At 43.3% G+C, this 57,671-nt stretch carries 61 protein-coding genes (2 of these 61 cut by a window edge); 13 read left to right on the top strand and 48 right to left on the bottom strand.

Annotated features, from left to right (window positions below; all coding sequences use genetic code 11):
• The 13 genes from AC58QM_RS11235 to AC58QM_RS11175 all read right to left on the bottom strand — a co-directional run.
• Positions 1 to 1,055, bottom strand: the 5' portion of a protein-coding gene (locus AC58QM_RS11235) for a glucosidase family protein (protein ID WP_497283897.1). 832 nt of this gene lie to the left of the window's left edge; the window shows 1,055 of its 1,887 coding nt (coding positions 1–1,055); it begins with the start codon at positions 1,053 to 1,055; the stop codon falls past the left edge of the window.
• A gap of 25 nt (positions 1,056 to 1,080) precedes the next feature.
• Positions 1,081 to 2,472 (bottom strand): glycoside hydrolase family 32 protein, encoded by a 1,392-nt coding sequence (locus AC58QM_RS11230; RefSeq protein ID WP_497283895.1) that lies wholly within the window; start codon positions 2,470 to 2,472, stop codon positions 1,081 to 1,083.
• 48 nt (positions 2,473 to 2,520) lie between these two features.
• The gene (locus AC58QM_RS11225; protein ID WP_497283894.1) at positions 2,521 to 3,540 is read right to left on the bottom strand and encodes a LacI family DNA-binding transcriptional regulator; all 1,020 of its coding nucleotides are present in this window, start codon (positions 3,538 to 3,540) and stop codon (positions 2,521 to 2,523) included.
• A gap of 82 nt (positions 3,541 to 3,622) precedes the next feature.
• Complete coding sequence (locus AC58QM_RS11220) at positions 3,623 to 5,236, bottom strand: ABC transporter substrate-binding protein (RefSeq protein ID WP_497283892.1); 1,614 nt, start codon at positions 5,234 to 5,236, stop codon at positions 3,623 to 3,625.
• Positions 5,237 to 5,272: 36 nt separating this feature from the next.
• Complete coding sequence (locus AC58QM_RS11215) at positions 5,273 to 6,178, bottom strand: carbohydrate ABC transporter permease (protein ID WP_497284457.1); 906 nt, start codon at positions 6,176 to 6,178, stop codon at positions 5,273 to 5,275.
• A gap of 44 nt (positions 6,179 to 6,222) precedes the next feature.
• Positions 6,223 to 7,092, bottom strand: coding sequence for an ABC transporter permease (locus AC58QM_RS11210; RefSeq protein ID WP_497284455.1), 870 nt, complete (start codon positions 7,090 to 7,092; stop codon positions 6,223 to 6,225).
• Positions 7,093 to 7,215: 123 nt separating this feature from the next.
• The gene (locus AC58QM_RS11205; RefSeq protein ID WP_497283891.1) at positions 7,216 to 10,005 is read right to left on the bottom strand and encodes a beta-galactosidase; all 2,790 of its coding nucleotides are present in this window, start codon (positions 10,003 to 10,005) and stop codon (positions 7,216 to 7,218) included.
• Positions 10,006 to 10,250: 245 nt separating this feature from the next.
• Positions 10,251 to 11,798, bottom strand: coding sequence for a response regulator (locus tag AC58QM_RS11200; RefSeq protein ID WP_497283890.1), 1,548 nt, complete (start codon positions 11,796 to 11,798; stop codon positions 10,251 to 10,253).
• Complete coding sequence (locus AC58QM_RS11195; RefSeq protein WP_497283889.1) at positions 11,798 to 13,609, bottom strand: sensor histidine kinase; 1,812 nt, start codon at positions 13,607 to 13,609, stop codon at positions 11,798 to 11,800. The genes AC58QM_RS11200 and AC58QM_RS11195 overlap by 1 nt, the downstream gene beginning before the upstream one ends.
• Before the next feature lie 23 nt (positions 13,610 to 13,632).
• A complete protein-coding gene (locus AC58QM_RS11190; protein ID WP_497283887.1) occupies positions 13,633 to 14,931 on the bottom strand; it encodes an ABC transporter substrate-binding protein in 1,299 nt (432 codons plus the stop codon).
• 24 nt (positions 14,932 to 14,955) lie between these two features.
• Positions 14,956 to 15,543, bottom strand: a complete 588-nt coding sequence (locus AC58QM_RS11185) for a TetR/AcrR family transcriptional regulator (RefSeq protein ID WP_497283885.1) — start codon at positions 15,541 to 15,543, stop codon at positions 14,956 to 14,958.
• A gap of 264 nt (positions 15,544 to 15,807) precedes the next feature.
• The gene (locus tag AC58QM_RS11180; protein WP_497283883.1) at positions 15,808 to 16,818 is read right to left on the bottom strand and encodes a M14 family zinc carboxypeptidase; all 1,011 of its coding nucleotides are present in this window, start codon (positions 16,816 to 16,818) and stop codon (positions 15,808 to 15,810) included.
• Between the two features lie 16 nt (positions 16,819 to 16,834).
• Positions 16,835 to 17,047 carry a hypothetical protein gene (locus AC58QM_RS11175; protein WP_497283881.1) on the bottom strand — a complete coding sequence of 71 codons (213 nt, stop codon included), beginning with the start codon at positions 17,045 to 17,047 and terminating at the stop codon, positions 16,835 to 16,837.
• 86 nt (positions 17,048 to 17,133) lie between these two features.
• Here AC58QM_RS11175 and AC58QM_RS11170 point away from each other — a divergent pair, with 86 nt between their 5' ends.
• On the top strand, positions 17,134 to 17,805 hold the full coding sequence (locus AC58QM_RS11170; RefSeq protein WP_497283879.1) for a helix-turn-helix transcriptional regulator: 672 nt from the start codon (positions 17,134 to 17,136) through the stop codon (positions 17,803 to 17,805).
• A gap of 62 nt (positions 17,806 to 17,867) precedes the next feature.
• On the opposite strand, the gene AC58QM_RS11165 is transcribed toward AC58QM_RS11170, so the two are convergent.
• The 4 genes from AC58QM_RS11165 to AC58QM_RS11150 all read right to left on the bottom strand — a co-directional run bounded on the left by AC58QM_RS11165 (position 17,868) and on the right by AC58QM_RS11150 (position 20,178).
• A complete protein-coding gene (locus tag AC58QM_RS11165; RefSeq protein ID WP_310225620.1) occupies positions 17,868 to 18,296 on the bottom strand; it encodes an organic hydroperoxide resistance protein in 429 nt (142 codons plus the stop codon).
• A gap of 161 nt (positions 18,297 to 18,457) precedes the next feature.
• Positions 18,458 to 18,796: a GNAT family N-acetyltransferase gene (locus AC58QM_RS11160; RefSeq protein WP_497284453.1), complete on the bottom strand. Its 339-nt coding sequence runs from the start codon at positions 18,794 to 18,796 to the stop codon at positions 18,458 to 18,460.
• A gap of 163 nt (positions 18,797 to 18,959) precedes the next feature.
• Entirely contained in the window at positions 18,960 to 19,613 is a 654-nt protein-coding gene (locus AC58QM_RS11155; protein ID WP_497283878.1) for an FMN-dependent NADH-azoreductase, read from the bottom strand.
• A 70-nt stretch (positions 19,614 to 19,683) separates the two neighbouring features.
• Complete coding sequence (locus AC58QM_RS11150) at positions 19,684 to 20,178, bottom strand: cupin domain-containing protein (RefSeq protein WP_497283877.1); 495 nt, start codon at positions 20,176 to 20,178, stop codon at positions 19,684 to 19,686.
• Between the two features lie 266 nt (positions 20,179 to 20,444).
• On the opposite strand from AC58QM_RS11150, the gene AC58QM_RS11145 reads away from it, so the two are divergent.
• The 4 genes from AC58QM_RS11145 to AC58QM_RS11130 all read left to right on the top strand — a co-directional run bounded on the left by AC58QM_RS11145 (position 20,445) and on the right by AC58QM_RS11130 (position 23,116).
• A complete protein-coding gene (locus AC58QM_RS11145) occupies positions 20,445 to 20,948 on the top strand; it encodes an RrF2 family transcriptional regulator (RefSeq protein ID WP_497283876.1) in 504 nt (167 codons plus the stop codon).
• 182 nt (positions 20,949 to 21,130) lie between these two features.
• Entirely contained in the window at positions 21,131 to 21,745 is a 615-nt protein-coding gene (locus AC58QM_RS11140; RefSeq protein ID WP_497283875.1) for a hypothetical protein, read from the top strand.
• Positions 21,746 to 21,915: 170 nt separating this feature from the next.
• Entirely contained in the window at positions 21,916 to 22,443 is a 528-nt protein-coding gene (locus AC58QM_RS11135) for an RNA polymerase sigma factor (RefSeq protein WP_497283874.1), read from the top strand.
• Positions 22,403 to 23,116, top strand: a complete 714-nt coding sequence (locus AC58QM_RS11130) for a hypothetical protein (protein WP_497283872.1) — start codon at positions 22,403 to 22,405, stop codon at positions 23,114 to 23,116. The genes AC58QM_RS11135 and AC58QM_RS11130 overlap by 41 nt, the downstream gene beginning before the upstream one ends.
• An 82-nt stretch (positions 23,117 to 23,198) precedes the next feature.
• Here AC58QM_RS11130 and AC58QM_RS11125 read toward each other — a convergent pair whose 3' ends face one another.
• From AC58QM_RS11125 to AC58QM_RS11115, 3 genes are all read right to left on the bottom strand, one after another.
• Positions 23,199 to 24,200 carry an aldo/keto reductase gene (locus AC58QM_RS11125; protein WP_497283871.1) on the bottom strand — a complete coding sequence of 334 codons (1,002 nt, stop codon included), beginning with the start codon at positions 24,198 to 24,200 and terminating at the stop codon, positions 23,199 to 23,201.
• Positions 24,201 to 24,228: 28 nt separating this feature from the next.
• Positions 24,229 to 24,561 carry a carboxymuconolactone decarboxylase family protein gene (locus AC58QM_RS11120; protein ID WP_497283869.1) on the bottom strand — a complete coding sequence of 111 codons (333 nt, stop codon included), beginning with the start codon at positions 24,559 to 24,561 and terminating at the stop codon, positions 24,229 to 24,231.
• Positions 24,562 to 24,688: 127 nt separating this feature from the next.
• The gene (locus AC58QM_RS11115) at positions 24,689 to 25,627 is read right to left on the bottom strand and encodes an AraC family transcriptional regulator (protein WP_497283867.1); all 939 of its coding nucleotides are present in this window, start codon (positions 25,625 to 25,627) and stop codon (positions 24,689 to 24,691) included.
• Positions 25,628 to 25,786: 159 nt separating this feature from the next.
• Between AC58QM_RS11115 and AC58QM_RS11110 the strand changes: the two genes are divergently transcribed.
• The 3 genes from AC58QM_RS11110 (at position 25,787) to AC58QM_RS11100 (ending at position 27,912) form a co-directional block, all read left to right on the top strand.
• The gene (locus AC58QM_RS11110; RefSeq protein WP_497283865.1) at positions 25,787 to 26,638 is read left to right on the top strand and encodes an aldo/keto reductase; all 852 of its coding nucleotides are present in this window, start codon (positions 25,787 to 25,789) and stop codon (positions 26,636 to 26,638) included.
• Positions 26,639 to 26,740: 102 nt separating this feature from the next.
• Positions 26,741 to 27,379 carry an HD domain-containing protein gene (locus tag AC58QM_RS11105; protein ID WP_497283864.1) on the top strand — a complete coding sequence of 213 codons (639 nt, stop codon included), beginning with the start codon at positions 26,741 to 26,743 and terminating at the stop codon, positions 27,377 to 27,379.
• On the top strand, positions 27,379 to 27,912 hold the full coding sequence (locus AC58QM_RS11100; protein ID WP_497283863.1) for a tetratricopeptide repeat protein: 534 nt from the start codon (positions 27,379 to 27,381) through the stop codon (positions 27,910 to 27,912). The genes AC58QM_RS11105 and AC58QM_RS11100 overlap by 1 nt, the downstream gene beginning before the upstream one ends.
• 87 nt (positions 27,913 to 27,999) lie before the next feature.
• Here the strand turns inward: AC58QM_RS11100 and AC58QM_RS11095 are convergent, their stop codons facing one another.
• Positions 28,000 to 28,617, bottom strand: a complete 618-nt coding sequence (locus AC58QM_RS11095; RefSeq protein ID WP_497283862.1) for a uridine kinase family protein — start codon at positions 28,615 to 28,617, stop codon at positions 28,000 to 28,002.
• A 173-nt stretch (positions 28,618 to 28,790) separates the two neighbouring features.
• On the opposite strand from AC58QM_RS11095, the gene AC58QM_RS11090 reads away from it, so the two are divergent.
• Together AC58QM_RS11090 and AC58QM_RS11085 are read left to right on the top strand one after the other, a co-directional pair.
• The gene (locus AC58QM_RS11090; protein ID WP_497283861.1) at positions 28,791 to 29,429 is read left to right on the top strand and encodes a spore coat protein; all 639 of its coding nucleotides are present in this window, start codon (positions 28,791 to 28,793) and stop codon (positions 29,427 to 29,429) included.
• A gap of 82 nt (positions 29,430 to 29,511) precedes the next feature.
• Positions 29,512 to 30,846 (top strand): amino acid permease, encoded by a 1,335-nt coding sequence (locus AC58QM_RS11085; RefSeq protein WP_497283859.1) that lies wholly within the window; start codon positions 29,512 to 29,514, stop codon positions 30,844 to 30,846.
• Between the two features lie 7 nt (positions 30,847 to 30,853).
• Here AC58QM_RS11085 and AC58QM_RS11080 read toward each other — a convergent pair whose 3' ends face one another.
• The 5 genes from AC58QM_RS11080 to AC58QM_RS11060 all read right to left on the bottom strand — a co-directional run bounded on the left by AC58QM_RS11080 (position 30,854) and on the right by AC58QM_RS11060 (position 34,112).
• On the bottom strand, positions 30,854 to 31,627 hold the full coding sequence (locus AC58QM_RS11080; protein ID WP_497283858.1) for a YqcI/YcgG family protein: 774 nt from the start codon (positions 31,625 to 31,627) through the stop codon (positions 30,854 to 30,856).
• An 80-nt stretch (positions 31,628 to 31,707) separates the two neighbouring features.
• Positions 31,708 to 32,334, bottom strand: coding sequence for a LysE family translocator (locus AC58QM_RS11075; RefSeq protein ID WP_497283856.1), 627 nt, complete (start codon positions 32,332 to 32,334; stop codon positions 31,708 to 31,710).
• Positions 32,335 to 32,404: 70 nt separating this feature from the next.
• Complete coding sequence (locus AC58QM_RS11070; protein WP_497283854.1) at positions 32,405 to 32,995, bottom strand: DUF1989 domain-containing protein; 591 nt, start codon at positions 32,993 to 32,995, stop codon at positions 32,405 to 32,407.
• Between the two features lie 154 nt (positions 32,996 to 33,149).
• Entirely contained in the window at positions 33,150 to 33,344 is a 195-nt protein-coding gene (locus AC58QM_RS11065) for a hypothetical protein (RefSeq protein ID WP_497283853.1), read from the bottom strand.
• Between the two features lie 174 nt (positions 33,345 to 33,518).
• The gene (locus AC58QM_RS11060) at positions 33,519 to 34,112 is read right to left on the bottom strand and encodes a sterol desaturase family protein (protein WP_497283851.1); all 594 of its coding nucleotides are present in this window, start codon (positions 34,110 to 34,112) and stop codon (positions 33,519 to 33,521) included.
• A 174-nt stretch (positions 34,113 to 34,286) separates the two neighbouring features.
• Between AC58QM_RS11060 and AC58QM_RS11055 the strand changes: the two genes are divergently transcribed.
• Positions 34,287 to 34,901 (top strand): TetR/AcrR family transcriptional regulator, encoded by a 615-nt coding sequence (locus AC58QM_RS11055; RefSeq protein WP_497283850.1) that lies wholly within the window; start codon positions 34,287 to 34,289, stop codon positions 34,899 to 34,901.
• A 7-nt stretch (positions 34,902 to 34,908) separates the two neighbouring features.
• Here the strand turns inward: AC58QM_RS11055 and AC58QM_RS11050 are convergent, their stop codons facing one another.
• The 4 genes from AC58QM_RS11050 to AC58QM_RS11035 all read right to left on the bottom strand — a co-directional run bounded on the left by AC58QM_RS11050 (position 34,909) and on the right by AC58QM_RS11035 (position 39,668).
• Positions 34,909 to 36,066, bottom strand: coding sequence for a Ger(x)C family spore germination protein (locus tag AC58QM_RS11050; protein ID WP_497283848.1), 1,158 nt, complete (start codon positions 36,064 to 36,066; stop codon positions 34,909 to 34,911).
• A complete protein-coding gene (locus tag AC58QM_RS11045; protein WP_497283846.1) occupies positions 36,050 to 37,543 on the bottom strand; it encodes a spore germination protein in 1,494 nt (497 codons plus the stop codon). Before AC58QM_RS11045 ends, AC58QM_RS11050 begins: the two co-directional genes overlap by 17 nt.
• On the bottom strand, positions 37,544 to 38,638 hold the full coding sequence (locus tag AC58QM_RS11040) for an endospore germination permease (protein ID WP_497284451.1): 1,095 nt from the start codon (positions 38,636 to 38,638) through the stop codon (positions 37,544 to 37,546).
• A 199-nt stretch (positions 38,639 to 38,837) separates the two neighbouring features.
• The gene (locus AC58QM_RS11035; RefSeq protein ID WP_497283845.1) at positions 38,838 to 39,668 is read right to left on the bottom strand and encodes a phytanoyl-CoA dioxygenase family protein; all 831 of its coding nucleotides are present in this window, start codon (positions 39,666 to 39,668) and stop codon (positions 38,838 to 38,840) included.
• Between the two features lie 144 nt (positions 39,669 to 39,812).
• Here AC58QM_RS11035 and AC58QM_RS11030 point away from each other — a divergent pair, with 144 nt between their 5' ends.
• Entirely contained in the window at positions 39,813 to 40,634 is an 822-nt protein-coding gene (locus tag AC58QM_RS11030; RefSeq protein WP_497283843.1) for a helix-turn-helix domain-containing protein, read from the top strand.
• A 12-nt stretch (positions 40,635 to 40,646) separates the two neighbouring features.
• On the opposite strand, the gene AC58QM_RS11025 is transcribed toward AC58QM_RS11030, so the two are convergent.
• From AC58QM_RS11025 to AC58QM_RS10970, 12 genes are all read right to left on the bottom strand, one after another.
• On the bottom strand, positions 40,647 to 42,308 hold the full coding sequence (locus AC58QM_RS11025; RefSeq protein ID WP_497284449.1) for a helix-turn-helix domain-containing protein: 1,662 nt from the start codon (positions 42,306 to 42,308) through the stop codon (positions 40,647 to 40,649).
• A gap of 48 nt (positions 42,309 to 42,356) precedes the next feature.
• Positions 42,357 to 43,253, bottom strand: coding sequence for a carbohydrate ABC transporter permease (locus tag AC58QM_RS11020; RefSeq protein WP_497283842.1), 897 nt, complete (start codon positions 43,251 to 43,253; stop codon positions 42,357 to 42,359).
• A gap of 1 nt (position 43,254) precedes the next feature.
• Entirely contained in the window at positions 43,255 to 44,136 is an 882-nt protein-coding gene (locus AC58QM_RS11015; RefSeq protein WP_497283840.1) for a carbohydrate ABC transporter permease, read from the bottom strand.
• Positions 44,137 to 44,204: 68 nt separating this feature from the next.
• Complete coding sequence (locus tag AC58QM_RS11010) at positions 44,205 to 45,521, bottom strand: ABC transporter substrate-binding protein (protein ID WP_497283838.1); 1,317 nt, start codon at positions 45,519 to 45,521, stop codon at positions 44,205 to 44,207.
• A gap of 127 nt (positions 45,522 to 45,648) precedes the next feature.
• Entirely contained in the window at positions 45,649 to 47,445 is a 1,797-nt protein-coding gene (locus tag AC58QM_RS11005; RefSeq protein WP_497283836.1) for a sensor histidine kinase, read from the bottom strand.
• 627 nt (positions 47,446 to 48,072) lie between these two features.
• Positions 48,073 to 48,288, bottom strand: a complete 216-nt coding sequence (locus AC58QM_RS11000; protein ID WP_497283835.1) for a hypothetical protein — start codon at positions 48,286 to 48,288, stop codon at positions 48,073 to 48,075.
• A gap of 13 nt (positions 48,289 to 48,301) precedes the next feature.
• Positions 48,302 to 48,475: a hypothetical protein gene (locus AC58QM_RS10995; protein WP_497283833.1), complete on the bottom strand. Its 174-nt coding sequence runs from the start codon at positions 48,473 to 48,475 to the stop codon at positions 48,302 to 48,304.
• 166 nt (positions 48,476 to 48,641) lie between these two features.
• Positions 48,642 to 49,169, bottom strand: coding sequence for a dihydrofolate reductase family protein (locus AC58QM_RS10990; RefSeq protein ID WP_497283831.1), 528 nt, complete (start codon positions 49,167 to 49,169; stop codon positions 48,642 to 48,644).
• Between the two features lie 89 nt (positions 49,170 to 49,258).
• Positions 49,259 to 49,489 carry a hypothetical protein gene (locus AC58QM_RS10985; protein WP_497283830.1) on the bottom strand — a complete coding sequence of 77 codons (231 nt, stop codon included), beginning with the start codon at positions 49,487 to 49,489 and terminating at the stop codon, positions 49,259 to 49,261.
• 57 nt (positions 49,490 to 49,546) lie between these two features.
• On the bottom strand, positions 49,547 to 50,395 hold the full coding sequence (locus tag AC58QM_RS10980; RefSeq protein WP_497283829.1) for a GNAT family N-acetyltransferase: 849 nt from the start codon (positions 50,393 to 50,395) through the stop codon (positions 49,547 to 49,549).
• Between the two features lie 32 nt (positions 50,396 to 50,427).
• A complete protein-coding gene (locus AC58QM_RS10975) occupies positions 50,428 to 50,853 on the bottom strand; it encodes an NUDIX hydrolase (protein ID WP_497283827.1) in 426 nt (141 codons plus the stop codon).
• A 23-nt stretch (positions 50,854 to 50,876) separates the two neighbouring features.
• Positions 50,877 to 51,752: a DUF4846 domain-containing protein gene (locus tag AC58QM_RS10970; RefSeq protein ID WP_497283826.1), complete on the bottom strand. Its 876-nt coding sequence runs from the start codon at positions 51,750 to 51,752 to the stop codon at positions 50,877 to 50,879.
• A 224-nt stretch (positions 51,753 to 51,976) separates the two neighbouring features.
• Here AC58QM_RS10970 and AC58QM_RS10965 point away from each other — a divergent pair, with 224 nt between their 5' ends.
• Positions 51,977 to 52,111 (top strand): hypothetical protein, encoded by a 135-nt coding sequence (locus AC58QM_RS10965; RefSeq protein WP_497283824.1) that lies wholly within the window; start codon positions 51,977 to 51,979, stop codon positions 52,109 to 52,111.
• Between the two features lie 114 nt (positions 52,112 to 52,225).
• Here the strand turns inward: AC58QM_RS10965 and AC58QM_RS10960 are convergent, their stop codons facing one another.
• The 6 genes from AC58QM_RS10960 to AC58QM_RS10935 all read right to left on the bottom strand — a co-directional run.
• Complete coding sequence (locus tag AC58QM_RS10960; protein WP_497283823.1) at positions 52,226 to 53,470, bottom strand: MFS transporter; 1,245 nt, start codon at positions 53,468 to 53,470, stop codon at positions 52,226 to 52,228.
• 155 nt (positions 53,471 to 53,625) lie between these two features.
• Positions 53,626 to 54,099: a MarR family transcriptional regulator gene (locus tag AC58QM_RS10955; RefSeq protein WP_497283821.1), complete on the bottom strand. Its 474-nt coding sequence runs from the start codon at positions 54,097 to 54,099 to the stop codon at positions 53,626 to 53,628.
• Positions 54,100 to 54,142: 43 nt separating this feature from the next.
• The gene (locus tag AC58QM_RS10950; protein ID WP_497283819.1) at positions 54,143 to 54,538 is read right to left on the bottom strand and encodes a (R)-mandelonitrile lyase; all 396 of its coding nucleotides are present in this window, start codon (positions 54,536 to 54,538) and stop codon (positions 54,143 to 54,145) included.
• A 178-nt stretch (positions 54,539 to 54,716) separates the two neighbouring features.
• Entirely contained in the window at positions 54,717 to 55,481 is a 765-nt protein-coding gene (locus AC58QM_RS10945; protein ID WP_497283817.1) for an SDR family NAD(P)-dependent oxidoreductase, read from the bottom strand.
• Positions 55,482 to 55,624: 143 nt separating this feature from the next.
• Positions 55,625 to 56,434 (bottom strand): aminoglycoside adenylyltransferase domain-containing protein, encoded by an 810-nt coding sequence (locus tag AC58QM_RS10940; RefSeq protein ID WP_497283815.1) that lies wholly within the window; start codon positions 56,432 to 56,434, stop codon positions 55,625 to 55,627.
• A 55-nt stretch (positions 56,435 to 56,489) separates the two neighbouring features.
• On the bottom strand, positions 56,490 to 57,671 hold the 3' portion of the coding sequence (locus tag AC58QM_RS10935; protein WP_497283813.1) for an enolase C-terminal domain-like protein. It continues 123 nt past the right edge of the window; 1,182 of the gene's 1,305 nt are visible here — the last part of the coding sequence; its start codon lies off the right edge, out of view — the gene reads right to left on this strand; its stop codon occupies positions 56,490 to 56,492.

Raw genomic sequence — 57,671 nt, 5'->3', positions numbered from 1 at the left:
TATTGCTCTAATTGGCTGAGCAACTGAAATGAATTGGCAGCAAGTGCCGTAGCCAACGATTCCCGTCCATCCTTCATCACCTGATCTTCGTAATAAACATCGGACCACAGACGCCCTTTACGGTCGATATAGGCCTCAATTCCACTTGCAGTACCTTCAAGATCTTCGATATGTTTACTGAGCCATTCTCTATCTTTTGTTAGAGCCATATAGAGCCAAGCTGATTCCAATATCTCAACATTGCCTGTAATAAGGAACATGTTCGCATTCGCTTTGCCATCCAGGGAATTTCGCCGTACATGATACTCTCTAGTTCCATCTGGTTGAACTGCACAAGGATTCCTCCACAACTCTTGCGGATCTTCTCTCATGAGCTTGAATTGAAGCTCCATCATTCGACGAATGATGGCAGTATCCAGATCATTGCCCCAGGCCATTCTCCCTTTAATTTGAAATTCATGATCCACATCCGGGTAAGTCCCTGCGTATACAAGCTTCATTAGTGTGCTCAACACAAATCCATCAGATTCCGGGTAACTAGCAGCTTTTGTTTTTTCAATGACAGTAGGAAGCATGGTTCCCCAATAAAAAGCGGCTAACGTTTTCCCTAGTTGTTCCCCATTCTCAAAGTCAAATCGGTATCGGTTGCCAAAACAATCTGCGTAAGGTCTGCACTCAAATGGTATTAACTCACAACGATCGGAAGCAACATGTACCCGAATCTCCTGCTCAGAATCTGCTAGAATTCGGATTGTTCCTTCTGCTCTAATTAGCCATGCGTTATCGATTGAATCAGGATCCTTGGGTAATACCCAAGCATAAGAATCTCCTTCAAGATCCATACTTCCTTCATCCATCGGCAGAACATACCACTGTTTGGATTTCTGCAGGACAAATGAGGGCCCGAAGCCAAAACAAAGCTCAATCGTCTGTGTTCCCTCTGCACGTACTCTCCAAATTGAGTCTTCTTCATGAACTGACTCCGCCTTCATAGATTGAAGAATGCCGAACGGAAGCTTGTGCTTGATATCTAAACCAGAAAACATCGTCATCATCTCAACTCATTTCGTGTGTAGTTTCTCAAGACCAGATGGAAGCCATTTCCCATACACAAAACCTCTGCAACAAGACATCCTTATCGCCCAAAGCAAAGAGACTTACACCATCGCTGGACGCCAAAGTTGGATATATCCTTGCCGTTAAGCATTGCGTATCGTTGATAAATACCTCTAACACGGAATGATCTAAGAATACATGTACCTTAACCTCGTGCTTCGCAGTAAAATCCATAGTACCACTTACCCTTGATTTATCAGGCTGCTCTGACAAGCTGGATCGCAATCTATCTATTGAGACTTTCCCTTTCTCTGGTTCGAAAATAAGAACCGTTTCCTCTTCACCCTGAGGTGATCGGAGCAGTTTAATTCCGAATGGCTGTGAGTCTGCTTCAATATGAAAAAGAGCGGTCATTTCCAATGCCCGTCCGTGAATTTCAAGGGGCTCGTTACCGGAGAGAATTCGCTTATTGTCAAGCTGATACTCATTTCTTCTCAGTATTTGCAATTCAACTGCCGGCTCCATGCGCAACGACTCATCAGGTGCCAAAGTCAATACACGAGGTACGGATTGCATGCCTGCCCAACCCGCATTTCCTTTGAATTCGCCTCTTGCCGCTTCAGGTATCCAGCCCCACAACAGACGCCGGCCATTCGAACCTATCATACTGTTGGGCGCATAGAAGCCATCCGAACCGCTGCAATCCATCGCCCCACGAATCTCAGGCGTAAAGGAGTAGTCCGAGTTCCATGTCCCTATCACATACTTCACTTGACCCGCAGGGGAGTATATCAATACGTACTTATTTCCAAGTTTAAAGAAATTCGGACATTCCCAAATTCCCTCCGTGCCCTCATGAAGCTTGTTCAAAAATTGCCAATCTACTAAATCTGAAGAGCTATAAATTAGCGCACATCCCTTGTCTTCGTGGATGCCGCCAACTACCATGTACCATACGTCCCCTTCCTTCCAAACAAAGGGATCCCGCCATTCTTTAATAGGCATGTCACCGTGAGCTTTCAGACTTAATACAGGATTCGCACGATATTTCTCCCAGCTCAGCATGCCGTCGCGACTGGTTGCAAGCCATTGCTCAGGTCCATCGGTTGCATTCCGCTCACCGGCTCCGATACTTGTATAGAGAATTGTCGGCACGCCTTCATTATCTACAGCACAACCTGAAAAACAATGAAGCTCCCCCAATTCGCGAGAAGGAGTCAAGGCTATCGGCAAATGTTCCCAGTGTACCAAATCCTTGCTTTTAGCGTGTCCCCAATGCATGGTATCCCAATGATCCGCATACGGGTTGTATTGGTAGAAAAGATGATATTCATGATTAATATATAACAACCCATTCGGATCGTTCATCCAATTGTTCTCAGGAAGAAAATGATAAATCGGTCGGTATAGATTCATTTCGGCATTCCCCTTTTAATGTGATACGGCTGTCATTTTGCTGCCTGCCTAACTTTGCGTACTCTGCCTAATAATAAGTTTAGGTTCCAACACAGTCACTTTCTTCACCTTTTCCTTCTCGATCAACCTCGATAAAATTTCCATCGCTTTAATCCCAAGTCGTTCACTATGCTGTGACACCGTTGTGAGTTCAGGATTCATCGCCGAAGAAAGCTGGGTGTCATCAAATCCGGCAATAGCCAGGTCTTCCGGTATTCTAACACCATGAGAAATAGCTGACTTCATCGCGCCAATGGCCGTGTAATCATTAATACAGAGAATAGCTGTTGGCCGATTGATCATCGTCATAAATCGATCCATCAAATGATGACCATTTTGCATGGAGAATCCCCCAAATAGCACATGATCCTTGCGAAAATGGAGATCGTTCAAGGCAAGCGTAGCTCGGAAAGCTCTTAACTTTTCCATCGTCGTCGTCGTTTCTGAGTTTCCTCCAAGAAAGCCAATATGGCGATGCCCCTGATTTATAAGATGCTGTACAACAAGCTGCGTACCTGCATATTCGTCTGTTTTAACTTGGTAACAAGGGTTTCCTGGAAGGCTTCCGTTGATCAAAACAATCGGAATTTTCCTCTGGATATTCACGACCTCCTGCACGAGGGCATCTGGACAGTGACGTGCATTGACGCGCCCTCCCATGAAAATGAGCCCCTCCACTTGTCTTTCACAGAGTTGACTCAAATATTCCGACTCTCGATCGAAATTGCTGAACGTGTTGCAGAGAAAGAGGGTATAGCCCAATTTCTGTGCAGCGATTTCAGCCCCTCCGAACACTTCTGGAAAAAACATGTTGGTACTGTCCGGAATCAACATGCCGATCATCCCTGTTTTCTTATTCACCAAACTTCGTGCGAGGGCATTGGGCTGAAACTTATGCTTCTCGATAATGGCAATGATTTTCTGTCTGGTCGATGCCCGCACAGGGGCTGTATCGTTCAGAACACGTGAAACCGTTGCAACAGAGACATTCGCTTCGCGGGCAATATCATAGACCGTGACAGATTCCAATACAGACACTTCCATTTCATCAATGTAACCATGATATAAAGATCGAAGGCCTGTTAGAACAGACCTTCGATCTTTCTTTCATTTATTTGCTGCTTTCTACCAATACTTTGAAAGCATCCAATTGTTTTTGAACCTCAGCTTGCAGCTTATCGAAGCCCGCAGATTTTAATTTAGCTCGGAAATCTTCAACAGCTTTGACAGGATCACCAGCTTTACCATAAATAAGAGCAGGCGCCATTTGATTAACCACTTGGGTAACAGCTGTTAATTCGTTATTTACACTCGCTTTATCGAAAACGAAGCGACCGTAAGGATATGGCTTTTTAATTTTGTCATAGGAAGCAAATAGATCCCCTTTACCTGCCCAAGTATCTCCTTCTGGAATTTCATTCTTGTCGATACGGCCACCCCAGAAATTAGAGTAGAACTCATCTCTTTGAACATCATAGCCATCCGGACGATAACGCTTGCCGTCTTTAACAACATATTGCACGCCTTCCATACCGTAGTTCATCAAGCGATATACTTCCGGATCTTGACGAAGCACCTCATAAACCATCATTGCTCGTTCTGGGTGTTTACTGTGAGAACCTAAGGAAGTACCGCCATGCGTAATAGACAACGATACGAGATTGTTACGAGTTGCTGAGAACGGGAATAATTGAAGGTCAGAACCTGGCTGCAGTTGATCCATCTTCTTGCGTTCACCCAAGTATGTTTGGGTATGATGTTGATCAATAGAGGATTTGCCTGCCTCCATTAAAGATCTATTATCTCCTTTGTAGTTGAGAACATCTTCACGCCAGAAGCCTTTGTCCCCCCATTCCTTCGTCATCTTCGCTAAGTTAACAAAGGTATCATCGAAGACTGGGCTGTAAGCTTTATATTTATCATTAAAGGATTTACCGAAAATAACATTGATCATGCCTGTACCGATCGGTAACTCAATGGCATCAGTAACGGAATTGACATAGCCATTGGCAATACCCAAGCCTGAACCGTTTGTGTCCCAAGGAATTACGCCAGGTTTTTTATCTTTCACTGCTTGCAGATAGGTGCCCAACCCTTGGAAATCCGTAATCGGCTTCGTAATGCCGAATTCCTTCGCCCAATCACCACGATAGAAGAAGCCATGATTGACCCATTGCGTGTAATGATTTTCTGGAATGATCATAATTTGATTCTTATATTTCGACTCTGCCCAATCTTCTGGAGGTATTTCTTTCCATGTGATTGGCGCATATTGTGGGAGCAGCTTATCCATCGGCATAAATGCTCCTTTTTGGGAGTTTTGCCATGTATCGAGCCAATCTGTCGCACCCGTAATTAGATCAACAGGTTCTCCGGAAGCGAGCAAGAGGTTATATTTCGTTTGCCAATCAGCCCACTCCACCCATTTAATTTCCAGTTTCGCATTGACTTTCTGTTTCAAAAGGGCATTGACTTTGTCCATGACTTTTTCAAATTGGCCATTCTTCGGTTTATCCCCCAGCATGACATAAGAGATGGTTTGGAATTCGGACGTGTCTATTTTACCTGAACTTGCACCTGCAGTAGCGGCTGCCGTATCTGTCTTGCCCGTTCCCTTATCCGTTGCGCTTGTTTCCGTGCTGGATGAACTACTGCATGCCGATAAGCTGACAGCTAGTGTGGCGGCTAACGCTACACTTAACACTTTCCCTTTTCTCTTCACCATTGAACTGCCTCCCCATTGCTATGAATTATGAATACGTCAGCCTTTAACAGCACCAACGGTAATACCTTTAATGAAAAATTTCTGTACCATCGGATAAAACAGAATGACAGGTCCTGTGGCAATAACAGCCGTAGCCATTTTCATGGACTCGAGCGGCATATCACGCGGTTGAATGTTGGAGGAGACGGAAGAATTTTTAATGAAATCCGCACTCGTTACTACGTTGTACAAGAAAAGCTGCAAAGGTCTGTAATCCATATCAGGTGAGAGGAACAACAGTGCGTTATACCATTCGTTCCAATAACCAAGTGCGATAAACAAGCCAATTGTAGCCAAAGCTGGTGTGGTCATGGGCAGGATCAGCCTTGTAAAGATTTTAAAGTCGCCAGCGCCGTCCATTTTGGCAGATTCGGTAATCGCATGAGGAATGGATCTCACGAAGCTTTTCATCATAATAATGAGAAATGGACTCATGAGCCCTGGCAGCAATACAGCCAAATAATTATCTTTTAAATGCAGCCACTGCGTCATGATCAGGTAGAAAGGGACCACGCCCCCATGAAACAAGGTTGTAAAATAGATGAAGAACGAGATCCGATTGCGATATGGAAAATCAGGCCGTTGCAGGGAATAACCCGTCATGGCAACGATGAATAATCCGATGCTTGTTCCAATAACTGTGATTGCCAATGTCACTACGTAAGACCCAATAATAACTTGGGGATTCTCAAACACAATTTTGTAAGCAAATGTATCAAAAATTCTTGGCCAAAGATTGTAGCCATGCAACGTAATTGATTTCTCGGATGTAAATGATGTACCCAGCACAACAAGAAAAGGTACTAAACAACATATAGCGAATAGAGCAATAAAAACATAACCGAATACTCGAATCGCAACTAAGGATATATCAGATCCCCGTCCACGTGTAATTGCCTGCATCACTGTATACGCCTCCTTACCTAGCACATATCGTGCCTATTGATTTAGAATAATGTGTTCTCTGGCGAGACTTTCTTCACAAACCAATTTGATGTAATGATAATGAAGAAACCGAAAACCGACTGATACAAACTGACAGCGCTTCCCATTGAGAAGTTGAAGTTATTTAGCAATGAACGGAAGACAAACGTTTCAATAATATCTGTCGTATCGAATAAGGCCGTATTATTAGCTCCAACCAAGTTATAAAACAGTCCAAAATTGCCTCGGAGAATACCTCCTAATGAGAATAGCAGCAGGATAATGAAGGTTGGCTTTAACCATGGAAGAATAATATAACGGATACGTTGCAGCGCATTCGCACCGTCAATTTCAGAAGCTTCAACAATCTCGGAATCCAAGCCCATTATGGCGGCAAAATAGACGATAGATCCATAACCGGTAGATTGCCACAAATAGGTAATGACGATAATAAACGGCCAAATGGATGGATTCGAGTACGTTTTAACAGGATCCCAACCCATCGATTTGAGTACCCCGTTCAGCAGTCCGTAATCATAACTTAGAATATTGTAGGCAATGAGACCAACCAGTACGAAAGATATGAAGAAAGGTAAAAACATCAATGATTGTGTTAGTTTCTTAAACCACTTTTTGCGCAGCTCATTGAGCAGAATGGCAATCCCTATTTGCAATGAATTACCGATCAGAATAAAAGCCAAGTTATAGGCGATCGTATTGAATGTTAGTTTCCAAAGTTCACCGGAGGTCACAAGAAACTTGAAGTTATCAAACCCGACAAATTGACTGCCGAATATCCCATCGGTGTAGTTGTAATTAATAAAAGCTAGATACAATCCCGGCATCGGGAGATACGACATAAGCAGAAAAAATAGGATGGCCGGGACACACATTAGAATCAATGTCCGAAAACTCCACAATCTTCGAAACCTTGATGTACGTCTTTGTATGCCAACGTTAACGCCACTCAGCACATGTAATTTAGCATCTGTTTTCATCTTTCTACTCCTTCCTTCTTAAGCCTCTGCGATGGGCACGAATCGTAATGGCTCCAGCCATGCATGCTCGCTGGCTCCTACAGCCTCGAGCAAGATAACCATTTCACTGCCCGAACCCTCCTCCTTGAACCATGGTCCTGGCAAATAAAAGGATTCCTCGTTACCTCCACGAAACTCAGGACGATTTGCTCCCCCTTTGGTCCATAATCGGCCCACCACAAGACCGTTAAAGATAACCGTCAGCTTCATATCGCTGCCAGAAGCATATACACGCCAGCCTCTACCCTCGTTGGTATTGTTAATCGTTCCGTAAAGCCAGGCCAAGTCGCCTGGTTTGAGCGTAATAGCTGCATCAACTGGCGTTGCTTTTGCCTTAGCAAGCTCAGCATGCTTCAACAGGCCATCTTCCTCACAAGCTGATAATGACCACTTCGTTGCCTTCGTTCCTTCATAGAGATCGATTTGACCGCTTAATGTCTCGTAGGATTTCACCAGATACACAGTCAGTGTTGCTGTCTCCCCCGCTTCTACATAGGGAGTCAGATCAAAGAATGGATTATGCGGATTTAATTGCCCGAGCGCATGTCCGTTCACATAAATGAAAGCATTAGCAACCATGCCATTCGCATGAAGAACCCATGCATTAGCCCCAGCATCTAGCTTAATTTGTTTCCGGTAACACTCATAAGACGGTTGATCCGCCGAAAGCCAACCACCCAAGCCTACGATTGGCCATAAGGAATCATCGTACACAGGGTCTGCGAATACGTCTCTATCTGCGTCTGATTGAAGATGCTTAACGCGCCAATTCTGCCTCAAATCTATCGTAGACGTCACACCTACAACGCCTGTTAAACCCTTGAGCCCATTCAAACTAAGTGCGGGTAAACGCTTATCATGGAAGTTCGTATGACCCCAAATTTCAACACGCGTCCGCAGGTCATATTCCCAATCTACTTCATCTGTAAGAGGAAGATAGTGACTTCCACCACCTGGTGTAACGGTTCCTAGATATGTTGCTCCTGCATAGACGGAAACAACATCGCTTGCTTGTTGAATCAGGACACCTTTATACGTTTCCTGTTCTAAAGGCATAGCTAATTCTGATGTGTACCACGCATATCCTCGATAGACGCCATGCTTCTCTAAGTAGTCCGCCTGATCTCCAAGCGGAATAACTTCTTGAGCAATTGAAGTCGATGGATTCACTTGGCTTAGCGTCCAATCAGCATCAACCTCAATTGGCTCACTAGCACGATCGATCTTGGTGCTATAACACATGTGCCCGCTTTCATCTATGGACGCTAGGAGTAAAGCTTTGGAACGGCTAATTCCCACTATCTCTATGAGCCGATCTCCCTCCAAACGGATGAGTACTGAACTGGCTTGCTCGTCTGCCTGAAAGCTGACAGTCAACGACGAACCCTTCTGCTCACACAGCTTCATCGTACTCTTAACAACGTGAAGCTCAGATTGGAATTCGAAGCTGAGTTCTCCTTCGCCCTCAGAATGGAAGACAAATAGCGTACGATCGTTCGTATGCCTTACCATGGCAAGCTCCGCAGTTGCGTACAAGAGCGTACCTTCATCTACCCCCCACGTGTGCAGGGGAATTCCGATAGGGAGTATCGGACAGCGATCAGGCTTGGCGATTAGCGTTGAGTAACTTGGCAAGCTAGCTTGTTCGGTTGGTAAGTAAGCGCATTCATCCTTATCAGTGACATTGCATAAGAAAACCAGATATCCGCCTTGCTTCAGGGCTAATTGGTAGTGAGATCCACTGTCATTCGCAACAGGTTCCGCCTCTGCCAACGAACTGCCATAAGATTGAATCACGTGATGCAGCAATCTCCCCTCAAATGCCTCATCTCTCACATGTCCTTCGGGTGTAATCATGCCATGAAAGTCGTAATCGGATGTTAAAAACGAGAGTGGGTTCCCCCAATTGTTAATGGCGTTCGTGAACCCAACATTGGTACCAGACGCTTGCAAATAAGGACCGAGCAATTTGACACCACAAGACAATAACCTACGCAGCAGATAGTGGGAACGATTCGTCTCCGTCACCAGCAAGGGGAGATTACGTCTGCCTAATTCGCTTTTGTAGTAAAGCACTTTCTCTTCCAAAACGGGGTCATGGTCATCGGGATAAAAGTTGCAGGTTGGCACAACACCTTCTGCCAGACCAGATGCTTCCACCAAGCCGCCCTGTCCCGCACAAGCAATAAGCGGTACAGTAACTCCGTGTGCTAACGCCATATCTCGCAAGGCAGATATATATCCCTTAGGGTCAGCACAAGGATAGAAATCAAGCTCGTTCTCAAGTTGAACAGCAATGATCGTTCCGCCTTCTCCTATTTGATACTTCTTCAGGATAGGAAGAATTTGATCATACCAGCGTGCAACATACTGTAAGTAATGTTGATCGTTTTGTCTGATGTGCAAGTTATCCTTGGCAAACAAGTAGGCAGGAAGTGCGCCGCCATCCCATTCTGAACAAATATAAGGTCCTGGTCGCGCGATTACCCACAATCCCTCTTGCGAGGCGTCTTGCAGGAACTGAGCTGCGTCCTTCTCCTCGCTGAAATCCCAGTTCCCTTCCTCTTTTTCGTGATAGTTCCAAGGAAAATAAACATCAATGGCGTTATATCCATAGGCTTTCACTTTCTGAAGACGTTCCTTCCATAGTGCGCGAGGTAAACGAAAATAAAATAAAGAAGCACATACTACGATCTCTGGTTTCCCATTGATTCGTAAAGCATCAGGTGATAATTGCACAATAGCTTCTTGGGTATTGAATACATTCATGTGTGTAGAACCTCCCCCGACCGAATCGTCAATTTCGTTTATGAAACCCGTTTCATTTCCAACGGTTTGTTAGTCGCTGCTCTATGTAGTTATTATAGCCCTGTGTAAAAGCGCTTACATTAAACAAAACTTCAAGTTTTATCAAAAAACACCGATGTTTACTCCGCTAGAAAATAAAAAAGCCTCGAATTGTATGTCAATTCGAAGCCATTTACATTCCAACAATCACTGATTTATTATACAATTCACGGAAGTCGTCGATAATCCTTGACTGTTTTATCCTCTAACTCTTTAAATACTTTGCAAAAGTAAGACGTTTCTTGAAAGCCCGTACGTTCTGCAACTTCATAGACTTTGAGATTTGAATCTCGAAGCAGTTCCTTTGCTTTACGAATTCGGCAGCGATTGATGTATTCAATCATGCGCATGCCGGTTTCACTTTTGAATAAATTCGATAAGTAATTCGTACTGAGATGAAGGATCTCAGCAATTTGAGCTACCGTAATATCTTCCGCAAAATGCTCGTCGATGTAAGCCATCGCCAATTGAATTTCCTTACGGACAACTGAGCTTCCAGAAGCTTCACCCGTAAGTTGCCGGTTCACATGCAGAAACTGCTGTTGCAACTGCTTCAGAGCTTGGTTGCTTTGCTCCAATACGGATCTCATTTCCTTACAGCTTTGTTCAACTTCGACCGTGAAGTTGTTTTTCTCTATCGCAATTGTTTTCAATAGGAGCACCAACTCCGTTAAGATCGTCTTTACCTGGCTAACGGGCGGTCTAAGCAAATTTAGCGTTTGAAAGAGCTTCTCCGTTTGTATCTGTATGTCTTGGAAGTTGCCACTCTTCATTGCCATAATAAGCGGTTGCAACTGTACGTTCTTACTCGCTATTGGTCCTACTGCTTCCCGAACCTCTATGGAAGAATAATGGTAAATTTGTTCAATTCCCTCATAGACGAATAACTCCAAAGCACGCTCGGCTTGCTTATAGAGAAGCGCTAAATCTTTCAAACCGAATCCAACACCGCTGATACCAATTATCGCTGAGCCGCTATGCCCTTTCGTGTCCATATACAGCTGAGAAGCCAATTGCTGCGCAATTTCCACACACTTCCTCTCACTCTTCTCGTGAGGGTAATAAGCGATGATGGCGGATCTTTGCTTCGTGATTGGAATGATCATTGCATACGAACTCAGCAGTTCATTGGATACATAGGCGCCAGATTCTCCATGCCCGTCTAGAAGTATGACGATCGATGGTTCTTTATGGATGGGGAATTCCATCGCATTCGCTTGATCATTGACTTCCTCTGCCTGAACGTCCCCTAAGAGCAGCTTGCGGCCGAGCATTCCTCTCATTTCCTCAAAGCTGGATGTCCGAAGCGCATCTTGTTTCCTTTTTTGATTATCGGCTATGATTTTCTTCGACATTTGCTCTAGCAGTTGCTGAAGCGTACTTGGCTCCAAATCATGTTTTAGCAAATAATCCTCTGCGCCTAATTTCAATGCTTCTTTTACGTACCTGAAATCATCGAAAGAGCTTAGCGCTACCATTTTAATAGACGCATCTAACTGTTTCACCTTTTGAATAAGGTCAATGCCACTCATCTCTGGCATCGAAATATCCGTGACAATTAAATCAACATGATGATGTTGAAGTAAATCGAGCGCATGAACGCCATTCAACGCCTCGCCTACAATATGAAACCCATAATCCTCCCATCGAATGATCGACTTGATGGCATATCGGTAAATAGCATTATCTTCAACGATCATGGCATTCAGCATCATTAAGCCTCCTCTATTGGCAGTTTTTTATAGGGCATTCGCAATATAGCCTTCGTACCTAACCCTGGAACGCTTTCGTAACTCAGCCCATAACTCTCACCATAGTACAGTTGCATCCGTTCATGTACATTGCGGATACCTATGCCATTCAAGCCTGGAACGGTCTCTTTCTGGTTCACCCCGCTAAGTAAGTATTCTACTTGATGAGCGTCCATCCCCATTCCATTGTCTTCCACAATCAATACAAGCTGCTCCCCTTCAATGAAAGCACCTAGTGTGATCAGGCCTATCCCTTTAGACATTTCAATGCCATGAAGAATCGCATTCTCGACAAGCGGTTGAAGAATAAAATAGGGAACCTCACAATCCAGTAAGCTATCATCGATTTCGTTTCTCAGCTGGAAGGCGTCACCATATCCCATCTTTTGAATGAAGATATAATTGTTCAGTAGATTGACTTCCAGTTCTAGCCGATGGAATTCACCAACACGCCTAACCGAAGACTTCAGCATGTCGATTACTGCGCTAACCATCCCTACAATCTCAGACTGTTGATTCATATGCGCATACCATTTCACCGTGCCTAGTGTATTGTACAGGAAATGGGGATTAATTTGACTTATCAAAACTGTAAATTCTGCTTGCTGCTTAGCAATGCGCTCTTTATATACCGTATTAATCAAATCATTAATCCGGGACAACATGAAATTGAATCGCACAGATAAAATGCCAACTTCATCATTCCCCTGCGGGACAATTCGGACATCAAAATTCCCATCTTCTACTTTACGCATGGTTTGTTCTAATACTTTGATATTCCTCGTCGTTGACTTCGAGAGTTGAATCGCAATCCCAGTCGATATGACAACAGCTATACATATAACGAGAACTATAAGCAGAACGAGAATACGCGTATTCGACAAGAGTTCGGACAAAGGAATGAAGCAAAGCACTCGCCACCCCAGTGTAGCGGTTTGTTCTTGCAGAAATAAGTGACTTCCTGTTTGAACCGTCTCCATCGTTGCCATGGAGTAATCACCTTCTTTGAGCTGATAGCTCAAACTCTTGGCAATGAGTTCATTCGTCCCTGGCGTCCCACCACCCGCCAATAATTCATTGAAGGGATTCATAATAACCATATTGTTTTGTTTAATAATGGAGCTGCTATTGCCTAGTGATAAGAAATATTCCGTATCCAAATTAAAAACAAGCGTGCCTAAGCTTTGATCCAGCTGACTAACGTCGACAAAGTCTCGAATTAGATGAACTTCTTTTTGCTGACGTAAGGAAGGAGACCAGCCTAGATTCACGCCATGCAATTTCAAATAGGCGGATGCCTGATTCGTCTCTTTTGAAATATCAGCTTGCTGATAGGAATGCGTGATGCCTTTTCTATTTTCCCACCAATATACTTGCCCCGTTCGTGTTTGGATCATGATCGAATTTAAATAGGGAATACTATTTCCATACTGTGCCAGGAGAAATTCCATGCGGCTTCGGAAGGTAGGATAATTGTCTGACGTTACTTTCTCCCCCTGTTCTGCGACAATTTGGCGAATACCACTGTCACTTAACACGTAAACCGATGAATTTAAAGCCTCCTTTGCTCTGTTCTCAATATTATCCGCAACTTGATGAATGACTTGCATGGAAAGATCCCTTGTATTCGATTCAATGAACTTTGTAGAGACATAAATCGCGACGCCACCTATGGCTGATGAGATAAATAGGATAATAATCATATTAGATAAGAAAATTTTCATGCGGATACGATAATCTTTGATAGGCTTGAAAATCCAGGGGAAACTACTCATGCGCATTACTCCTTATTCGCACGTCATTTTACAGGCTTACGAATCCGATCGAAAGCTTGATCAAGCTCACTTAGGAAGACATCCGTGTTGCGATTCTTATCCAGAGCGAATCTCGTAAGCGCATCCACATATATTTTTTGAAGATCTTGGTTAACGAAATCAGTCGTCATCTTCGACCAGTCATAGATTTTGGAAGTTTGAATATAAGCTTTGTCCAGTTCCACATACGTCGGATCGAAGTCAGTCGGCAGTCCTTTTATCACAGATAATGCTTTCTTATTCGTCTGAAAATTAAGCCCCATTTCCTTAGATGCAAATATGTCTAACGCTTGTAAGGCCGCTTCCTTATGGGGAGATTTCGGATTAATTACAATGCCACCCGTTGATTTTAAGGGGAACTTTGCATCCTCTGGATGCTCCGAATATGGAAAAGCGAATAGGCCAAGATTACTCGATGGATTCTTAGACTTAACGCCATCTACTGTCCATGTCCCATTAATGATCATGCCCGCTTTACCATTAGCCAGCATGTCTAACGCTTGATTCCAATCTGTTTCGAACGGTTTACTGTTGATATAAGCCAGTCGGTCGGCATATCGCTTAAGGACATTTTTGAAATGAATATGATCCTCCTTAAACGTCGTTCTGCCTGCTTCCACATCGGTGATCCAGTTGGGCTCAAAGGCATATTGGCTGACCAAGAGATCCGCAGCGACATCCCAGAGTATCGTCCAGCTATCCTTATAACCTGCCGCGATAGGGGTTATTCCTGCATTCTCCAGCTTGCGGCAATCCAGCAAGAATTCGGACCAAGTTGAAGGTGGGTTAAGGATTCCTGCTTTAGCAAAGGCGTCCTTATTATAAATGACACCCACACCGTTTACGTCAATGGGAAGTGCCCATATTTTACCGTCAGACGATTTGACGCCTTGAAGGTACCGTTCATCGATCTGTGAAAGAAACGGCTGTCCAGTTAAGTCCAACGCATATCCACTTTGAATTAAATCTTTCGCTGCTGAAATGGAATCCACCATATAGATATCAGGCATCGTGTTTGAGACAGCCTTAGACCGCAGCAAGCTCATGTAATTCCCAGCATCTACCCCCGTTAGAGCAAACGAATAGGCTGGGTACTTTTTATCGAACAGCTGTGTACCCGCTTCTAACCATTTACGCGCGCCCTCTTCATCAAAATGATGAACCCACGTTAATGTCTGCTCTTTCGGTGTTGGCTTAGGAATAGTCGTCGAAATCTGAGATTCGCAGGCTGTTAGTAGAAGGAGTGATACCCCTATGGGGAGTAAACGAGCACATATTTTCAAGATAAACCTCCTTTTATTCGAACGCTACGCTTGGCTTGCTATCGCTAAGTCTTTATTGTGCACGATGCCGTTAAATACAATCTCAATTGCCCCTCTCAACGCTTCCTCGTACGTCAAATTGGTTTCCATTAAAAATCGATCTTTCAGCATGCGATCCATTGTGGAAAAGAGAACTTCTTTGAAAATGAGTGGATTAATCGGTTTGAGACGTTTGAGCCTGATTCCTTCCTCAATTAATAATAGTGTCGTTTCCCAATCCGCTTGCAAATTGTTTTCTATTTCGATGAAGAGCTCTGGAAATGACTTTTCAATTTCATAGATTCGCCGGTAATCTAGTACAGCAGAAAAGTTGGGCATAATTTGAATAATCGCCATTAACTTTGTCACAACGTCCAGCGATTCATCAGACATAATGCGCTGTTCCTGTTCCTTTATGCTCGAAAACGCTTCTCGAATGAACAAGCGAATAATGTCTTCTTTGTTCCCTATTTGCTCATATAGTGTCCTTTTGGAAACGCCCAGCTTGGCGGAAAGATCATCCATCGTAAAGCGGATTCCTTTCTCATCAAATTCCTCAATAGCGGCTTTCATAACACGTGATTTGAAATCCATTCTTCCCCTTCACTTCCTTAGGAACAGATTATCCTTTTACCTTAAAATGAAAGCGCTCTTAAAAACATATAAACTAGAAAAACTCATTTCGTTTTCCCAGTTTTCTTTTACTTGTTTACGATTATACACACTTCTATTCAACTAGACCATAGTTAAAAATGACGAGGGGGAGCCAATTTGCTGCAACTTCAATCCAACACAAAAGAAGCCAAGCTCCACTATTTCCCTAGAGTCCTGGCCTCACTCTATTCACTAATCTTAGCTTTATGATTGAAACCGAAGCATTCCCTCAAACAAAACAAAGTGGCTGTCTAGAATCTCATCTTGAGAAAGTTTAACACCTGGCGCCGCAAGCCCCATGTTCGATTCGAAAGTCATGCTCATGCCACCGCAGACGTGATGGATGGCAGAGGTCAGGTTGAATGAAGGATTGGAGAGAGTGCCCTCGCTAGCCACTAGTTGATTACGTTCAACAAAAGGAAGACCCTGCTTGGCATAAGCGGCACCAAGCTGCTGATTAAACACCTGTTGCTTCTGCATGACGGCATAGGGCAAGTAGTGAATCTCCACAAAGTGATTAGCGTTGTTGGCACCGCCATGTAGTTGCACGGTCATATCTGGCGCTTCCAGATCGGCGAGCTCGAGCAACGCACGGGTTTCCTGCGCCATCGGAGTAAAGAAATTATCATGCATCAGATTTACACCGTCATCGTTAAAATAAGAACCAAGATAATCCGAAGCATCTTTTATGGGATGCACAGCCTTACAGTCCGGCCACGCACATAGTGATCCGTCTTTCCAAGTTCCTTGCATATAATAAACACAATCTTCATGGGACACTTCAATAAGTGAATCAATCGGCAGGCGGGCTCGTCCGTCGGGGTTCATGCAAGGAATAAGTAGCAGCCGGAATTTAGACGCATTGTCCAAAATATAATCATGTCGTTTCCCGCGGAAATCGCTCCCTTTTTCAAGGAGTTGGATGAGGTTCATCACAGCAACGATCCCCTCCAACTCACCTCCGTGGATGCCTCCGATAATCATTAGAACGGGCTTATTCGCTTTGCTTTTATCCGCATAATGGTTTGGATTTCCCGCTCCACATGCTGAATTGTAGTTAGCTTTACGTCTGAAGTTCTCCTTCTCGCCGTATTCGACCATATAGATATTTCTTCCCCCAGCCGACTTAGCAAGCACACTGGCGGTTCCCAACTTGACGTTACGAACACCAGCTTCAATCTCCGATAATTGACTCTTCCAAAACGAGTTTCGCATCGTCTTCCCCCTCCTCTTACCCTTTAACGGACCCCATCATAGCGCCTTTGACAAAATGCTTTTGAATAAACGGATAGACGAGCAAAATGGGCAGTGTACCCACCAAAATGACAGCATATTTAAGCGATTCCAATACGACTTGTTTATTGCCAATCGCCGAGCTTACGGTCGTATCTGTCATTTGACCGACAAGTACGATGTTCCGCTTGAGCCTGCCTGCCCCATCCATTCTCGCTGCTTCATACTGTTGAGGATCAATCGTCGTGATCGCCGCTAGAAAAATAATGGAGCCCCAACCCCTACCAGGAGCATCGTTTGGAGCTCCGCGAATCGATGGATTTCGTTATGATTCAAGTCGATTTTATGCCCCATGCGCTCAATGACAGCCTTCGAGATTTGGCACACATGGAGACCTTTGTTGATTTTGCCTATATTAGACCTCTGATTACCGACGCAGACTTGCTTCCCAAAATGACACTTCCTCCCTCTACGCAAACGGTGGTTGAAAGCCTGCTCCATGTTATTCTCGCCGAATGGGAGTCTCAAGAAGAAGGTTACCGCTTGGCGATAAAAGCCGAACTGCTCAGACTTCTCGTCATCACCGTCAGACAGTATAAGCGGTTTGTCCACCTGCAGAGCCAACAGGATAGCCATAGAGTAGCTTTGCATAGAAAAGCCTTCTATGAAGCTATTGATTATATGGAGTCGCATTACCATGATGACCTTCATTTGGAAGATGTCGCAGCCAAAGCGTTGATGGCCCCTTCTTATTTCAGTCATATGTTGAAGCTTGTTAGAGGAAAAACCTATATCGAGCTATTAACGGACATTCGCATTCTATCAGCCATGACGTTGCTCAAAGAAACAGATTTAAATGTGACTGAAATTGCTGCACGTGTTGGTTATAATCACATTAGCCATTTCAATCGAACGTTCAAAAAGCATATAGGTATCACACCGGGAGATTATCGAAAGCATCAAACTTAAACAAAATCTACGATTTTGCACATAAAAAAGACCGCCATTTTGGCGGTCTTTTCATTCGCTGATTAACCAACTACGTTCGTTATGACTTCGATATTACCTTGGGTTGCTCTAGCATATGGGCAAACCAAATGAGCTTCCGCGACAACTTCCTCAGCCACACTGGTTTCTACTCCGCTTATTGTGATGTCCATATTCACGGCTAGTACATAGCCGTCGCTCGCGTCCTTGCCTAGGGTAACATTAGAAACGATAGATATACCCTCCGCTTTAATACTCTTCTTTCTAAGAACAGTACCCATCGCGCCTTCAAAGCATGCGGCAAATCCTGCAGCGAACAGCTGCTCTGGGTTAGTTCCAGCTCCGTTGCCTCCTAATTCCTTGGGATATCTCAAATCCAAGTCAAGATTACCGTCACTGGAAACAGCTTTACCGTCTCTCCCACCTTTAACATTTACAGTAGCTGTATACAATTTCTTTTCCACTTTTACCATTTCTGGAACTCTCCTTTTATGACTGGATTATTTATCGATATTGTCACGAGGGCAATCTAGATAAGCGAACACTTTCCTCTGCCACTCTGGTTTATACTTTCTTAATTGTGATGTCCATATTCATAACGAGGAACCAAACTAAACGTAATAGTGCATTTATTTTACCTTAGAGAATACTCATATCGAATAAATCCTTCGTGTTTGGCAACTTTGTCATAGAGTAGACGAGCTGTCGTATTGTCATGATGAGTTAACCAGTAAAATCGAAGAGAGTTATGTTCACGTGCCGATTGCGCTACCCGTTCAATCAGTGCACGAGCAACCCCATGCCCTCGAGCAGCCTCATCGACATATAAATCTTGTAGGTAGCAAGAATTTTCCAACCAGATCGTTTGATGAAATAGATAATGAGCTATCCCGACCAAATTCCCATCTAAGTGTGCGCCAAAACCATATATTTGATCGCCATGTAACAATCGGTGCCAGACCTCATCATAGATGGAGTCAGGAAGATGCGTCTCGTAAAAAGTCTTATAGCCTTGATAAGAAGATCCAGCGGTTACGGTCTTCTGCTCTCAGTGGCATAATTTCAATAGAAATTTGTGCGTTTGAGATTTTGGATCATCCTTTCCACAGTAGGTTTTCCTCTTTTTACGTCTTTAATTAGGTTGTTTGAACCGTCACTTTGGATAAATGTGAAGCGGCTGCCTCAGCTTCTTTGTAAACTTTCTCCAATATTTCATCCCGATTGAAAACAGCTGTCCCTTGAGCTCTGATAATTTGATAATCTTCAACCCCGAAGAAATTAAACATGGATTTTAAATATTTATGTGAATATTCAACTTCCGTATACCAGTCATTATTTGTGTAGACGCCGCCGCTTCCTTGGATAACGAGTAGGCTTCGACCGTCCTTCAGCAACCCTACCGAACCATTCTCGGTATATTTGAATGTCTCGCGAGGAATCATGATGTTATCCATATAGTCCTTTAGTTTGGACGGAATGTTGAAGTTATGCAGCGGCATAGCGATGACATATTTATTCGCACTCTTAAATTGTTGCAGTACTTCCGCCATCCGCGAGGTCACTTTCTGTTCTTCAGCGTTGATTGGCTCACCCTTCGCTAACTTATCCCATGCACTTAGTACCACTTGATCGATTGCTGGTATTTCTTCGCTGTATAGATTAATTTGTTCTATGGCCTCGTTTGGGTTTAATTCCTTATATGTCTTCAGAAAATGATGAAGCACGTTCGAACTGAAAGAAGATGTGGAATCTACTTTCGGGTGGGCATTTATAATTAACATTTTATTCATTGTATAATTCCTCCTAATGAATGAAATCCAAATTGTCTATTATTCATGATCTGCAAGTCTATGTCTCGATTTATTTTTCAAGTGGTGGCCCCGTGAAGATAACTTCGTATTTGGTTCTAGACAGTTCCACGATTTCTTCAATTGTCTTTCCAACACAATCCTGGAAAGCAAGCTCATCTCCCGCGGGAGTAAACGTAATCTGCATAAGCAGAGGCGTGTCAGTGTCAAAATTAGCAAATGTATGATGCGTACCTTTTGGGACGACAACGATATCGCCTGCTTTGGCATCGAACTCTTTTCCATCCAAGTGGAATCGAGCTGTTCCTTCGATGACGCGGAAAATCTCGTCGGTTCTTACATGTACATGAATTGGCGGGCCAAACGCTGAACCATAGGAAGAATCCTTAACTAAATCCAAAATGGCATATGCACCATTCGTATCTTCCCCTTTTACTCGAATACAGATTCGTTCTCCTGGAACGTGCTCTACTGGTTGCCACTCAATTTCTTCGTTATGGTGGGAAATCGCTTTTGCTTTTTTCACTTCATCTTGATGATTGTTCATGAAGTCTAACCTCCGTTAATTCTTTTTCTTCGCCATTGTGACGCCGTTGAATTTAGGTTCCTTCGCAAACTACCTTTTCACACACTAATTGTCGACAACATCTATCGTCTATTAACATTGTCTACAATATCGTTTTCCTTACTGATTGTCAATCTTCGATCATGTGTAATTATTGCAAAATCCGCCAAACCTTGATTTGACAAGGGCCATTTATCCACTTAAGATATTTAGTATCAAGTTTGGTTGTCCAGAAAGCAGGTGTTTGCATGCAGTACAGTATAGGTGTTGAATATGCGCTGCATTGCTTGGTATATTTAATCGACATTCCGTCTAAGTCGACTATAGGGATTAAAGAACTATCTACGTTCCAAGGCATCTCGGAGACCTATCTCTCGAAAATTTTCGGTAAACTAACGAAGGCAGGTATTGTTAGCTCCGTTCCTGGAGTAAAAGGCGGCTATCGATTAGCCAAGCCTCCTGCGGAAATCTCGTTTTGGGATGTCGTAGAAGCTGTTGAAGGCTCATCACCCATTTTTCAATGCAAAAATATTAAAGATAACAGTTATTTGTGCCAAGACGAGGAGTTTGCGGCCTGCACCCGAGCCACTCCCTGCATCATTAACTTAACGATGCGCGATGCCGAGGAAAGTATGCGCAAGCATCTCCACAATAAATCGTTGCTTTGGCTGAATGAAGAGTTAGATCGCGTGTTAAGTCCCAAATCGCGCCAAGATACGCGCGACTTCTTCGCTCTAAGCAACAGCGAATAATCTCTTTCGCGGTTATCATGTCATCCCTATGTAAAAACAGCAAAACACAGCCCATTAGGCTGTGTTTTTTGCTGTTTATTGCATATTTTTAAAAAAAAATGTAACCGAAACCGAATGAAAATAGTCATTCTCGTGAAATAGACGTTAAGCGTCTGTTCATTAACTTTTGGGAGGATTATCACATGACTATTGTGAAGAAAAATCGTAAGAACTTTAAATGGCAAGCCGTAACTATTGTAGCGGCCGCTATGCTAATTCCCAGTGCTGCCTACGCGAGCACCATGCTGAATGCACACAAAGAAACAATCACGGTGCCTGCGCATCAGGTTACAAAAATCAATGAATTGAAGAAATTCTCCGATGATACGAATCATGTCCAAAAGACTTATCAGTTATCTGAAGCCCGCGCCCTATCGGAGTTTCCAATTCGTGAACCAGAAACGATCGACGGCTGGCATCGTGATGAGAGTAAAGGAACCTTATTTAAACATGTCATAGAGACTTCCAAAGTATCAGGTGTTGATCAATACATGGATGTTTATTCAAATTCTCAGGGGCAACAAATCACAGTAACTCAGAGTGGTAACCTTGACGTTCAATACGAGAAAGATACCAAGTTTAATGAAAGTGGGATCTACTCGCAACTGTTTGTAGATAAAGAAGGAAAGATGAATACCCTGATGATTATGATCAAAGAAAAAAATAACACAATCACACATATTCAGATTATCGGAGATGCTAGTGAGGCTGATCTCATGGCTATAGGTGATGCTTATATACAAGCTCCTACAAACTAAATGTATTCTCTTCTGTAATAGAAAAAAAATAGAACATGGAGATGTGAAAAAGGCTGCCTCGGCAGTCTTTTTTATATATAAAACCATAAATTCCATAAAATAGTTCGCTCGCATGTGTAACCAAAAAGGGTTTCCGTTAGTCATTAAGTTAATAGTGAGGTGAAATATCCATGGAGCAAAGATTTATAAATTGGGTAACTTTGTACTCAGAACGGTTAGTTAGAGTGGCTTATATGTATGTAAAAGACCAATCAACAGCAGAAGATCGTGTTCAAGATGCCTTTATTAAAGCGTATCATTCCATGAAACAGTTAAAAGATCCTGAAAATCCATTTCCATGGCTCTATAGAATTGTTAGTAACGAGTGTAGAACCTATCAAAAAAGAAGTTTGCGTGAAATCGTAACTTCTGTTTTTCCTGAACAAGTAGCTACAAGTGCGGAGAATATGTATCTGGATAAAAAACATAGAGGAGATATTTATAATATCGTGTTATCCCTACCAGAGAAATACAAGGTCCCCATAGTTTTATATTATTTTGAAGATTTACAGGTGCACGAGATTGCCGAATTAATTGGAATTACCAAAGCAAGTGTGAAAATAAGACTTCATCGAGCACGTGCGCGCTTACAAAAATTGCTTAAGGAGGAACACCACATTGAATTTAGAAGAGAAGCTTCAGATAGCAAAACAATTTAGACATCATAACTTACAGGTAGATATGGATAAATTTGAAGCTCGTCTATTTCAAAGGCTTGCTCAAGAAGATCGCCCCAAACGTAAATCCTTCAAATGGAAAGCCGTATCTCTTGTAGCTGCAGCAATCCTAATTCCTAGTGTTGCCTACGCGAGTACCATGCTGAATGTACACAAACAAAGGGTATCGGTGCCAGCGCATCACGTTGCAAAAATCGATCAATTGAAGAAATTCTCCGACGATACGAATCATGTACAAAAGACTTATCGTTTATCTGAAGCGCGAGCCGTATCGGAGTTTCCAATTCGTGAACCGGAAACAATCGGCGGCTGGAAACGTGATGGGAGTAAAGGAATTCTTTTTAAACACATAATAGAAACTTCCAGAACTTCAGGTGTTGATCAATATATAGCTGTTTATTCAAACTCCTTGGGGCAACAAATCACGGTAACTCAGAGTGGTAACCTTGACGCGAAATATGAGACAAATACCAAGTTTAATGAACACGGGATCTACTCGCAGCTGATTGCTGATAAAGAAGGCAAGATGCACACCCTTCTGATTATGATAAAAGAGAAAAACAACACAATCTCACATATACAGATTATTGGGGATGCTAGTGAAGCTGACCTCTTGTCCATTGGTGATGCTTATATTCAAGCTCCTACAAACTAAACATGTTTCTAATACGCAAACAGCAGACTAACGCCGATGATCTATCAGTGTCAGTCTGCTATTTTACTTTTACAACGCTATCTTAACTAAACTCACGTTTACGAGGCAGAGCAAACCAGAGCCCATCAAGCCAAGCCAGCTGCTGCTCTGTTAGTTTATCCATGGTAGCAGCACGCAGACTCGCGTCCAATTGCTCTGGACGACTCGCACCAATAATGGCTGAAGTAATTCCCGGTTGCTGCGTAACCCATCTCACAGCCGTCGTTGTTGGATCCAACTGATGTTCCTGGCACCATGCCTGATACTTCTCAACCGCGTTGAACTGTGCCTCTTGCCAATACCGTTCCTGATACAATGAACCCGCATTGTTTCCGAGTCCGAAACGCGATCCCTCTTCGACACTTGTCTGATTCTTATAACGGCCAGTCAACATACCACCCGCAAGTGGATTGTAACTGAAAATGCCAAGCCCCTCATCAAGAGCCATGGGAACCAAGTCTTCTTCAATCATTCGAAACAAAAGATTGTAGCGAGGCTGAATGCTCGCTATACGGGTGTAATTTTTTCTTTCAGCAATTCCGTTTGCTTTTGCCACCTGCCAAGCACGCCAATTGGATACACCAATGTATCGAACTTTGCCTTGCGTGACGAGATCATCGAAAGCACGTAATGTTTCATCCATAGGTACGCTTGGGTCAAATTGATGTGCTTGAAAAAGGTCAAGATAGTCTGTTTTTAGGCGCCGGAGGCTATCTTCCACGGATGTTAAGATATGTTTCCTACTCAACCCACGATCATTTGCTCCAGGCCCCATCGCACCAAAACATTTTGATGCCAGCACTACTTTATCTCGTTTACTTTCTAGCCATTCTCCGATAATTGACTCAGTTGCTCCCGCGATGGCTAATGAAGCCCTTCCAATGGGATACACATCTGCTGTATCAATAAAACTCACTCCAGCGTCGAAGGCCTTATCAAGTATTTCGAAGGAGGATTTCTTATCTGCTTGGTTGCCAAAAGTCATCGTACCCAGACAAAGATTTGTTACTTTTAATCCCGTTTGTCCTAAAGATCGAAATTCCAAGATACCCACCACTTTCCCATCTTAATTGTTATTTTTCTGTCGAGAATACCTCTTTTGCAACCGTCATGGCAGACATTGCCTTCGGCCAACCTGCATAGAAAGCAAGATGCGTCATGACTTCGATCAGTTCAGTTTCTGTAAGACCGTTTTCTTTGGCTAAGTTTAAATGATTTTTCAGTTGTTGTGTATTTCCACCAGTAATTAAACTTGATACTGTAATTAAACTGCGATCACGCGGCGAAAGCTCTTCACGCTTCCATATGTCTCCGAATAAGACATCATCGGTTAATTCAACAATCTTCGGAGCAAAATCTCCAAAGTTTTTCTGTGCGATAGTAAGCTCTTTTGAAGAATCTGACATTCCTATCCCTACTTTACTTATCATTTTTGTTTTGAAAATATGTCATCGTATACCTGCGTAATTTCATTATGCAATGAATCAAAAAGAAACCGATATCCTGATCATATTAAATGTTTGCCTATTTCTCTCACACATTGGATACTTGCTCCGTATTTACTTGATCTTGATCATAGGTTTCCTTTATACGCTTCTTGTCAGCTTTGGGAGGGTAACCAAACATGCGCGAATATTCCCGGCTAAACTGTGAGGCACTCTCGTAGCCTACCCGGTAGGCAACCTCCGAAGCGTCCACCGCCTCCGTTACTAATAACCGCCTAGCTTCTTGCAACCGAAGCTGTTTTTGGAACTGGAGTGGGCTCATCGCAGTGATTTCTTTAAAATGTCGATGTAACGAAGAAATACTCATATTCGCTTTTTCGGCAAGTTCTTCAATCCGTAAGGGACTGTCATAGTTATTCATGATTTGTTCAATAACAACTTTGATTTGATGCGTTGAGCTTCCTTCCATAACGATTTGCTCTAGAATGATCCCATTCTGTCCTTGCAGTACCCGATAAAGAATTTCCTTCGTAACTAGTGGAGCAAGCATCGGAATATCTTTAGGATTATCAAGCAAACGTGCTAGCCTAATAACTGAATCTAACAAAGCTGATTCTATTTTACTAACAAACATAGCTCGCTTAGGAGTCTCTTTGGGATCAACTCGAAATTCAGAATCCTGTAAAATCTCTAAGATTTGACTAGGTGTAAATTCAAGTTTGAAACCCAAATAGGGAACATCGGGAGTGGCTTCCGTGACTTGGGCGGTAACTGGTAAATGAACGGACGCAACAAGGTAATCCGCAGGACTATAGGTAAAGCGCTCCTGTCCCAGCCAGACATCCTTCTCCCCTTGAACTACCATACAAAAGGAGGGCTTGTAAAATCCTTTGGTTTGCCCGGCAGCATTGGATACACGCATGAAAAATAAGGATGGAATAGCCGTTGGGTGAACACCGTCCTTAGGTGTATAGCGCTCTATAATTGTGGTGAGCTCTTTCTGCTGATTCGCGATTATTTCAGACATCGGTACCTCCTTGTTTCCTATTTTTATAGTTTGATTATAGTCCATATGTTCCTGTTAAGTAAGTGCTAGTGAGAGGATTAGGCAAGTATTTGACACGAATGGTATAACGGTTTCTTGGTCATCCGGTGCATAATAAGAATAAAAATTGGAGGGATCTATATGCAAAAAGTAATATTAAACAATGGTGTTGAGATGCCAATACTCGGATTTGGTGTATTTCAGATTGCAGATCATGAAGAATGTGAACAAAGCGTCTTTGACGCTATTATGGCAGGCTACAGGCTGATTGATACAGCCGCTTCCTATCTGAATGAAGAAGCAGTTGGCAGAGCGATTAGGCGGAGTGGCGTGGCAAGAGAGGAATTATTTATTACGACGAAACTTTGGGTTCAGGATGCGGGTTATGAGCGCACAAAGAATGCGTTTAAAAAATCACTGGAAAGATTGCAATTGGATTATTTAGATTTATATTTAATTCACCAGCCATTCGGCGATGTGCATGGCTCTTGGCGCGCAATGGAGGAATTATATCGTGAAGGTAATGTCCGTGCAATTGGTGTTAGTAACTTCCATGAGGATCGTCTGATCGATTTGATCATTCATAATGATGTAGTTCCTGCTGTAAACCAAGTTGAAACGCACCCTTTCCATCAACAAATCGAACATGCAAAATTCATGAAAGACAATCAAGTTCAGATCGAATCTTGGGCGCCTTTTGCTGAAGGGAAAAATAACTTATTCCAGAATGAGCTTTTGGTTTCCATAGCTGAGAAGCATAAGAAATCCGTTGCTCAGGTTGTTTTACGTTGGTTGACACAAAGAGAAATCGTGGTGATTCCAAAGTCTGTTCGGAAAGAAAGAATTATCGAAAACTTCGATATCTTTGATTTTGAATTAAGCCAAGAGGATATCGCGTCGATTACTACATTAGATACGAATCAGAGCCTCTTCTTTTCACATCGCGATCCTGAAAAGGTCAAATGGCTTGGCACCCGGAAACTCGATATCTAACCGGTAAAATTGGGATTTCTTTACCTTCATTGTCACAGAAATGTTACTTCATTTGTCTACTCTGATGTACAAACTAGAACAACGTTTAAGGAGGAAGTATCGATGAAGAATCTAATCGCTGATATCAAGATTCCAGATAGTAAACTAGCCGTTGAAGCTGCTGAATTAGTTCGTGAGCATAGCGACGACCTTCTGTGGAACCACTCGAATCGGGTATATCTGTTTGCAGCTATGAAGGGGAACCTCAATCAACTGAAATACGATTCCGAACTGCTTTATATCAGTTCGCTTTTCCACGATATCGGTCTTACTCCCGCATTCCGAAGCACGGACAAACGCTTTGAGGTCGATGGGGCTAATGCTGCCCGCGATTTCCTTAAAAGTCGCGGCGTTCCAGAAGATGCCATACGGCTTGTCTGGGATGCAGTTGCCTTGCATACAAGCATCGGTATCGTCGAGTACAAGGAAACCGAAGCGGCGCTTATGAATTTTGGCGTAGGTTATGATGTGGTAGGGAAGAACTTTGATCTCATCTCAGCAGAAGCGCGGCAGAAAGTCGTCGAGGCTTTTCCTCGCAACCATTTCAAACAAAACATTTTACATGCATTCTTGGAAGGCTTCAAAGACAAACCGGAAACAACATACGGCACGATTAACGCGGACGTTTGTGAAATGCTTCTTCCGGGATATAAGCGCCCTAACTTTTGCCATCATGTCCTTCATTCCAAATGGGACGAGTAATGGAACATCGGAAAGGTGATCATATGACAAGAGACGATTTGAGCAAATTAATAGAACGGCGCGAAGAAGGACGAGCTAAGCAAGATCAAGCGATCTTAAGCGAGGTTCGCGGGCACTTATTAGAACGATTGTCCAAATATCCGGATGATGCGGAGACTCACTACCAGACTGGAATCGCACATGACAATTCGGGTCTGGGGCGTGAGGCTATTCCATTTTATGTCCGATCACTTGAATTGGGCCTCTCTGGTCCTGATTTAGAAAGATGCCTTATGGGGCTGGGGAGTACGTATCGCTATTTGGGGGATTACGACAACGCGGTGAGCACGTTGCGCAGAGGATCGAGAGAATTTCCAGAGAACCGGGCGATTCAAGTGTTTCTCGCTATGGCCCTGTACAATAGCCAAAACTACAAGGAAAGCGTCGAGCTTTTGATTACCAATTTAATGGAAACTACTTCTGACGAAAAGCTGCATTACTTTAAGCGTGGGATATTGGCTTACAACGAAGACCTTGATGAAACGGCTGAGTAAACTATACTTTATTAACAAAATGAAGGGCTGCCACGAGGCAGCCTTTTCTGGTTCGTTCAAATATCGTTACCTCTAGCACAATATGTACTACGTGTTAAACACGATTACCTGATAGAAGGCTGGCGGCCGTAAGACTGAAAAATAATAATCCTCAACAGGGTCCCATCTGCGATGCCATTCCACATCGTCAGTACCCTCTCTTGTATTATGCCGGCAGCGGCGAAGTTCGGGTAATACATCTACGAGAACCGTAAGGTGATCAACATCGAACATCTCAGGGAGAGCGCTATAAATCCCATCGAGGATGATTAGGTTGGAAGGTTGCAACGTAACCATTTGCGATGCCAAAGCATTTTCTGATGAAAAAGAAAAAGGGTGATATTGAGCAATCTTACCTGCCAGTAGTGGTAATAATGCTTCATTCCGCATACGCTGCCAATCAATGCAACGATAACATCTTTGATCCACCGTATATGAATCCCACGCATTGTCAGTAATCGTCGCATCAAAAAAGTCGTCACATTGGATGATTGTTGCACCCAATTCTGAAGCCAACTCAGCAGCCAATGTAGATTTGCCGGCCCCGCTTCCCCCATCCAGTGACACTACCAAAGGACCAGTTCGTCCAATCATATACGGATTGATTGCAGACACAATAGTCTGAATAGCTTGCTGTAATTGGGCTGATGGTTGGTTGTTCTGCATGATTTCACCCCTTAAACAAAGAACTATTTACCTAATAATACCTTCTCTTGGATATTAAGAAAACGGATAAAACAGTTATAGGTATACGAGATCTTATATCCATGTATAAACCAAAGATCTAATACCAACATTAACGAAGTTACGTTAACCTCAACACCAAAGGAGACTTCGTTATGCAACAGCAAATACAAACCAATAATCCAACGCAAACTATACCAAACACAAACCACGGCGGTCATGAGCTTTTCGATTTACATGAGGTGTTGGCCTGTACCATCAATGTGCTTGACCAATTCATGATGTTTAGGCAGTTTGTACAAGATAGCGAGCTGCTAGACATTTTGGATCGTCAATATCAGTTCACACTGGCCCAGTACAATGTAACCGCTGAGTGTTTCACAACCGGGCAAAAGCCAAGTCAAGAAACGTCCACCTATATGATTAGGCAATTATCCGATCCGATCTACGGCATTAAGCCAACTGCGCCGAAAAAGCCAAACCAATCTCTCGCTGATGTGAAGGATGCGGGAATAAGTGGGCATATGCTGGGTCTAGTCAAAACGCATGCTTCATTACTAACGATGACCGCCGTGGAAGTAACGAATCCCGTAGTTCGGCGTGTATTAGCTTCTCAGGTACAAAATTTCATAGAAATGGCATATGAAATCTTCCTCTATCAAAATAGACTTGCCTACTACCAAGTACCACAATTAGCCTCTTCCGATATGCAAAGCATGCTGACAGCATTCGTCCCCGCAACCGGGGCTCCACAAATGCCGCCGAATAACAGAGGAGGAACGTCTGTTCATTAGCTAGCAGCTTGAGCCCAGCATCGGCCCAAAGGCCGCTGTTTGGGCTTTCTCACATTTTAGCCAGGGAAGAGGTTCATCACTTATGGCAACTTTGCGGCATTCGAACAGCAATAACAACTCGAACAAGCTGTCCTGGTGGCAGTTAGCCCTATTCGGCATTGGCTGCACAATCGGAACTGGTTTCTTCCTTGGATCCAGCATCGCCATTCAGAAGAGTGGATTCCTGGTCATTGCCATATTTTTATTAGCAGCACTAGCTACCTTATTTGTATATGAAGCCTTAGCACAGATGACAGCTGCTAACCCTGAAAAAGGCTCTTTTCGAAATTATGTGAGGGAAGCCTATGGCCGTTGGGCAGGATTTGGTGTGGGATGGCTATATTGGTCCTCGGAAATGCTCATTCTAGGTAGTTCTTTAACGGCCATTGGCATATTCACACAATTCTGGTTTCCTAATCTGCCACTTTGGTTGCTGACTGCTTGCTACTCGATCCTTGCCATCTTTGTTATCATTCTTGGCTCCAAAGGCATTAACAAAACCGAGAATATATGCGCTATCGTGAAAATGGGGGCAGTGTTCTTATTCATCGCTATCGCTGGCGTTGTTTTCTTCAAAGGAACCCATGGCATAAACACCATTCAGGGCAGTACAGCTCATTGGTTTGGTTCCGGTTGGACTGGCGCATGGAAAGGACTCTTGTATGCGTTTTATGCGTTTAGCGGCATTGAGGTCATGGGCTTTATGGCCATCCATTTGCGAAACCCCAAAGAGGCAACTAAAGCTGGGAGGCTTATGCTCCTAGCGATTACAGTGCTCTACGTTGCAGCTATTAGTTTAGCGCTTCTTTTTATTACCAAGGAGCACGTAACACCTGATAAAAGCCCCCTGCTGCTCGCACTTGGCATCATGGAATTACCCATTCTCGTGCATATCATGAATGGGGTTCTAATTATTGCAGGATTTTCCATCCTCGTTGCCTCGCTATACGGTGTATCTACGATGCTGGTTGCTTTAGCGGAAGGTGGCGATGCCCCACCATGGCTGGCCAATCGGAAAGGCAAGAAGCAATTACCCCTGTATGCACTAGGTGTGAACACGATCGGACTTAGTGTTTCTATCGTTCTTGCGCTAGTCATGCCAAGTAAAATCTTTGAACATATAACGACAGCCGGGGGCTTGGTGCTCTTATATACGTGGCTGCTTATCGTCGCATCCTATCTCAAACAACTCCGGCCAACACTTACTGGCCATCTGAAATCTTGGAGCGCTATTCTTCTTATTCTGGTAGCCGTAACGGGGCCACTCTTAGAGCAAAGCGGAAGACCTGGGTTTTGGACTAGCCTTCTTATCGTCTTGGTGATTATCCTAATCACTTGGTGGATGAAGCATCAATCGGAACGAAGAGTGCCTGCGTAACGATATCTTATTTATGAAAAAGCACACCAACAGCTTTTAGTTTATTTTTCATAAACGTGTAAGGACATTTAGAAGGGATACTCTCGTCATCGCGTAAAAAATATTGCTTCCATTCTTGGTTATCCTCTTGTCCGTACCATTTCAGAGATGGATGTGCGGGGATACTGTCGTATGCTTCTAATTTTTGGCGAATGCGTTTTTTCATATTCCGTCCAAAAGGCGTAGAATCGTTGATTTCTTCAAACACCCATCGCGGCTGGAAAGCAATAAGGAAATGTGGAAACATTCGGCTCTTTCTAAGCATGTGGGCAGGTGTCCCGCAAAAGGAGAAATAGGGCTCCCCATCGCAACAAAATTCCCAAGAATGGTGGGCAGGATCCTTTGAAATATGGTCAGGCCATGGGGCCTCATCTTTGGCGCTAACCCCACTAAGAACAGACCAAAAAAGCTGCTCATAGTCTTCTACTGAGTAGCTTTTCAGCATGTTATCTGGTGTTTCGAAAAAGATAACCAGAGAGGCAAATTTCCCTGTTTCCCGTGAGCAACGACCATAGGCTTGCAAGAGCTCCATTGCATCAAGGGCTGCCTGCTCTGATCTTGGATCTGCAGCAAAACCAAAGCGTAGGTTGTTGGTCAGGAAGCCTTGACGGCCGGGTATACAAGGGTAAGTATTGCCTGAATCTGCAATCATATTGCCGAATTGACGAAAAGCATCCTGTTTCCATGTGGCCAAGGTGTTCATATGTGTATCAAGCCAGTCTTTGGCGTATAGATCAGCCATGTCGTAATAACCTCCTTCGTAAGTACGAAGCATACTATGCGAAGGAGATTAGATGGGTGAGTATCTCGGTTAGACCTCTGCTAACCAACTAGCTGCTTATAAGCTTGATAGCCGAAATACATCCCGAAGCCAATGAGAGAAAGGCCAGCTGTAACAGAAATCGTTTGCAGGATAGTACGATTCCCGAACTTGTGAAAGGAACTGGCGAGTGTGGCCATAGCAACATCCCACAAAAGAATGCCGGCAAAGATACCGGAGGTATGCCAAAGCACCTGGGTAAGACCGTAATTCTGTACACTTTCGGCTAAAATAGAGCCATAAATACCGAGCCAAAATAAGATATTTAGCGGATTGGTAAGCGCCATAATAAATCCAGATCGGAATGAACTGACGTTGGATTGTGCCTCGCGGGGGCTGACCTCCTGAGTTATTTTCACGTTTTTCAGCGTATCAATGCCCGTGTAAATAAGTACAAAACAGCCAAACAACCATAGAAATGTTTTCATAAAAGGAGTGGTCAAAAAATGGGCTAAACCAAAATAAATTAGCAGCATATACAGCAAATCGGCACACATCGCGCCTAGCCCGATCAACCACGCCGCAGTAAAGCCATATCTGGCTCCCTTGTCGAGTTGAGCAGCGTTAATAGGACCGATGGGAGCCGATAACGAAATGCCTAGAATTACATAAGTGACAAACGCATGCATAACTTTCCCCCCGTGAATATCAAATAACTTGTACAAGTTATTGTATGAGAGGAGCTAGTTCATTAGAAGATTAATTGATATCGACGCGTATAGGTGTGCATTTATACCCATTGCAGAGACTTTCTTCGCAGGGACAAGCAGATATCGCCACAACCAGATCCATTTCAGCACGAAGCTCAATATAATCCCCTGCTTGAGATAAAGGCTTTTCTACAAGGATTTGACCCGATGGTTGAATGATGGTGTTCATGAAAATATTAAAGGGATAATGTTGATCTGGGGCGGGGATCTCAAATGGTGCCAGTGCTTCATTTAAGTTCATATAGCAGCTGGTGTGGTCTCGCTTATTATACAGCAACTCGTACATTTCAGGCCGACATGCCGAGTTAATAAAGTCGTGCTGTCCTACCGTATCCCTAATAATCGTGAGCATAGGCGTATATTTATTGGAGTAAATCATATCCCCAGGCTTCACTTTCATCGCATGTAAAGCGTCCATCGTAACACTGGGGTCAAGTCGCTCGCTGAAATCATCTCCACGATAGGCCACAAAGTCGGCCACTTGTTCACCCTCCACATCCGTAACCCGAATCACTTGACCCCGTTTGAGCCGGAAACCGATACCCTCTGTAGCTGGGATTTGCCAATGCTGCTTGCTCATTCAGGTCCTCCTAATTGTAAGTAAGTTACCTTACAGTATGGCTTATCGTTGGTGGATTTATGATAAAAAGCAAAGAACCCTTGCAACGAAGCAAGGGTTACCATGATGTCACATACCTACCTTACAAAATGGGTCCTCTCTATACCAGGCTTGCTTAGTTAAAGTATGGAATGATAAATGCCACTATACCAAGACCGACTGACCACCAAGCCAGTCCCTTTTTAGGGGTAGCCAAGCAAATGAGTCCGAGAAGAACGGCAATGCTGCCCATCCAAACGGGTGAATAGAAAAATCCAATAATTGCTAAAATGATACCGATCCAGCCAAGCCATATTCCTGTTGTTTTCATACTCAACATCCTCCATCAAATTAGTTTTGTCTATCAAGTCAGTGTTTTCGATAAAGAAAGTTTCAAAAACATAAAAGGTAGGTATGTGACATCATGGTAGCGCTTACTTTTCTTTCTGGCTGCTGAATGCAAAATGTATGATGATAAGGAATGATTATAATGACTAGGCAAATACTATGATGACCGCGTCTTGGATGATTTGGGCAGGTTAGTTCTCATAACGATATCCAACACAGGGCTAGTTACACTGTACAAAGCCTTCTCATCCATATGATGATGCAGCAGATGCCTTTTCTTCATCCATCTGCCCCAAGGAGTCAAAGGTTTAATTGGGCGATGGGAAATGTAGTGCTTCCATTGATAATAGATTTGAAAGCCAGATGCACCGAACACGACGGCAAAAGACAGATGCCAATCCAACCCAGTCACAAGAAAGGCCGACCCAAAAATGACCAAATACGCACATACATCGAAAGAGACAGGTCCAAACAAATGTTTCACGTCATTGGGTGATTGATGATGGGCAACGTGCCCCCTATAGGCGAAAGGAGCTATCCGCGGAAATTCATGTAGAATGTATCTGTGAACCGTATATTCGATAACGACAACAATAATGGGACCTACGCACATTGCTGCCACTGTCCGAATACTGCCGAAAGTCGCTATGCCCCCGCAACAGCTAAGAAAATAAACAGAGAATAGAAACAAAATAAGTCGCTGACTCATAAATTCTTTTACATAGTGCATAAAAGACGTTTCTGATCTCATAAATGCTCTCCTCCTATTAAATGAACTTCGTGTTGATAATTGCTTACAAAGCTTATTATAATAAGTTGGAGGATTAATTCAATGATCAACATACCCCCAAAAGTCGCTTATCCGACTGCCGTTTAAAGGGTGTTCATTAGTTCACAAAATAGGTTGCCGGAGAGGCGGAAGAACATGCAAGTCAAGACGGATCCTAGAATCATTCGAACAAAAATATTGCTTAGAAATGCCTTAATCGACTTAATAGAAGAAAAAGGCTTCGAAAGCATTACCATCCGGGATTTAATGCAGAAAGCCGGTTTAAATCGGGGTACTTTTTATTTGCACTACTGCGATAAATACGATCTACTGGAACAGAGCAAAAAGGATATGCTCAACAACATTCTAGAAATCGTCAAGAACATTGACCCTATTCAAATAACCCAGTATGCCGCACGTAACGAGCCTCATCCGATTTTCACGGAGTTGTTCGTTTTTTTCACCATGCATGCGGTATTTTTCAGAGTTCTCTTGGGTCCTAAAGGCGATGCTGCTTATCCCAGCCAAGTAAAACAGATTATGCAAAAACATCTTTTTGATAAACTGTCTTTGCATCAGGCTGAGCACGTACCGGTGCCGCGAGATTTCATTATTGCTTATTTGGCGTCCGCAAATTTGGGAGTCATTCAGCATTGGTTGGAAAGCGGTATGCAACTTTCTCCCCGAGAGATGGCCTTGCTGATAACCCGCATGACCACCTTTGGTCCCTTACAAACCTTCGGTCTAAAGGGTGACCCCGTCCTTAAATAAGACTAGACTACTCAGGAAGCACTCTGCCTTTATATTTTCCGGTTTGTATAAGTTTCACTTTCACATCAACACTACTTAAGGTATCCTCATCTAACACCAGATGATCTCCGTCATTTAAGCGATGCCATGCTTTGGGATCGTTTCTATAGATTTCTCCGTACAAATTCAACAGATCCGACTGCGTGGCAAGTCCCTTTCGATACGTCGATAGAATTTCATCTCGAATCACTTGTGCGGCTTGTGCTTCCATTTCTTGAATAGAAACATTTTCAACCATTTCTTCAACAGCTCCAGTGGCCTCTACACGAAAGTTAAAACGCGCTTTGTCCTGTTCAATTAACGGCTTTATTTTATGACGAGATTTAGTTAGCATTAACGATGCCTTCGGTTTTTTATTATCGGGAATGACTACAAGGACACGTTTCATTTTCTTATTTAACCATCTTACTCCTCTAAGATCGTCTTCGGAAAACCACCCCGTTATTTGATGTTCTTGCATGGCGAATGCACCGTTTATTTTAAACATGGGCTTCTCTTTTCCATCCTCTTGCCATTCTTCTTTCGAGATGGCTAGTGTTGGAAGAATGATCGTTCTTGCCTTTTCATTTAATTCGGCAATGTTTTTGTAACCATACTGAGGCTGAATAGAGGATCTCTGTCTAAAACTTTCCTCAGGTGTATCCATGATCGAATCCAAGGGTGAAAGGTTAAGCAGTGATTTTTGCGAGAAAATGTCTATGAAGTTTTCTTTTGTACCAAATAGCAAGATATTGTATCTGACTTCATGATAGCGATTAATCGCATCATAGGCCTGTCTGAGTGCAACTTTGTTTTTAAATAGATTTTCCGTACAGACGATCGCTTTGATATGTCCCCAATATATTCTTATTTGCGAAGTCTTATAGATCGAGGTTAAAGCTTCAACAACAGTAACTCCCTCTCCCTTCCCAATCCATATCGGCACATTTTTTCCAATCTCTATTTTATCGCTCCTGGCCACATTCGAAAAATTTAGAATCTGTATATACGATGTAAAATGTCCATCCTTGTAATCAAGCCCAAGGGCCGTCACATAAGCCATATTTTGAATGGTTTTGGAATCCCAACATCCTGACACAATCACAAGTACAGTCAGAACGATATGCAATTTAATGATTACTTTCATGAGGAGCTTCTTCCCCTTGCTTATCAGAATCTAAGGTGTTTAGGTCTTCGGGTCTTTTTTTATATTGGTTCCAAGGAAGTCGCAAAATAGCCCGTCCCATCTCTTTAAACACTGGAGGTGACAGAGGTGACATGTACGGTACTCCGAAGGAACTCAATTGGCACATATAGCCAATAAACAGCACAAAACTAACGATTAACCCAAACATGCCAAAAACGGCAGCAATGAAAAAAAACGCGAACCGGATCATACTAACGACTCCACTTAAATTTTGATTGACTAAAGTCGCCCCGGTCACTACTACAATAGCTCCAACTACGATGACACTTGGGGAAACGAACCCAGCACGAATGGCTGCATCTCCGATAATTAACCCACCAACAACGGTCAATGTCTGGCCGATGGAACTTGGGAGGCGAAGGCCTGCTTCTCTAAAAATCTCCAACAACATAAGCAAAATAAACATTTCAATTTGTCCGGAGAACGGCAGTCCAATACGCGCGGTGGCAATCGTTGACATTAATCGAAAGGGAATCTGATCTGGGTGAAACGAAGTAAGCGCTACCCATGCACCCGGTAATAAGATTGATAAGAGAAAGCTTATCAAGCGAATCAGACGTGCAAACGAAGTATACTGGAAACTGGTATATATATCTTCGGGTGATTTTAGTAAAAGTAAAAAAGTCCCCGGTCCGATTAGAACCTTGGGATTACCGTCGACGATAATAACAAATCTTCCGTTCAGCAAACTGCTGACTACCTTGTCTGGCCGGCCTGTATAATCAAACAAAGGCATCAGTGCGAATGGCTTATCCGCAATATTCTGCTCCAGTTGATTGATGCTTTCAAGTCCATCGACATCTATTTTATTCAGTCTTTTTCGAACTTCCTTCAGCACATCAGGCGAAATGATATCCGTAAAATACAACAAACCAACCTTTGTTTTTGTTCTCCTTCCTAACGTAAAAGCTTCATAGTTGAGAGAATGACTGCGAATACGTTTTCGAACTAAAGCTACATTAACTGTTATATCTTCCACAAATCCATCTTTGGGTCCATTGATGGAGATTTCCGTACTTGATTCCTCGGGAGTACGCTCCGGACGACGAGCTATACTCATTCTCAATAAATGATTCGTCTGTGAGAACAACAGAAGGAGATCACCTTGAAAGATCCATTCGGATATTTGCTCCTGCGAGGCAGTAGATTCTACTGCGATTAGGGGTAATGAAATGAATCCATTCTCGAATTGTATGTCACCTAACCTTTGTTTCCTATAAAAGCTTTCAAGTTCTGGAAGAACGACTTTGGCAATCTGGGAGGAATCGCATAACCCACCACAATAAATGAGAACAACTTCAGCAAAGTTGCCTTCTCCAAATTGATATTCCTGCAAATCAACGTCCGCTGCGTGACGAAATAACGCCTTGATCTTCTGTTTATCCCAACCTTCAATTAGCTCAAGTGTCGTCCCCATTTATACCGCTTCCTCCTTGAACTTCTTGGCAAATAACGAGATCGTTACGCAAAGTATCGATACGAACAAAACAATCCCTAAAGAAATTGGAAAATAAAATCGATACATCCATAAGTAAAGTGTATATTTCTCAAGGGGAATCATGGATAGTGCAATGAAGCTAATTGTAATGCAAAGGAGGAATCGATTACGTTTTTTCGAACTTTTATAAGGCATCATTTCCCCAAGTAAATATTGTGCGAAGCCCACTCGAATAATTGCGCCAGCAAGCCACTGGAATACAGAGAAAAAGTCGACATGCTCGATATTACTGCCCAATTTGACTAATCGCCATTGTTCATATGGGGATTCAGACTGTTTAGCAGCTTCTTCAGGTCCGAATTCACTAAGTGCGCCAATAATGGGGCCAATCGCGATGTATACCATAAGAACTGCAAAAACAACGATTTTCCACACCCGAACACGGGACTTCAGACGATGCTGGATGGCCAAAAACATGATAAGTTCAATAAACCCGCCTCCTGAATAAATCATGCCATGTAAGACGGGCTGCCATCCATACTCCATAACTGGCTTTAGAAGCGTATAGTCTTTCTGCGGGGCATTCGAGAGCGCAACAAAGTACCCAAGGGCAATTACAACGGGTAGCATGATAGCCGAACTTATAGCTATCATGCGTAAACCTGAAATAGCGTAAAAGTGACATGCTATGCACAATACAATTACCAACACAATTTTGGGGGTTAACGGTAAATAAGCGACATTCGTCCAAATTGCGGTATACAGGACAGTCGATAATCCAATTAGAAACAACTGTACACAGATCGGAAATACAATCACCCATGATATGAAACTGTTGGTCTTACTAGCTAACCAAGGCTGCAACTTCTGCTGGCCTGACCTCTTCATAAACACAACAAGAAGAGCACACCAAGGAACTAATAACGCCCCCACCAATAAAACTGAAATCCATGAATCTCTTCGGGATGCTTCGAGAAGTTTTGTGATGACGATTACATGACTCATAAGTCCATTCATAAGCATAAAAATCATGCACATTTGTAAAAAACTGATTTTACCGATTGCCTTATCCATTGCCACATCACCCACCCAAAACAATCATTACGAAACATAATTATATTTCCTTAAAGATCACAATTTATACATTATTGGAATGTTTTGGGATGATCCGCGGGATGTTATTATTTTTGATTTCCCCGGAAATAATTCTTCAAAAAAAAAGAATGGTCTGCCTGTACTAGCAGCCATTCTTTGAGCAAGATATTCTCATTCCTTATTTAGAATGGCCCCTCGGCTTTTTCCCACTCCATCTTTCATCTACCTTCTCATTCGCGGACTGATACCGAGCATCTACACTAATCCGGTACTGGTTCGTCGTATTTTCAAGGGAACAATGCATCAAGAACATGCCAAAGATGAGCACATCTCCTGCCTGAAATTCCGTTGTTGCCCACTTACCGCCAAACTTCTCCGTAATGAACAGCGGATCATCCGTATAGTGGTTAACCCCATCACGATCAGCATCCTTGGAGCCATAGGACGCCTTCAATTTCTCGAAACGGTGTGAACCAAGGCAAATGGCCAGCCCCCCCATTTCATAAGACACATCTCCCAGCGGGGACCATACTGTATACACGTTGTGAGTGCCTCTTCCCATGTAAACGATATCATAATGCGCCCCTGTGAAATCACCTTTCCCAACAGCTCTCAGCCATTTGTAATGGTAGGTTAATGATTGGTCACCCAGAAATTCATCAAAGAAGCGCATAATATGATCGCCATTCAAGACATTCAAGAGGGCAGGTAAATCTTCGTTCGTTCCCCCAAAGAAAATAGTTTTGCTGCCATCCGCCATCACACCATCCTCAAGCTGCGTGTCGCGATTAAGCTTGCCCATCTGTGCCATTTTTTCCAAAATACTCGTACGAGCATCCAACACCTTGTCCCGATCATGAAATCCACGAATGAGTAAGTACCCATCCTCTTCCATTCGATCACGCAATGCTGCCATATCATGAAGAATATCATTTGAGCTTCTAAGTTCCTCTAAATGCTGTCCATGCATCTCTAATTCGCGATTGCCTACTTTCAACATCATCGTCATGTTTATCCACACTCCTAAGTAGTTTCTCACTTGCTTATAGTCTAAGTATAGGGTGCGCCAATGATTTCAACCATGGATTAGCGTTATCATTTCATGTATAATCGTACAATAACGAAGATTGAAATACAGGCAAAGGAGCAAACCATGACCGTTATCAACATTCCCTATGCGTTAGAAAAGAGAGATGTTCCTCTCCCTGTATTTGACTCTATCTGGAAGGTTCATGCCGATAATAGCTATGAAGTATCGAAGAGGAACGGCTTTGATATACCAGGTCTCTTCCTTACTTTTGATGGACAAGGTAGCATTACACTAAATAATCATACGCATGAGTTGGAGAAAAACACCTTTTTCTTCGTGGAAGATGGCATTCCTGCCATGTACAAATGTCTGAATAACGATTGGAAGTTTTATTTTCTGGATTTTAGCCAACTAAACATGACCCGTTATCTACAGCTTCCCGTAATGGAAGTGATCTCTACCGGCAAAATGGCAGAAGCCATGCAATTGTGCGAACGGATGATTGATGGCTTAATTGTTCAGCCTCATGGTTACGAATATGCGTCAAACATTTTATTACAAGAAATTTTACTCTTGTTAACTAGAGAACATTCCTTGGTTGCCCTCTCTCATCACACCGAGCTCAACCAAATCCTCATCTATATCCATCGAAATTTGGACAAACAAATTCGCATTGAAGACCTGCTCAAGCTTAGCGGTTGGTCGCGTACGACCTTTTTCAACCGGTTCCGTGCACTCACAGGCTTGTCTCCAAACGACTACCTCATAAAACTAAAGCTAGCAGCTGCGAGAGTTGCTCTCGAAACCACTAGCTTATCGTTGAAAGAAATTGCAGCTAAGCTGCATTTTTATGATGAGTTTCATTTTTCCAAGCTATTTAAGAAAGCATTCCATCAATCCCCCAGCACGTACCGCAAGCTGAAAATGGGAACTGAGAAGGTATAGAAGACTAGTTCACTATTCGAAAATGCGACTCTCCCGATACAACTTCGGGCTATACCCCGTCGTTTTCTTGAACATTCTGCTGAAATGTTCCACATTCAAGTACCCGACTGTTTCAGCGATATACGTAATTTTATTGCCCTTCTTTTTCATTAAACGTTTCGATTCCTCAATGCGTAAGTTCGTTAAATACTGAATAAAATTACAACCGACTTCTTTGGTAAATTGCTTACTTAAATAGCCTTCGCTAACACCTACCATTTCGCTGATTAACGTGAGGTTGACGTCCTCCGTATAATGGAGATCCAGAAATTGCTTGGCCAGAGTGACGACACTGCTGTAGTTCGCCTCCGTTGTCTTGCCGTGAATGTGTTGAAATAACTGACTGCACATGCGATGAAGCCAAGTTTTTGTTTCCTCCAGTGTCTCCAAACGCTTCATATATTCAAAAGGATGCTGGAGTTCTTCGTCGAGGTCATCCCAACGAATGCCTTTGCGATAAAGCAGTCCTCCAAGCTCCCAAAGTAAATCCTCCAACGCGGTGTGCACATCTTGCGGTCTCCAGCCCCATGTTTGCCCAAGCAGCAGCTCCATCTGCTCAAATTCCTTCGACCATAACTGGGCATTACTTTGCTCTAGCAGCTGCGCAATGCTTGCTCCCGTTGTTTTCAGCGTCACCTGCAGCTTACGGGCATGCTCAATTCCGCTGTCCCCACTGGATTTTCCCAACTCTATGCAGCTTTCCGGATAGAACACCTTATTAAATCCGGCAAAATAACTCATCGAGGCCAAATGGGCCGCTTGTTGATACAAACGGTACCAAGCCTTCATGCCGCTAGCTAGATCGCTAATTCCAATGGAGATGGACACATTGACATATTGATTGAGTCGCGTTTGAATCATAGAGAAAGCCGACTGTACTTTTTCCCGAATCATACTTTCACTTCGAAATGCTGCGAATGAACAAAATAGCACATATTCCGATTGGCCATTCGCATATAAGAGATGCTTCATTGACATGGCGTCCAGAACGGTTTGCACCGACTGCATAATAAACCGTTGGGTTTGACCATCCCTTAAACTTCTCCCCATTCTTCCAGCCTCAGATGAGCCTTGCGAAATGGTAATAACGGCAACCAGTTGATTCGATTCTTCGAGCCACTCCGTGATACAAGCCCCTGCAGCAGCATACGCCGATTCATTCTGCTGTGGATTAATAGAGATGAGCTGCCGAAGGATTTCACTCCTCCGGTCAATCTCTTCATCCGGACGTTCAACAACAGGCGTTGACGTCTCCCGTGTTTGAAGCTCATTGAGCGCCTTCAAAATAACAGGAACCAGGTGTTCCTCATCCATATCCGACTTCACAATAAAATCAATGGCGCCAAGCACGAAAGCTTCTCTGACATAGCTATAATCGCTGTAGGCACTTAGCATGATGGCGACAGGTCTTCGCTTCTGTACAATTGCCGGATGGGCTCGCAGCAACTCAATGCCGCTCAGTCTAGGCATCTCAATATCAAGCAGCATCAGATCGATATCACCGTGCTGCTCTAGAATAGCAAGTGCTTCCAACCCATCGTCAGCTTCAATAACAACCTGGATGCCCATGCTATCCCAGTCGATCATATGTAGAAGCGCTAGACGAACAAGCGGTTCATCGTCGACAATCATCATTTTAAACAACCTGTCCATCCCCCATCTGTGAAGTTAATTCCTTCGTATTTATCCTTTCACCGCGCCTTCCATAAGACCTTTAAAAATATACCGCTGAAAAACGATATAGAAGATGGCACTCGGCAATAAAACGATAATAATACCTGCACAGAGCATAGACAAGTCCGAACTGCGCGTACTCACGAATGAAGTTAAGGAAGTCGCCAACGTCGCCAGCTTCTTGTCTGGCATATATAACTGCTGAACGAAAATATCATTCATGATCGTGACACTTTTTAAAATCGCCAGTGTTGCCGTGGCAGGCAACAGCAGTGGGAATATGATCGAACGGAAGATTCGAACATAAGAAGCGCCGTCCAGCATAGCACTCTCATCAAGCTGAACCGAAATCTTTTCGAGAAATTGCATGTAAATGTAAATCTGCATAATATCCGTACCAATATAAATAAGAAGTGGTGCCCCAAGCGTATTATAAACGCCGAGTGTATGCAGGAGTTGAAAGCGAGCAATTTCTGTCGTGTAAGCCGGAATGATCATCGACATCATAAAAAGGAGAAGTATCCACTTTTTCATGCGGAACTGAAACCGATTGAGCACAAATGCCGTCATCGTCCCGAGCAGCATATTGCCAAGCATACTTAACACAACCAGCAGAATCGAGTTCCCAAGTCCGCGAATCATGTTGCCTTCTTTCAAAGCACTCACGTAATTGTCGATATGAAGAAAGCTCTTCGGAAGCGAAAATGGCGACGTTTCGGCAAGCTCCAAATTCGTTTTAAACGAACCAAATACAACGAGTAAAATCGGTACGAAAATCAGGATAGCCATGAGCGTAAAAAGCACATAGTACACGATATTCGCTACTATACGTTGCTTGCCCATCGATCGCGTACGGCTTGGCAACGGCTGCTTACTCATTTGATCAAACGATAGTGCACGTTCCATGTTAAGCCCCACTCCTGTCTTTCACGATCCATGCTTGCAACGATGAAAAAACGATAATCATGAGCAAGAGAATAACTGCCATCGCTGAGGCCAGACCGTAATTGTTGTAAGTAAATGCCGTTTGGAGTGAAAAGAGTCCAAATGTACTGCTCGCACTGCCAGGACCACCGTTCGTCATAACAAGCGGAATGTCATACTGAAGAAGGGCTCCAGACACATTCATGAATAATATAATCTCGATCACACGTCGGATGCCTGGGAGCGTTACATACCTTTGCTGCTGCCAAAAATTCGCACCATCAATTTCTGCCGCTTCATACAGGTCTTTCGGTATCGATTGCAGTCCTGCTAGAAACAACACGATATGCACGCCGCTGTACCGCCATAAAGAAACAACGACTAACGAATAATTCACAATTTTCGCATCGCTCAGCCAGCTTTGGATCCAGGATTCAAGTCCCACCGCTTTCAAAAGCTCATTCAACGGACCATTGATCGGATTATAAATGTAGCTGAACATATACGCCACTGCGATACCATTGATAATGTAAGGCATCAAAACCGAGAAGCGGAAAAACGCACTCCCACGCAGTGCTCTGGTCAAGAGAACAGCCATGATGATTTCAAGCGGAATGGCAATGGCATGTAAAATAAAATAAGTGACGTTGTTTCGAATGGCATGCCAAGCTTCAGGAAAATCAAACAGCATTTGCTTATAATTGTTAAAGCCAATGTACTTAAAACTCGGGCTATATCCATCCCAACTCGTAAAGCTGTAGCGAAATAACTGCAAAGTCGGATAGATCAGAAACAAAAGTAAGAGCGCCACAGGTACGAATAAAAACGAAATGATGACGACTTTTTGCTGCATGCGATAATTCATGTAATCACTCCTGTATACAAGAGAGGGCACTATTCCAATCGCTCAGATAGTCCCCTCTATTTAATTACCTATTTGTTCGATTCAACTGCTTTCTTCCACTTGTTATTCAGTTCTTTCTCCAAGGTGTCAATCGGTTTGCCAGAGTAAATTTCTTGTGCAGCTTTTTTGAAATCAAATTGTGCCGCACCACTTACTTTAGCAAAGCCTTCATCTGTTGCTGAGTAGATAAATGGTTTAAACGGATACTTTTCCGTCCATTTATTAAAGAAAGGAAGGTCTGTGCTGACGCCATTAATCGTTGAGAACTGTTGCGCCATATTAATAAAGCCCTGATACACATCTTTACTGAACATCCAGTCGAAGAATGCTTTCGCCTCTTCTACGTTTTTACTGTTTTTGTTAATGCCGACATTCATATCCGATACCGTCATGGACGTTAACGGCTCGCTCTCTGTGTTGCGGAAAGGAAGCGGGAATACGCCAAGATCTTCATCTGTTTTCACTCTATTCGCATAGTCACCGTAGTACCATTGACCCGCTGCGATCATTGCTGCTTTTTTTGATTCAAATAACTGTGTGGATTGATCAAAAGATATGGATAGCGCATCAGGTCCTGCCAACTTCTTCGTTGCCATTTCTTTGATGATTTTCCCTGCTTTATCAAATGTGCTGCCATCTCCGAACGGCTCTGGTGTCTTCGCCAAATTTGCTAAGTAATTCTCATCCCCAGATAGGATGTGCGGGCCAAACTCCATGAATGGATAGAATGTCCAGTCTTCCTTACCGCCGATGGCGATTGGTGTATATTTACCATTCGTTTTAATTTTCTCCATCGTGGACAAGAACTCAGGCATCGTTTTCGGCACTTCCAAGTTCAGTTCTTTGAAAACACTTGGGTGGAAGTAGACAAATTCCGAGAAAGAAACGAGCGGTGCGCCTAAGATTTTGCCATCAATTTTCGCTGGAAACTTATTATTCTTGGCCCCTGCTAAGTCATCGAGTGGAAGAAGGGATTGCTTGTAAATTTGCATATGCGCAGGCTTGAGGTACATCAGATCAGGCAAATCATTAGCAGCTAATCGTACTTTCAAGTATTGACCGCCGTTATCCGGCACCATCTCAATATCTACGGTCACGTTCGGCTTTAGCTTCGTGTATTCCTTCACTTTGTCTGTCCAGAACTTAAGATCTCCTTTGGCATCCCACATCGCAAGTTTTAACTTAACGGGATCCGCTGGTTTTGGCGTCGCTGCTGCCGCTTTCGTTTCGGCTGGTTTGACGGAAGCTGCTGCTGGTGCTGCCGTTTCTTTCGAGCATCCTGTCAATGCACTCAGCATAACAAGTCCGCCCACTAGCACCGTGCTTACGAATTTACTTTTCCCCATTCTTGAAACCCCTCCAATGAATGTTTCTTTAATTCGGTTGGTTGTTTAACCTGTCTTTATCATACACGGGATGGAAACGCATCCAAATGATCTTTTCGGCTATGAAGTTGATCTTTTATGAACTGCGTTAAGCTTCCAACTGAAGTGGTCGCTCCTCTTCCTGATCACGATGAATAATCGGGATTTTCATTGACACTTTCGTTCCTTTAGGTTCATTCGCAGTCAAAATAATACCGTAATCCTCGCCATGGTGCAGCTGAATTCGGTGATGGACATTGGCGACGCCCATGCCTGAAAACGTATGCGGACTACGCCTTGTACGGAACTCCTCGAGCTGCTCTTCTGTCATTCCTTCTCCATTATCGGAGATCACAATGTACAGACTGCCTTCGTGAACACGTGCTTGGATGACGATTTTCCCACGAGTTTCTTTGCCCGCCATACCGTGTACAATGCTATTTTCCAAAATGGGTTGAATGAGCAGCTTAAGCAAATATTTCGTTTCAGTTTGTGGGTCGATGTCCCATTCCACTTCAAATTTGTTGCCGTAACGAATTTCCATGATGTATAGGTAATGCTTTAAATTAGCGATTTCATCGGAAAAACGGATAAGTACGCCGCCCCGGTTAAACGAGGACGATACGAGACGCATCAGTGCATTGGTCATGTTCCGGATGTTGTCCACTTTACTGATCAGCGCCATCAGCTTAATGGCATTCAATGTATTAATAAGAAAGTGCGGATTAATTTGCGACTGCAAAGCCGCGAACTCTGCTTTCCGCTTCGCTTGCTCTTGTTCCTCTCGCTGCCTTAGAAGCAGCTTAATTTGATCCAGCATATGATTGAACGTTCTGCCTAGCGCTGCCATTTCCGCAATTTTAGAAGTCCCAATCTTGGCGTTTAGCTCCCCTTCCATCACAAGGGACATTTTACGGACTAAGACGTGAATAGGCCTCGTCAAGCTATGAACTAAATAAAAGGAAATTAACAAAAATACAATGATAACCGCAATGGTTGCGAATAGGACAAACTTAAAAATACGTTCATAATTGGCTGTTACTTTACTGTAAGGGATCTCTTGAATTGCTTTCCAGCCTGTTTCTCCAACGCTCGCATAGGTCACCATCATCTTGCGATCGCTCACCTGATCGATAAAATGGCCCTCACGCGCACTTCTGATCTGCTCAAGTTTGGCTGGTGTTAAGCTCGATTGCTCCCAATTGTAACTGGCTGTGACAACTTGACCTTCCTTGCTCACAATGACATAAGTGGAATCATCGTTGGGCTGCTGTCGCAAGATTTTATCAAACGCTTCTTCATTCAGTGAAAAATAAATCATCTCGACATTACTAAGCGTATGGTAGTCACTGGGAGCGATCGCAGCTGTCACCGCTAACGGCTCACTCACTCCGTATAGAAGCGTTTCCTGAAGACTAAGAAACTGCACACTATCTTTGTGCTGAAGCAAGTTCTGATACCATGACGCTGAACGTAGTTCCTGCTCATCCTTGATCAAGTTCTGCTTAAACGAATACACGCCGCCATCTTTATAAAAAAAGTGGATCGCCAACAGCTGGCTGGACATCGAGTAGGTGTATCTGCTGAGCGCAAGAGTTAGATCGTTGATATACTTAAAGCGGTTGCTTTCATCCGCTTGAATCAAGGATGTGACCGTTGATAACACATCGCGATCGACACCGACGGCAGCTGCAGCGTATTCGATTTTACCGATCTCTTGCTGAGCTGAATAAGTAACAGCATGGAGAGTTTGCAGGGTCCGCTCCGTTGTCTGCTGCAATAAATCGCGTTTATATACTTGAAGAATCATGGTAGATATCGTCGCGATCGGAAAGACAACCATGACGACTAACAAGATATGGAGAGTCACTGAAAACGACCATGGCTTCGTAAATAACTTCAACACCTTCACCCCGTAATTTCTATAATACGAAATAAGACTTCGTAGACATACATTCTGTCTATTTAGGGCGATGTCCTTTAATTGGCTGAACGATAAAATCTCCCTATAACCCAGCAGTATTCATCTTCGCGTGTAAAACAACATTCCTTGCAAGCGTTTGCAAGCCAGCGAATGACAAAATCACTTCCATCTCTAAGCAAATTATAGCTATTCTCATGACGCAATTTCATGATCTTTTTGGTTGTCCACATGATGATTTTGGCTCTATCCGTTTTGATACCATGTCATGCACCCTATGTTCAGATATCGATAATGGCAAGTTTGAGGTTGGTTTGCTCGAATCTGACCTGCATTCATGATTAGATGGATAACATACATCTATTTTAGATGAAATTTGAAGAAACGAGCAAATCGGAGGAATTTAACTACAGAAAATACAGTTAATCCATCGGATTCGAGAAATCCGCTTCAAATAGATGGAGAAAATCCAGTTAGGATGCGGGAAGCAGAGGAAGCAGGTTCATTACTCCTAGGTCATTAACGAAAGAAGAGGCTGTTTCAAAAAGTCTACATTGACTTTTTTGAACAGCCTCTTCATGTGCAGCTTTATGCCTCTCCCCAACAGCCGGTTCAAAACAATGGAACCCTGTATTTATCCCCTTTTTCTGAATAGAGAATAGCTTCTGAGCTATACAAATCAACTTGGATAAGAGGGGTTTGAATGTTCCCTAACGTCAGTTTATTGCTCTTTAACGCATGGAGCAAAGAAGGTATGTGTTTATGATCAGTACCGATTAAGTTCACGTTCACCGTTTCTTGATTGAATAGGATATTGGTTTGATTCATTGGTTGTTCCTCCTTATCGATAATGATTGCTTGGCGTGGAGCTATGTGGCAAACTTCCTGAATGCTCAAGTCGAGATCCTTGATTCTCACGTTTCGTATACGTTTCGTCCAACAGCTTTTTAAAATCAACCCAACGATCCACTTTACTTAAGCTTGCAAGTTTTAAAGAGTCCAATAATATGCCCATTTCATATCCACTCCTTTTTAAAAACAAAAATAGCATGGATTCAAAAGATCCATGCTTCCGGGTGACCAGTCAGCTAATTACTTAATTCCGATTAATTCAATGTGTTTTATATGTTATAAATTAACATGGTTTCGCTTGATTGTCAACCAAGGTTCTAAGTTTCTTTCTATTTGGTTACATAATGCAGCTGCACAAATTGCCCGAAGCGCGTAACTTGATTTAAGTTCAATGTTGTCTCCGGATTGCCAGCTTTAAAGAGAGGAATTCCTTTACCCAATACAATGGGTACGATTGAAACGATCCATTCGTCGATGAGTTTTGATTTGATCAGCTCGTCCGCCAATCCCGCTCCTCCGACAAGCCAAATATCCGATCCTTCAGTATGCTTAAGTCGCTGTACAAAAGTTGTTGGATCTTCTTGTACGAACGTGACACTTGAATCATCACGACTCTCCGTTCGCGAAAACACATAACTTGTCTTGTCTGCATGGGGATAACTTTCTACCATTGTCAGTAAATGATCGTATGTAGCTTTGCCCATCAGAATCGTGTCTGTCGTATCGTAAAAGGCCGAAAACCCGTTGTCTCCCTCGCCTTCAACAGCGAACATCCAGTCTAGATTGCCGTCTTCTCTGGCTATGAAACCGTCCAGACTCATCGCGATAAAAAAGACTAATTTTCTTGATGTCGACACTTTAATCACTCCGATCCGTAAGGTTTGATTGCACTCTCTTATGCTTAATAAGTATACCGTAATTCAAGTATGATTAAACCGACTTCTCCCTAAATCAATCTCTTCATGCCGCGCAACCATTCATAAAAACCATCATCGAAGAAGAGATCCGGGATGTACGTCTGCGTATAATTGCAATTAGGGCAAAGAAGAACCAACCCTTGTTCAAGAATCTTTGGATATAATTTCTCGTGTTTACTATTAAGTCCGCACATAAGAGGTTGCACGCCATCTGCCTGCTGGTAATCTTTAATCCGTTGCTTAACATCCTCTTGGTTCATTTTTATCCCCTTTTATTTGTTTAATTCAAAATGATTCTAAGCTATCTAAAGTCACATTCATAGTGTTTTCTGCAAAAATTCCGTTATGTACTTTTCTTTAAAGCCAAGGCTATCATACAGACTTCTGGCATAATTCCCGGAAACACACCAGAGATCCACTTTGTCATGGCCGCGTTGATAGATTTCATTGCATAAAAAGATAACAAATCTTCTACCAATCCCAAGCCCCTGAAAGTCAGTACGAACAGAAATACTACTGAGTACATGACCAGAAAGGTGGCTATAAGCGACGATTTCTCCGTTAATTTCGTATACAAAACGGTCTACCGCATCCTCATTCCATGCTTTTCGTTCTTTTTCACTCGGCTGGGCAATGACTGAATCAGGAAAGCGCCCGACACGAACACGCATATCGTGAAACGCTTTGGCATACAGCGACTGACTGGTCGAATAGTCATCGTCTAAGTACTGCCTCACTGGAAGCTTCTCCTGAGGAAAGGGATCGCCAGTTCGCTGCATAAAAGTCGACGAAAAGTAATTATCATAACCGAGCTTGCGCGCAAACGTAAGAGATGAGTGATGACCACTCCGGTAGGAACTCCTAACTTTTTGGGCTCCACCCTCCCGCAATATCGTTTCGGCATACTTTATCGTAGCAGAACCGATTCCTTGTCTACGAAACTCCGGAGCAACAAACACAGTTAAATAAGACTGTGTTGAAGGCTCGTTTACTTGTGCTAAAGCAACAAGCTTATCCTCAACGGATACGGTAATAAATAATTCCGGTTGTTCCGAAAGCAACCGCAGCATATTTTCTCCCGCGTCAACGTCATGGCTTATTAATTCACTTACAACATGATAATCTTTCCCCGTGTAGCGTTCATAACGAATACCCGATATAGTCATCAGTTTTCGATTCCTCCGTTACTTCTGGAACTCTAGCATTCCTTAAGTGGTATGGAAAATTCAACATAAAAAGGATGAAGTTCTTCATTCAAACAATACTCAATTCTTTGTTTAAAATTACCCCAATTCACCATTTCTAAAGCTGTTTCTATTGGAAAGAATCCAACTTCCAAAGACTCAGGGGTCGTTGTTAATTCGCCACCAATTGGTCTGCCTAAAAATAACGTGTTACAAATACTAGCACTTACATTTTGAAATATACCACAAAACTTGGTTACTTCTATATCTATACCGCTCTCTTCTTTTGTTTCCCTTACGGCTGCATCTTTTAATGATTCTCCTTCTTCAACTTGCCCTCCTGGCATTTCCCATCCTCGTTTGGGCCCTTTTATCAATAGGATTTCGTTACGCTCATTCAGAACAATTGTTGCCGCAGAAACGATATGTTTAGGAACCATTTCCCGTCCTCCTCTACCTGATATTACTCTGAGAATCTGTACAGTTGTTCTCTTGTAAACGTCCATTCAGGCGTGTTCAACTTTCCTTCAAAAACAGCGGAATACCAAGGATTCCCCTCCCCGTTATCCTCGTTTTCTAGAACATGGATGTCTTGTGCGGGTGTGTAGCCCTGAGCTAAGATAAAGAGTTTTTCACCCGTCTTGGCGTGTTGAGCCACATCCAATACAACGATTGCATGTCCTGGCGTCCCCCCTTCCAGAAATACATCTCCAGCTTGAATCTCTGACAGCGGCACCTTCTTCATTTCTTTGGACAAGGACAAAGTTCCTGCATACGCAAATACCATGTTCAGATAACTTCGAAACACTTCGTAACTGTCCGAAGCCGCTCCCCGCTTGATCCATGAGACCTTGTTTCCGGAAACTTCAATCCGATTTCCTTTCTTCCATGTTGCATAGTCTGCTTTAAAGCCATTTGTAAAATTGAAGTGAATTTTATCGAAGTTGCCACTCCCATATAAGTATTCGGCACGCAGTCTCATAACTGCATCAGCGCACTGCTGAAGATCCCGCTCCCCTACATCCACATCGAGCACAGCTTCGTAAACCTCTTTCGCCTTAAGCTCTCCATTAAACAAATGTACCTTGGAACCATGGGGCTTTAAAGGTAGATTCCGCAAATAATTCCCATAGGAACCATCCGCTACAGGGACCCTCTCATAACCAGTAGGAACGGCTATCCGTTCCATCACGTTTGTTCCTTCCTTATATATCAATTGTTGTTTTTGGGATTTGTTTCCCGTAACAAGATCAATGACTTTCGTCCGTTCTTCCCCCGCGGCGGAGCAGGAACTAAGTAACAGCGCAGAAAAGGCAGTAATTGTTATCCATGTTTTCATTTTCATCAGCAGCTCCGATCATGTGTTGCTTATCTAAACGTTAGTATTGGAAAATAGTGGGACTAAAAATAGACGATCCTCCGTAACGAATAGTTGCTGCCTGACGTTAGTTCCCTCGATATGGATTATTTTCGCCTTACGTCGAATAATATTCTCTTATATGCATGGATAACAAAGGGGATATAGGAAAACCTATCCCTTACGATCTGGAAGGGGTGAATCATGTGGCAGATGAGAAGACAGTTCCTCAAGAGCAAGATCCTGCACACATCGCAGAAGTTGAGATTAATCATGATTACGATCTGATGCGAGCCTATGCTGAACAATTAAATGGCGAGGTCGATAACGGAGAAGATTAACCGTTCGAATGACTGGAAACTCTTTATACATGCTAAATGTGTCGTTTAGTTTGCTTGAATAAACCCGATCAATTTGATTCGCTCGCCTACGAGTATATCTTATTGTTCGGGTTTTTAGTTATAAGTGCCAACCGTCACCGTTCTCTTATACAAAATAGGTATTGCGGCTGCGATAAGAATCACACCCATAATAGCAGGTGCGGCATGACCGAATGAAACATAAATTCGACCTCCAAGGATGGGTCCAATCATTCTTGCTAAAGCTTGAATCGATTGGCTGCCTCCTTGAATTCTACCTTGTTCACGGGAATCGACTGACTTGGAGAGCATGCCATTGAAGGAAGGCCCAAAAATCGAATCACCAAAACCAAAAATAAACATGCCAGCAATTAATAGAGGATAGAATGAGAACAAAGCAGATAGCCCAATAAGACAGTAACCTACAATCTCCGAAACCATGCCAAGAATAGCGATCTGTTTATCATTCCATTTTATCAAAAGCTTGGGCATGATGAAACCTTGTGACAAGATATCTTGAACGCCCATAATTGAAAACAGTAGTCCGATTAGTACTGGCTTCCAACTGAACGTATCTATTGTAAATTGGGAGAAAACAGCCTGCAGAGATCCATTGGGTATCCAAAGTAAGAATGCCGAGATAAACAGCCATTTTAAATTTTTTATGGAGAGTACATGAACAAGCTGTATAAATGGATTCAGTCTAGCTAAGCTAATCTCTTTCAATCTATCTTTCTTGGGAAGGCTTTCCGGCATATAAAAGAATCCATAAACAACTTTCAATAACGTTATAAGAGCACCAGCATACATGGGTGCAGCATAACCAAACTTGGCAAGAAATCCGCCTACCGTTGGACCAATGACAGTACCTACACCTACAACTGCACTCAACCATCCAAAGTACTTGGTTCTTTGCTCAGGAGGAATGATGTCTGCAAAATAGGCGAAAATCGTACCAATGCTCCCACCTGTTATGCCTTCTATGATGCGACCAGCAAATAGTACCCATAGTGCTCCTCCAATACCAAATACAAAGTACCCGATTGCAGAACCCAGCAGGCATAATAAGAGTATCGGACGACGGCCATATCTGTCACTCCATGCTCCAAGTACGGGAGCCGCAACAAATACGCAAAGGGCATATACAGACGTCAGCAGCGTAACAACAATAGCTTGTTCTCCGGGATTACTTGTATATGGCTGCACGAAGAAGGGGACGACTGGCGCTATGATACTGAAGCCTATTCCGCATAGAAACACAGCGATAAGGCCGAATCGTATAGCGTGTTTATTGGCGATTATTTCTTTGTTCTGTTGATTGTGTGACTTAAATAGGGACATACAAGTTCTCTCCTTCAAAATATTACTTTGATTCCTCGGAAACAAACTCATCCTATCGCAATTTTGTTTCCTTGTCAACAAAATAGGAGCAATAAAAAAGGCAGCACGTTCTCAAGTGAGCCCAGCTGCCTGATTATTATTTTCCTCATTTACATTTATTCCGACTTCTTATCTATACCTAGTTTCTTTATTTCCGAGTCTAAATGACCGCTATACTTGTCAACGAAACGAAGTATACTGTCAAACTGTTCTTCCGTTACCTGCTCAAATACGGCTTTATCCCGCTCTTGAAACTCTTTGTGCAGATCGTCATGAATTTGATTAATGTCTTTCCCCTGCTCCGTAAGTCTGAAATAGATTTCTTTCTTGTTATCTGACTTCTGGTAGCTTTCGATAAGGCCTTTTTCAATGAGTTTTTTCGTTAATTTACTTATAGCACCGCGCGTCATATAAAAGGACTCGGCAAGCTGCGTCACATTGGAATCCGCATGTTTGTGAATGTATTCGATGCAATGAACTTCCGAAGATGTAAACCCTTTAAGACTTTCTTCCATCTTATCTTTATTAAGCCAAACCAACTTATTATATAAGTTCCTGAAACCACTTATGACCTGGTCTTCTTTGTTCATGTCTCGTCCTCCCACCCGCGGGTGCATAAACAATTTTATATATTTAGGGCTCGTACTGCTCGTCACTCACTTGTTCCAACCATTCGACGGCCTTACCGTCAAGTCGTTCTTGAATGGCTGTATGCGTCATTGCCGTGGTAGGAGAAGCTCCATGCCAGTGTTTCTCGCCTGGTGGAAACCAAACCACATCACCGGGGTTAATTTCCTCGATCTGACCACCCCAGCGCTGAACCCTTCCTTTACCCGCCGTTACAATAAGTGTTTGCCCCAATGGATGGGTGTGCCATGCTGTCCGTGCACCTGGCTCGAAGGTCACATTTGCTCCAGCTACGCGGGCAGGATCCGCTGCTTCAAACAGTGGATCGATGCGAACTGTACCGGTAAAATAGTCAGACGAGCCTTTACCTGAAGGCTGGGACCCTACTCTTCTGATTTCCATTTGCTACATTCCTCCATTAGCGTAATGTATTTGTTTTCCGAATAGAATAGTTGAATTCTCTTTGTGATTCCCGTTAATAATAACCTTATTAGCCCTAGGATGACAAATACATCAACCCTCAGAATGAAAAAAAGACGCGAAAATCGCGTCTTTTGATGTTATACCGAATGTTCTACCATTACCAAGCAGAAGCCCCGCCATCGACCATATAGTTGGCTCCTGTAATGTAAGACGCCCGGTCAGAAGCGAGGAACACCGCTAGTTCCACGAGTTCTTCAGGTTGTCCAAAACGCTTGAGCAGCGTTTTTTTCGTTATCTCGTTCCGAGCCTCTTGGTTGTCACCAAGGTCGCGATCGCTCGCAGGAGTCAAGAAAGGTCCCGGACTTATCGCCACCGCACGGATCCCATGGCGAGCACCTTCCAGCGCGAACTGTCGTGTCATGGAGATGACACCAGCCTTCGCTGCGGTGTGTCCGACCATCGGAGGGGTTTCGCCTGCAATTACACCGGCCATAGATGCGACGTTGATGATTACGCCGCCTCCACGCTGAACCAGATGAGGCCATGCGAATTTGGACACAAAGAATGGAATGTCGAGTTCGCCAGCAATTGTTTTTCGCCAGTCTTCAATTGAGAAATCAGGCATAGGACCGAAGTATTGGATGGCCGCGTTGTTGTAAACGACGTCGAGTCCACCGTAAACTGCTACGGCATCCTCAACCATTTTTCGCGCCTGTTCAGGGTCCGTGAGATCAATCGGTGCGATTCCCGTCATTTCACCGCCGGCGCTGCGAACAAGTTCAACCGTCTCATTGTTGGCATTCACATTAATATCAGATCCGACAACTTTTGCACCTTCGCGTGCAAAAGCCAGCGCTGCCGCGCGCCCTAGCCCTCCACCAGTACCAGTAATCAATACAACTTTATTATCAACAATTCCCATGTTTATCTCCTCCTATTAATTATCCTAAAATTATTTAACTTAATATTATAAAATATATAACTATGATAATTATTTGTCAACATACAAATAACACAAAGAAAAGCGTTCACCCCAAAGAGTGAACGCTTCTTTCTTTTAGAACCTTAATTGTTATGCGTGTCATGAGAAGCGACCCAATGCACAAACCGCATTACTTCAGATATGATGAGCGTATCAGGTGAAGTACGATTGTCGGTACGCCACGATCGCGATCGTTCAACTAATGAACGCCATGGCTCGGGAAACGTTTTAAGTGCCCAAATGACAGCATGCGGTTTACTACAGATAACTCCACAATCCAACGTATACATGATTCGACACATCGTCTCTACCACATATGCTTTATGACCAAGGGGACTACGCCAATCAGGATCATCTTGCTGAAAGGCAAAGCTTACCCAATCGCGCATACGCATGGAGACAGCTGAATGAATTTCCTCCCTTGAAATCGGTTCGATGAGCGTTTTTGGGTCCGGACCGATGAGCGTAATTCCGTGCTCGCGTACCGTCCACCGTTCTAAGATCCAATTCGTATGGTGCTCATTCCACCGCAAAAAGCCTCCTCTTTCTATGGTCGGATGCCTTTCCCCTGTACGGAAGCGTCTCAGGGAGTTGTGCTCGATGTACGCCCCTTCCAGTTGCTGAGCATACACATTCGGGATTGTAGCAAGTTGGGTATGCAGCACGTTCAGGACAGCAAACTTCTCATCTGAAACAGGGAATTTGGTTACAGCCAAAAAGTCGATATCGCTTGTAACAGGGTCGAAATCCCCTAAAGCGAGTGAACCTCGCAGATAAACACCAACAAGTTCGTCTCCTATCGCTTCTTGCATGCTATGCAGTAATGTTTGCACCATATCAATCACAGGATTTGGAAGAAGACTTAACTTGACAGAACTATTTAATAAAGACAAGAACTCTCCTCCAGATAGCAAGAATTTCGTTTTACTCCTCATAGAAATAGACGTTTCACTTGGATTTTTGTGTACCTAATAACGATTCATAGTAAGCACTACGACCGAATATGCCTCCATTATGCTCATAAAATTCTGGATGCAGTTGAAATTGCCCATCTATTGTCTGGATCCAGCTGCCACCTGGCATTGGAAGATTTCTTTTCATAACTTCCCAGTTGGTATAGTTTTGACTGCCGTTGGATTCGATCAAGCCCATGGAGAGTCCCGGCACAGGCGGTAGATGAGCAGCAAGATTCTTATTCCAATCCACCATCATCGGATTAGCAGTCAAGTCAGCACAGAAACAAGGAATACCATGTTCACTAGCCAACTTCGCAACGCGCAAGCTCATGCTCATCGTCTTGGCCACCGGCTTCAAGGCAAAGGCCCCGTACCCCATTTGGATTCGCTCCAAAGCATCCTTTTCATCATGTACACTTTCATCCCCTGTCACCCTTACCGGAATATCTGAAACATCCAGGTGCACATGTTCAGGAAACGGCTCTTCCACCAATAAAATGTGTTCTATAGCTCCAATTCGCTCTGCAGCGTCCACTAACCTCCAAAGAAGATCCTTGCTGCCGTACCTCCCATTGATGTCGAGGTAATAAGCAATTTTTCCATTGGCCGTATGAAGACAGTCACGGTTCCCAGCGATGCGATGAATCTCCTTCAACCTATGGATATCCCACTCCAGCATTTTCTCGGGATCTCCATCCTGATTCGGATCTGAGCCTAATTTAATTTTCAGCACAAAATAACCCTCGTCAAGCAGCGCTACAACATCCTCTTCTGTCATCCCATAAGAAACGACTGGCGTACATGCTAGCCGTTCATGCCGAGATGCTAGTATGGATCTATACGCCTCCGGAATCAGTTCTGTAAAATGGACACCAGGAGTTTTGCGACTCAGCAGCATCCAAGCTGCATGATCAATAGGAACTAGCGCGTTGAGCGCAAAGGTAGCCCTGAGCGGATCGCCCCCCCATACGCGGGAGGCATATTCATAGGCCTGCACCACCAGAGGATCCAAAATATCCATAGGGGTTTCGAATGGGATATGCTGAGCGGCTAACAACGCATATTTGGTAATGTCATTCATGAATATATTGCCTCGTTCATTGCCCCATTGTGTATAGACCTGTGGATCAGACCAAAGTATACTCTGGACACCTAGCCCCACACCGATATCCCC

The organism is Paenibacillus sp. J22P165, from assembly GCF_059692015.1.
Note: the sequence above shows the minus strand (reverse complement) of the source record. Positions and strands in the feature narration are given on the sequence as shown.

Coding starts and splice junctions, on each gene's coding strand:
- AC58QM_RS11230 (WP_497283895.1), bottom strand. CDS start 2,472: ATGAATCTATACCGACCGATTTATCATTTTCTTCCTGAGAACAATTGG.
- AC58QM_RS11220 (WP_497283892.1), bottom strand. CDS start 5,236: ATGGTGAAGAGAAAAGGGAAAGTGTTAAGTGTAGCGTTAGCCGCCACA.
- AC58QM_RS11215 (WP_497284457.1), bottom strand. CDS start 6,178: ATGCAGGCAATTACACGTGGACGGGGATCTGATATATCCTTAGTTGCG.
- AC58QM_RS11210 (WP_497284455.1), bottom strand. CDS start 7,092: ATGTGTGTCCCGGCCATCCTATTTTTTCTGCTTATGTCGTATCTCCCG.
- AC58QM_RS11205 (WP_497283891.1), bottom strand. CDS start 10,005: ATGAATGTATTCAATACCCAAGAAGCTATTGTGCAATTATCACCTGAT.
- AC58QM_RS11200 (WP_497283890.1), bottom strand. CDS start 11,798: ATGATGCTGAATGCCATGATCGTTGAAGATAATGCTATTTACCGATAT.
- AC58QM_RS11195 (WP_497283889.1), bottom strand. CDS start 13,609: ATGAGTAGTTTCCCCTGGATTTTCAAGCCTATCAAAGATTATCGTATC.
- AC58QM_RS11185 (WP_497283885.1), bottom strand. CDS start 15,543: ATGGATTTCAAATCACGTGTTATGAAAGCCGCTATTGAGGAATTTGAT.
- AC58QM_RS11180 (WP_497283883.1), bottom strand. CDS start 16,818: ATGCGAAACTCGTTTTGGAAGAGTCAATTATCGGAGATTGAAGCTGGT.
- AC58QM_RS11175 (WP_497283881.1), bottom strand. CDS start 17,047: ATGGATGGGGCAGGCAGGCTCAAGCGGAACATCGTACTTGTCGGTCAA.
- AC58QM_RS11165 (WP_310225620.1), bottom strand. CDS start 18,296: ATGGTAAAAGTGGAAAAGAAATTGTATACAGCTACTGTAAATGTTAAA.
- AC58QM_RS11155 (WP_497283878.1), bottom strand. CDS start 19,613: ATGAATAAAATGTTAATTATAAATGCCCACCCGAAAGTAGATTCCACA.
- AC58QM_RS11150 (WP_497283877.1), bottom strand. CDS start 20,178: ATGAACAATCATCAAGATGAAGTGAAAAAAGCAAAAGCGATTTCCCAC.
- AC58QM_RS11145 (WP_497283876.1), top strand. CDS start 20,445: ATGCAGTACAGTATAGGTGTTGAATATGCGCTGCATTGCTTGGTATAT.
- AC58QM_RS11140 (WP_497283875.1), top strand. CDS start 21,131: ATGACTATTGTGAAGAAAAATCGTAAGAACTTTAAATGGCAAGCCGTA.
- AC58QM_RS11135 (WP_497283874.1), top strand. CDS start 21,916: ATGGAGCAAAGATTTATAAATTGGGTAACTTTGTACTCAGAACGGTTA.
- AC58QM_RS11120 (WP_497283869.1), bottom strand. CDS start 24,561: ATGTCAGATTCTTCAAAAGAGCTTACTATCGCACAGAAAAACTTTGGA.
- AC58QM_RS11115 (WP_497283867.1), bottom strand. CDS start 25,627: ATGTCTGAAATAATCGCGAATCAGCAGAAAGAGCTCACCACAATTATA.
- AC58QM_RS11110 (WP_497283865.1), top strand. CDS start 25,787: ATGCAAAAAGTAATATTAAACAATGGTGTTGAGATGCCAATACTCGGA.
- AC58QM_RS11105 (WP_497283864.1), top strand. CDS start 26,741: ATGAAGAATCTAATCGCTGATATCAAGATTCCAGATAGTAAACTAGCC.
- AC58QM_RS11100 (WP_497283863.1), top strand. CDS start 27,379: ATGGAACATCGGAAAGGTGATCATATGACAAGAGACGATTTGAGCAAA.
- AC58QM_RS11095 (WP_497283862.1), bottom strand. CDS start 28,617: ATGCAGAACAACCAACCATCAGCCCAATTACAGCAAGCTATTCAGACT.
- AC58QM_RS11090 (WP_497283861.1), top strand. CDS start 28,791: ATGCAACAGCAAATACAAACCAATAATCCAACGCAAACTATACCAAAC.
- AC58QM_RS11085 (WP_497283859.1), top strand. CDS start 29,512: ATGGCAACTTTGCGGCATTCGAACAGCAATAACAACTCGAACAAGCTG.
- AC58QM_RS11080 (WP_497283858.1), bottom strand. CDS start 31,627: ATGGCTGATCTATACGCCAAAGACTGGCTTGATACACATATGAACACC.
- AC58QM_RS11075 (WP_497283856.1), bottom strand. CDS start 32,334: ATGCATGCGTTTGTCACTTATGTAATTCTAGGCATTTCGTTATCGGCT.
- AC58QM_RS11070 (WP_497283854.1), bottom strand. CDS start 32,995: ATGAGCAAGCAGCATTGGCAAATCCCAGCTACAGAGGGTATCGGTTTC.
- AC58QM_RS11065 (WP_497283853.1), bottom strand. CDS start 33,344: ATGAAAACAACAGGAATATGGCTTGGCTGGATCGGTATCATTTTAGCA.
- AC58QM_RS11060 (WP_497283851.1), bottom strand. CDS start 34,112: ATGAGATCAGAAACGTCTTTTATGCACTATGTAAAAGAATTTATGAGT.
- AC58QM_RS11055 (WP_497283850.1), top strand. CDS start 34,287: ATGCAAGTCAAGACGGATCCTAGAATCATTCGAACAAAAATATTGCTT.
- AC58QM_RS11050 (WP_497283848.1), bottom strand. CDS start 36,066: ATGAAAGTAATCATTAAATTGCATATCGTTCTGACTGTACTTGTGATT.
- AC58QM_RS11045 (WP_497283846.1), bottom strand. CDS start 37,543: ATGGGGACGACACTTGAGCTAATTGAAGGTTGGGATAAACAGAAGATC.
- AC58QM_RS11040 (WP_497284451.1), bottom strand. CDS start 38,638: ATGGATAAGGCAATCGGTAAAATCAGTTTTTTACAAATGTGCATGATT.
- AC58QM_RS11035 (WP_497283845.1), bottom strand. CDS start 39,668: ATGACGATGATGTTGAAAGTAGGCAATCGCGAATTAGAGATGCATGGA.
- AC58QM_RS11030 (WP_497283843.1), top strand. CDS start 39,813: ATGACCGTTATCAACATTCCCTATGCGTTAGAAAAGAGAGATGTTCCT.
- AC58QM_RS11025 (WP_497284449.1), bottom strand. CDS start 42,308: ATGATGATTGTCGACGATGAACCGCTTGTTCGTCTAGCGCTTCTACAT.
- AC58QM_RS11020 (WP_497283842.1), bottom strand. CDS start 43,253: ATGGAACGTGCACTATCGTTTGATCAAATGAGTAAGCAGCCGTTGCCA.
- AC58QM_RS11015 (WP_497283840.1), bottom strand. CDS start 44,136: ATGAATTATCGCATGCAGCAAAAAGTCGTCATCATTTCGTTTTTATTC.
- AC58QM_RS11010 (WP_497283838.1), bottom strand. CDS start 45,521: ATGGGGAAAAGTAAATTCGTAAGCACGGTGCTAGTGGGCGGACTTGTT.
- AC58QM_RS11000 (WP_497283835.1), bottom strand. CDS start 48,288: ATGAATCAAACCAATATCCTATTCAATCAAGAAACGGTGAACGTGAAC.
- AC58QM_RS10995 (WP_497283833.1), bottom strand. CDS start 48,475: ATGGGCATATTATTGGACTCTTTAAAACTTGCAAGCTTAAGTAAAGTG.
- AC58QM_RS10985 (WP_497283830.1), bottom strand. CDS start 49,489: ATGAACCAAGAGGATGTTAAGCAACGGATTAAAGATTACCAGCAGGCA.
- AC58QM_RS10980 (WP_497283829.1), bottom strand. CDS start 50,395: ATGACTATATCGGGTATTCGTTATGAACGCTACACGGGGAAAGATTAT.
- AC58QM_RS10975 (WP_497283827.1), bottom strand. CDS start 50,853: ATGGTTCCTAAACATATCGTTTCTGCGGCAACAATTGTTCTGAATGAG.
- AC58QM_RS10970 (WP_497283826.1), bottom strand. CDS start 51,752: ATGAAAACATGGATAACAATTACTGCCTTTTCTGCGCTGTTACTTAGT.
- AC58QM_RS10960 (WP_497283823.1), bottom strand. CDS start 53,470: ATGTCCCTATTTAAGTCACACAATCAACAGAACAAAGAAATAATCGCC.
- AC58QM_RS10955 (WP_497283821.1), bottom strand. CDS start 54,099: ATGAACAAAGAAGACCAGGTCATAAGTGGTTTCAGGAACTTATATAAT.
- AC58QM_RS10950 (WP_497283819.1), bottom strand. CDS start 54,538: ATGGAAATCAGAAGAGTAGGGTCCCAGCCTTCAGGTAAAGGCTCGTCT.
- AC58QM_RS10945 (WP_497283817.1), bottom strand. CDS start 55,481: ATGGGAATTGTTGATAATAAAGTTGTATTGATTACTGGTACTGGTGGA.